48 protein-coding genes, 6 tRNA genes and 1 other RNA gene (1 of these 55 running past the window's edge) are annotated in these 57,671 nt (G+C 40.8%); 10 read left to right on the top strand and 45 right to left on the bottom strand.

Annotation, left to right across the window (positions count from 1 at the left end; translation table 11 throughout):
• The 6 genes from gltB to rfbA all read right to left on the bottom strand — a co-directional run.
• Positions 1 to 2,146: the 5' end (the start) of a glutamate synthase large subunit gene (gltB, locus tag DWW43_RS05165; RefSeq protein WP_008401271.1), read on the bottom strand. The gene continues 2,402 nt to the left of window position 1, outside the view; only the first 2,146 of its 4,548 coding nucleotides appear in the window; the start codon lies at positions 2,144 to 2,146; its stop codon lies off the left edge, out of view.
• 323 nt (positions 2,147 to 2,469) lie between these two features.
• Positions 2,470 to 3,774, bottom strand: coding sequence for a glycoside hydrolase family 3 N-terminal domain-containing protein (locus DWW43_RS05160; RefSeq protein WP_119962923.1), 1,305 nt, complete (start codon positions 3,772 to 3,774; stop codon positions 2,470 to 2,472).
• Positions 3,767 to 5,548: an LCP family protein gene (locus DWW43_RS05155; RefSeq protein WP_119962922.1), complete on the bottom strand. Its 1,782-nt coding sequence runs from the start codon at positions 5,546 to 5,548 to the stop codon at positions 3,767 to 3,769. The genes DWW43_RS05160 and DWW43_RS05155 overlap by 8 nt, the downstream gene beginning before the upstream one ends.
• Positions 5,549 to 5,584: 36 nt before the next feature.
• On the bottom strand, positions 5,585 to 6,187 hold the full coding sequence (gene rfbC, locus DWW43_RS05150) for a dTDP-4-dehydrorhamnose 3,5-epimerase (protein ID WP_008401268.1): 603 nt from the start codon (positions 6,185 to 6,187) through the stop codon (positions 5,585 to 5,587).
• Positions 6,188 to 6,214: 27 nt separating this feature from the next.
• On the bottom strand, positions 6,215 to 7,240 hold the full coding sequence (rfbB, locus tag DWW43_RS05145) for a dTDP-glucose 4,6-dehydratase (RefSeq protein WP_119962921.1): 1,026 nt from the start codon (positions 7,238 to 7,240) through the stop codon (positions 6,215 to 6,217).
• Between the two features lie 47 nt (positions 7,241 to 7,287).
• Positions 7,288 to 8,184, bottom strand: coding sequence for a glucose-1-phosphate thymidylyltransferase RfbA (gene rfbA, locus DWW43_RS05140; protein WP_008401266.1), 897 nt, complete (start codon positions 8,182 to 8,184; stop codon positions 7,288 to 7,290).
• 543 nt (positions 8,185 to 8,727) lie between these two features.
• Here rfbA and DWW43_RS05135 point away from each other — a divergent pair.
• Entirely contained in the window at positions 8,728 to 9,954 is a 1,227-nt protein-coding gene (locus tag DWW43_RS05135) for an argininosuccinate synthase (RefSeq protein WP_117785164.1), read from the top strand.
• Between the two features lie 447 nt (positions 9,955 to 10,401).
• On the opposite strand, the gene DWW43_RS05130 is transcribed toward DWW43_RS05135, so the two are convergent.
• The 3 genes from DWW43_RS05130 to DWW43_RS05120 are packed head-to-tail and all read right to left on the bottom strand — an operon-like array spanning position 10,402 to position 13,629.
• Complete coding sequence (locus DWW43_RS05130) at positions 10,402 to 11,559, bottom strand: ABC transporter permease (RefSeq protein ID WP_119962920.1); 1,158 nt, start codon at positions 11,557 to 11,559, stop codon at positions 10,402 to 10,404.
• Positions 11,546 to 12,679 (bottom strand): ABC transporter permease, encoded by a 1,134-nt coding sequence (locus DWW43_RS05125; RefSeq protein ID WP_119962919.1) that lies wholly within the window; start codon positions 12,677 to 12,679, stop codon positions 11,546 to 11,548. Before DWW43_RS05125 ends, DWW43_RS05130 begins: the two co-directional genes overlap by 14 nt.
• 11 nt (positions 12,680 to 12,690) lie before the next feature.
• A complete protein-coding gene (locus DWW43_RS05120; RefSeq protein WP_243104400.1) occupies positions 12,691 to 13,629 on the bottom strand; it encodes an ABC transporter ATP-binding protein in 939 nt (312 codons plus the stop codon).
• 304 nt (positions 13,630 to 13,933) lie between these two features.
• Between DWW43_RS05120 and DWW43_RS05115 the strand changes: the two genes are divergently transcribed.
• Both DWW43_RS05115 and DWW43_RS05110 read left to right on the top strand, forming a co-directional pair.
• A complete protein-coding gene (locus DWW43_RS05115; protein WP_119962917.1) occupies positions 13,934 to 15,031 on the top strand; it encodes a histidine kinase in 1,098 nt (365 codons plus the stop codon).
• Entirely contained in the window at positions 15,028 to 15,651 is a 624-nt protein-coding gene (locus DWW43_RS05110) for a response regulator transcription factor (protein ID WP_119962916.1), read from the top strand. The genes DWW43_RS05115 and DWW43_RS05110 overlap by 4 nt, the downstream gene beginning before the upstream one ends.
• Before the next feature lie 47 nt (positions 15,652 to 15,698).
• Here DWW43_RS05110 and DWW43_RS05105 read toward each other — a convergent pair whose 3' ends face one another.
• Both DWW43_RS05105 and DWW43_RS05100 read right to left on the bottom strand, forming a co-directional pair.
• Positions 15,699 to 18,425: a YfhO family protein gene (locus DWW43_RS05105; protein ID WP_133302399.1), complete on the bottom strand. Its 2,727-nt coding sequence runs from the start codon at positions 18,423 to 18,425 to the stop codon at positions 15,699 to 15,701.
• Between the two features lie 28 nt (positions 18,426 to 18,453).
• On the bottom strand, positions 18,454 to 19,737 hold the full coding sequence (locus DWW43_RS05100) for a cell wall hydrolase (protein WP_049941088.1): 1,284 nt from the start codon (positions 19,735 to 19,737) through the stop codon (positions 18,454 to 18,456).
• A gap of 427 nt (positions 19,738 to 20,164) precedes the next feature.
• Between DWW43_RS05100 and DWW43_RS05095 the strand changes: the two genes are divergently transcribed.
• On the top strand, positions 20,165 to 20,884 hold the full coding sequence (locus DWW43_RS05095) for a pseudouridine synthase (RefSeq protein ID WP_119962914.1): 720 nt from the start codon (positions 20,165 to 20,167) through the stop codon (positions 20,882 to 20,884).
• A gap of 420 nt (positions 20,885 to 21,304) precedes the next feature.
• Here the strand turns inward: DWW43_RS05095 and DWW43_RS05085 are convergent, their stop codons facing one another.
• A complete protein-coding gene (locus tag DWW43_RS05085; protein ID WP_008401254.1) occupies positions 21,305 to 22,018 on the bottom strand; it encodes a hypothetical protein in 714 nt (237 codons plus the stop codon).
• A 185-nt stretch (positions 22,019 to 22,203) separates the two neighbouring features.
• Here DWW43_RS05085 and rnpB point away from each other — a divergent pair.
• An RNA gene (gene rnpB, locus DWW43_RS05080) (RNase P RNA component class A) lies at positions 22,204 to 22,554 on the top strand.
• A 324-nt stretch (positions 22,555 to 22,878) separates the two neighbouring features.
• On the opposite strand, the gene DWW43_RS05075 is transcribed toward rnpB, so the two are convergent.
• The 9 genes from DWW43_RS05075 to DWW43_RS05035 all read right to left on the bottom strand — a co-directional run bounded on the left by DWW43_RS05075 (position 22,879) and on the right by DWW43_RS05035 (position 33,260).
• Positions 22,879 to 23,880, bottom strand: a complete 1,002-nt coding sequence (locus DWW43_RS05075; RefSeq protein ID WP_243104399.1) for a nucleoside kinase — start codon at positions 23,878 to 23,880, stop codon at positions 22,879 to 22,881.
• A gap of 67 nt (positions 23,881 to 23,947) precedes the next feature.
• The gene (locus DWW43_RS05070) at positions 23,948 to 24,772 is read right to left on the bottom strand and encodes a class I SAM-dependent methyltransferase (protein ID WP_119962912.1); all 825 of its coding nucleotides are present in this window, start codon (positions 24,770 to 24,772) and stop codon (positions 23,948 to 23,950) included.
• Positions 24,773 to 24,790: 18 nt separating this feature from the next.
• Positions 24,791 to 25,924: an RNA polymerase sigma factor RpoD gene (rpoD, locus tag DWW43_RS05065; protein ID WP_008401251.1), complete on the bottom strand. Its 1,134-nt coding sequence runs from the start codon at positions 25,922 to 25,924 to the stop codon at positions 24,791 to 24,793.
• A 40-nt stretch (positions 25,925 to 25,964) separates the two neighbouring features.
• The gene (gene dnaG, locus DWW43_RS05060) at positions 25,965 to 27,734 is read right to left on the bottom strand and encodes a DNA primase (RefSeq protein ID WP_119962911.1); all 1,770 of its coding nucleotides are present in this window, start codon (positions 27,732 to 27,734) and stop codon (positions 25,965 to 25,967) included.
• 158 nt (positions 27,735 to 27,892) lie between these two features.
• On the bottom strand, positions 27,893 to 28,900 hold the full coding sequence (locus tag DWW43_RS05055) for a deoxyguanosinetriphosphate triphosphohydrolase (protein ID WP_119962910.1): 1,008 nt from the start codon (positions 28,898 to 28,900) through the stop codon (positions 27,893 to 27,895).
• Between the two features lie 122 nt (positions 28,901 to 29,022).
• Complete coding sequence (locus DWW43_RS05050; protein WP_008401248.1) at positions 29,023 to 29,775, bottom strand: YesL family protein; 753 nt, start codon at positions 29,773 to 29,775, stop codon at positions 29,023 to 29,025.
• A gap of 132 nt (positions 29,776 to 29,907) precedes the next feature.
• Entirely contained in the window at positions 29,908 to 30,777 is an 870-nt protein-coding gene (locus DWW43_RS05045) for a carbohydrate ABC transporter permease (RefSeq protein ID WP_117808768.1), read from the bottom strand.
• A complete protein-coding gene (locus tag DWW43_RS05040) occupies positions 30,778 to 31,722 on the bottom strand; it encodes a sugar ABC transporter permease (RefSeq protein ID WP_119962909.1) in 945 nt (314 codons plus the stop codon).
• Between the two features lie 104 nt (positions 31,723 to 31,826).
• Positions 31,827 to 33,260 carry an ABC transporter substrate-binding protein gene (locus DWW43_RS05035; protein ID WP_119962908.1) on the bottom strand — a complete coding sequence of 478 codons (1,434 nt, stop codon included), beginning with the start codon at positions 33,258 to 33,260 and terminating at the stop codon, positions 31,827 to 31,829.
• A gap of 661 nt (positions 33,261 to 33,921) precedes the next feature.
• Between DWW43_RS05035 and DWW43_RS05030 the strand changes: the two genes are divergently transcribed.
• The gene (locus tag DWW43_RS05030) at positions 33,922 to 34,929 is read left to right on the top strand and encodes a hypothetical protein (RefSeq protein WP_119962907.1); all 1,008 of its coding nucleotides are present in this window, start codon (positions 33,922 to 33,924) and stop codon (positions 34,927 to 34,929) included.
• Positions 34,930 to 35,200: 271 nt separating this feature from the next.
• On the opposite strand, the gene DWW43_RS05025 is transcribed toward DWW43_RS05030, so the two are convergent.
• From DWW43_RS05025 to DWW43_RS05015, 3 genes are all read right to left on the bottom strand, one after another.
• Entirely contained in the window at positions 35,201 to 36,184 is a 984-nt protein-coding gene (locus tag DWW43_RS05025) for a CPBP family intramembrane glutamic endopeptidase (RefSeq protein WP_165853017.1), read from the bottom strand.
• A gap of 44 nt (positions 36,185 to 36,228) precedes the next feature.
• Entirely contained in the window at positions 36,229 to 37,860 is a 1,632-nt protein-coding gene (locus DWW43_RS05020; RefSeq protein ID WP_008401240.1) for an ATP-binding cassette domain-containing protein, read from the bottom strand.
• A gap of 167 nt (positions 37,861 to 38,027) precedes the next feature.
• Positions 38,028 to 38,216, bottom strand: a complete 189-nt coding sequence (locus DWW43_RS05015; protein ID WP_008401239.1) for a hypothetical protein — start codon at positions 38,214 to 38,216, stop codon at positions 38,028 to 38,030.
• A 269-nt stretch (positions 38,217 to 38,485) separates the two neighbouring features.
• Here DWW43_RS05015 and DWW43_RS05010 point away from each other — a divergent pair, with 269 nt between their 5' ends.
• Both DWW43_RS05010 and DWW43_RS05005 read left to right on the top strand, forming a co-directional pair.
• The gene (locus tag DWW43_RS05010) at positions 38,486 to 39,778 is read left to right on the top strand and encodes a hemolysin family protein (protein ID WP_119962905.1); all 1,293 of its coding nucleotides are present in this window, start codon (positions 38,486 to 38,488) and stop codon (positions 39,776 to 39,778) included.
• 237 nt (positions 39,779 to 40,015) lie between these two features.
• Complete coding sequence (locus DWW43_RS05005; RefSeq protein ID WP_119962904.1) at positions 40,016 to 40,738, top strand: DUF1836 domain-containing protein; 723 nt, start codon at positions 40,016 to 40,018, stop codon at positions 40,736 to 40,738.
• Here the strand turns inward: DWW43_RS05005 and DWW43_RS05000 are convergent.
• From DWW43_RS05000 to DWW43_RS04990, 3 genes are all read right to left on the bottom strand, one after another.
• Complete coding sequence (locus DWW43_RS05000) at positions 40,719 to 41,297, bottom strand: hypothetical protein (RefSeq protein ID WP_119962903.1); 579 nt, start codon at positions 41,295 to 41,297, stop codon at positions 40,719 to 40,721. The two genes, DWW43_RS05005 and DWW43_RS05000, sit on opposite strands and share 20 nt — an antisense overlap.
• A 622-nt stretch (positions 41,298 to 41,919) precedes the next feature.
• Positions 41,920 to 42,600: a substrate-binding domain-containing protein gene (locus DWW43_RS04995; RefSeq protein ID WP_119962902.1), complete on the bottom strand. Its 681-nt coding sequence runs from the start codon at positions 42,598 to 42,600 to the stop codon at positions 41,920 to 41,922.
• Between the two features lie 100 nt (positions 42,601 to 42,700).
• Positions 42,701 to 43,705 carry a LacI family DNA-binding transcriptional regulator gene (locus DWW43_RS04990; protein ID WP_119962901.1) on the bottom strand — a complete coding sequence of 335 codons (1,005 nt, stop codon included), beginning with the start codon at positions 43,703 to 43,705 and terminating at the stop codon, positions 42,701 to 42,703.
• Positions 43,706 to 43,972: 267 nt separating this feature from the next.
• Here DWW43_RS04990 and DWW43_RS04985 point away from each other — a divergent pair, with 267 nt between their 5' ends.
• The gene (locus tag DWW43_RS04985; RefSeq protein ID WP_119962900.1) at positions 43,973 to 45,253 is read left to right on the top strand and encodes a galactokinase family protein; all 1,281 of its coding nucleotides are present in this window, start codon (positions 43,973 to 43,975) and stop codon (positions 45,251 to 45,253) included.
• Positions 45,254 to 45,447: 194 nt separating this feature from the next.
• Positions 45,448 to 46,935, top strand: coding sequence for a UDP-glucose--hexose-1-phosphate uridylyltransferase (galT, locus tag DWW43_RS04980; protein WP_119962899.1), 1,488 nt, complete (start codon positions 45,448 to 45,450; stop codon positions 46,933 to 46,935).
• Positions 46,936 to 47,321: 386 nt separating this feature from the next.
• On the opposite strand, the gene DWW43_RS04975 is transcribed toward galT, so the two are convergent.
• From DWW43_RS04975 to DWW43_RS04890, 18 genes are all read right to left on the bottom strand, one after another.
• Positions 47,322 to 47,633, bottom strand: coding sequence for a YerC/YecD family TrpR-related protein (locus DWW43_RS04975; protein WP_008401229.1), 312 nt, complete (start codon positions 47,631 to 47,633; stop codon positions 47,322 to 47,324).
• Positions 47,634 to 47,735: 102 nt separating this feature from the next.
• Positions 47,736 to 49,202, bottom strand: a complete 1,467-nt coding sequence (locus tag DWW43_RS04970) for an alpha-amylase (protein ID WP_119962898.1) — start codon at positions 49,200 to 49,202, stop codon at positions 47,736 to 47,738.
• 41 nt (positions 49,203 to 49,243) lie between these two features.
• Positions 49,244 to 50,461, bottom strand: a complete 1,218-nt coding sequence (locus DWW43_RS04965) for an LL-diaminopimelate aminotransferase (RefSeq protein WP_008401227.1) — start codon at positions 50,459 to 50,461, stop codon at positions 49,244 to 49,246.
• A gap of 11 nt (positions 50,462 to 50,472) precedes the next feature.
• Positions 50,473 to 51,309, bottom strand: coding sequence for a diaminopimelate epimerase (gene dapF / locus DWW43_RS04960; RefSeq protein ID WP_119962897.1), 837 nt, complete (start codon positions 51,307 to 51,309; stop codon positions 50,473 to 50,475).
• 12 nt (positions 51,310 to 51,321) lie between these two features.
• Positions 51,322 to 51,873 (bottom strand): ANTAR domain-containing protein, encoded by a 552-nt coding sequence (locus tag DWW43_RS04955; RefSeq protein ID WP_119962896.1) that lies wholly within the window; start codon positions 51,871 to 51,873, stop codon positions 51,322 to 51,324.
• A gap of 150 nt (positions 51,874 to 52,023) precedes the next feature.
• A complete protein-coding gene (glnA, locus tag DWW43_RS04950) occupies positions 52,024 to 53,355 on the bottom strand; it encodes a type I glutamate--ammonia ligase (protein ID WP_008401224.1) in 1,332 nt (443 codons plus the stop codon).
• A 219-nt stretch (positions 53,356 to 53,574) separates the two neighbouring features.
• Complete coding sequence (locus tag DWW43_RS04945; protein WP_119962895.1) at positions 53,575 to 54,387, bottom strand: ABC transporter permease; 813 nt, start codon at positions 54,385 to 54,387, stop codon at positions 53,575 to 53,577.
• A 174-nt stretch (positions 54,388 to 54,561) separates the two neighbouring features.
• Positions 54,562 to 55,272 carry an ABC transporter ATP-binding protein gene (locus DWW43_RS04940; protein WP_165853016.1) on the bottom strand — a complete coding sequence of 237 codons (711 nt, stop codon included), beginning with the start codon at positions 55,270 to 55,272 and terminating at the stop codon, positions 54,562 to 54,564.
• 301 nt (positions 55,273 to 55,573) lie between these two features.
• Positions 55,574 to 55,837, bottom strand: coding sequence for a 30S ribosomal protein S18 (rpsR, locus tag DWW43_RS04935; protein ID WP_008401221.1), 264 nt, complete (start codon positions 55,835 to 55,837; stop codon positions 55,574 to 55,576).
• A 17-nt stretch (positions 55,838 to 55,854) separates the two neighbouring features.
• Positions 55,855 to 56,295: a single-stranded DNA-binding protein gene (locus tag DWW43_RS04930; protein WP_008401219.1), complete on the bottom strand. Its 441-nt coding sequence runs from the start codon at positions 56,293 to 56,295 to the stop codon at positions 55,855 to 55,857.
• Positions 56,296 to 56,310: 15 nt separating this feature from the next.
• Positions 56,311 to 56,601, bottom strand: a complete 291-nt coding sequence (rpsF, locus tag DWW43_RS04925; protein WP_008401218.1) for a 30S ribosomal protein S6 — start codon at positions 56,599 to 56,601, stop codon at positions 56,311 to 56,313.
• 155 nt (positions 56,602 to 56,756) lie between these two features.
• Complete coding sequence (locus tag DWW43_RS04920; RefSeq protein ID WP_021943524.1) at positions 56,757 to 56,933, bottom strand: DUF951 domain-containing protein; 177 nt, start codon at positions 56,931 to 56,933, stop codon at positions 56,757 to 56,759.
• A gap of 105 nt (positions 56,934 to 57,038) precedes the next feature.
• Positions 57,039 to 57,111: transfer RNA gene (locus DWW43_RS04915), tRNA-Phe, on the bottom strand.
• 14 nt (positions 57,112 to 57,125) lie between these two features.
• Positions 57,126 to 57,199, bottom strand: a tRNA-Met gene (locus DWW43_RS04910).
• A gap of 18 nt (positions 57,200 to 57,217) precedes the next feature.
• Positions 57,218 to 57,299, bottom strand: a tRNA-Tyr gene (locus DWW43_RS04905).
• A gap of 21 nt (positions 57,300 to 57,320) precedes the next feature.
• Positions 57,321 to 57,393 (bottom strand) — tRNA-Thr (locus DWW43_RS04900).
• Positions 57,394 to 57,406: 13 nt separating this feature from the next.
• Positions 57,407 to 57,478 (bottom strand) — tRNA-Glu (locus DWW43_RS04895).
• A 12-nt stretch (positions 57,479 to 57,490) separates the two neighbouring features.
• Positions 57,491 to 57,562 (bottom strand) — tRNA-Asn (locus DWW43_RS04890).
• Positions 57,563 to 57,671: the final 109 nt, after the last annotated feature.

Genomic DNA, 57,671 nt, shown 5'->3' with positions numbered 1-57,671 from the left:
CATGCATGATCGCTGCATTGTAATCATCAACAGCCGCATTGAAATCTTTGTTTAACAGGTGACTGTCAACCATCTGCTTGATCGTCTCGATCGCCAGATATGGGTTAACCGCACACGCACCATAACCAAGCAGCGTTGCAAAATGATGAACATTTCTAGGATCGGCACTCTCAAGGATGATTGCAACCGATGTACGCTTCTTTGTTCTTACCAGATGCTTCTGCATAGCCGAAACAGCTAATAATGAAGGAATCGCAACATGAGTTTCATCTACGCCACGGTCTGATAAGATCAGAATATTCACACCGTCACGATACAACTTGTCTGCTTCTACAAACAATCGATCCAAAGCTTTTTCGAGTGATGTATTCTTATAATAAAGAATCGGAAGAACGCCAACCTTAAGTCCCTCTACCTTCATATTCTTGATCTTTAAAAGATCTGTATTTGTAAGGATCGGATTATGGATCTTTAATACATGACAGTTCTCCGGCTTCTCTTCCAGAATATTTCCATCCTTTCCGAGATATACGGAAGTCGATGTTACGATCTCCTCACGAATCGCATCAATTGGAGGATTTGTTACCTGTGCAAATAACTGTTTAAAGTAATTAAACAATGGCTTGTGGCTGTTTGATAATACTGCAAGCGGAGTATCAGTTCCCATTGCACTGATTGCCTCTGCTCCTTTTTCAGCCATTGGATAGATTGTATTTTTAAAATCTTCAAATGTATAACCAAATGCGGTCTGGAGTTTTGCACGCTCTTCATCTGTATATTCTTCTACACGAATATTCGGTATCTTAAGATCATTTAAATGAACCAGATTACTGTCAAGCCATTCACCATATGGTTTTGCTTTTGCATATTTCTCCTTGATCTCATCATCTGATATCAATCTTCCGTTCACTGTATCGACTAACAACATACGTCCCGGTCTCAAACGGTCTTTTTTCACGATCTTAGATGGATCGACCTCTAACACACCAACTTCAGATGAAAGGATCAAATAATCATCATCTGTTATATAATATCTGGAAGGTCTGAGTCCGTTACGGTCAAGCACTGCACCCATGATATCTCCATCTGTGAACAGGATCGATGCAGGTCCGTCCCATGGCTCCATCATTGTTGCATAATACTGATAGAAATCTTTCTTCTCCTGGCTCATAAATCGATCATTTTCCCATGGTTCAGGGATCGTGATCATAACTGCCAGCGGAAGCGGAATACCATTTAATACAAGGAATTCAAGACAGTTATCCAGTCTTGCGGAATCGGAACCATTTGGATCAAGTACAGGCATAACCTTGTACATCTCGTCCTGCATGATCGTAGATTCCATTGTCTCTTCTCTGGCGATCATCTTATCTTCATTTCCACGAATCGTATTGATCTCACCATTATGGCAGAGATAACGATACGGATGTGCCCGAAGCCAGCTAGGAGTTGTATTCGTGGAGAATCTCGAATGTACAAGTCCGATCGCTGATTCATAATCCGGATCCTGAAGGTCGTTATAGAACTTACGAAGTTCTCCAACTAAGAACATACCTTTATATACGATCGTTTTACTGGAAAGTGATGGTACATAGGTATCATCATTACTTTCTTCAAATATTCTTCTGACAAAGTAAAGCTTTCGGTCAAAATCAAGTCCCGTTTTCACGCTGTCAGGTCTCTTGATAAATGCCTGCATAATGCACGGCATAACATCAACAGCCTTCTTTCCAAGAATTCCCGGAGTAGTCGGAACCATTCTCCAACACAGGAACTCAAGTCCCTCTTTCTCGACAATAACCTCAAACATCTTCATTGCCTGTTTTCTTGGCAGTTCATCCTGCGGAAAGAAAAACATACCAATACCATAATCACGTTCTTTACCCAGATCATATCCGAGCTCCGCAACTGCTTTCTTAAAAAATTTATGTGAAATCTGAAGAAGGATACCTACACCATCACCGGTTTTTCCTTCTGCGTCTTTTCCTGCTCTGTGTTCCAGATTTTCAACAATCTTTAACGCATTATTTACGGTTTCATGTGTCTTAATGCCTTTGATATTAACAACGGCACCGATACCACAGTTATCATGTTCGTATTCTTCACTGTATAACCCTGGATTTACTACGTTTCTGTTATCTTCCATGCTCGTTTTCCTTTCCAACTTATTGCCAGTACCTGTAGAGATCTTATAGTCAGGTTATCTGATAGTGATTCTCAAATGCGGCTCTGTGCTTTTTATGATTTGTAATCATACTATCTTTTTTTCCGTTTGTAAACAACTTTTTTCGTCAAATTGTCAGATAGTTTGCAAACTTAATTTTATAAAGTGTTTTGTATAGTCAATATAAATTATTGCAAATCAAAAAGACACAATTGCAATGGTCTTTCCATTGAAATCGTGTCTTTTACTTTTAAAATATATAATCCGCATTTTGTGCGTTTTGTGTTTAAATTTGCCCAATCGGTCTATTCTTTCTCAATAGCAGTATGCTTCATCACCAAAATTCTTCTTACGCTTTCGTTGATCTGAGTCTCCGCAATAATCTGATCTTTTACTGCCTGCTTTATCCCCTCAACTGCCTGTTCCAGATTTTCCGGTTCCAATATCATATCATTTCCTGCAGCCACCGCATAAATCGCAGCATCCCCGGCTGAATATGTATCGGTAATTGATTCCATCTGCAATGAATCCGTAATGATTACTCCGGAAAAACCAAGTTCTGTCCGAAGAATATCTGTCACGATTTCTTTAGAAAGATCGGATGGGATATTCGATATATCGGTTACGATCATATGCCCTACCATCACAAAGTCAGCTCCTGCATCAATTCCTGCCCGAAACGACTGAAATTCATTGTTTTCAAGATCGTCTTTCGTCTCATATACATATGCATTTCCATAATGGGAATCTTCTTTTGTATTGCCATGCCCGGGAAAATGCTTCAAAGTACAGAGCACTCCGCCTGCGTGAAAACCGCGCACCGCATATGGAATTAATTCCGCCGCTTCACTATAAATATTGCTGTAAGCTCTCTTTCCTATGACTGTATTCCCCGGATTTGACCATACATCTGCTACCGGAGCAAAATCAAGGTTAAATCCATAATACGACAGATTATCTCCGATCTGTCTTGCATTCTCATACGCAATATCTCCACCCAGATTTCTGTAATCATACATTGATCCGATATCACCGCCATCTATATTGCCAAGCTTCTGCATTACGCGGCTGACCGTTCCGCCTTCCTCATCTACAGCAAGGAAGAGTGTAATATCAGAATTATCCTGCATTTCCTTCAACAGCTTTTTCAGCTGTTTTTTCGTCTGTATGTTTTTTGATTTCAGCATAATCCCACCGACAGGATACTTCTTAAGCGCCGACTTAAATTCCTTATCCAGCTTGGTCACATCATGACTTAAAACCAGATTCTCAGGATTTACAAACATCATCTGACATACCTTTTCATGCAGTCCCATATGAGCGATATATCGTTCTGTCATACCTGCCCATGCAAGATTCTGTCTTATATCTTTAATCCATTCATGAAGCAATACCCCACGTACAGGGAAGCTGTCATTGGTATTGCGCCTGCAAAATATTTGCTCCGGTAAAATCTCTGTATTTTCTATCTCTATTACTCCGGTTTCATTCGCCCGGACATATTCCATCTGTCTGTATTTCCCGAAAAGTAATACTATCACACATATGATCACTGTCAGCACCGGAATCTTCCCTACGAAAAGTCTCAGACGGATTCTGATATTATTCATTTTCTATCATTCCCGCCGGAGGTGTCGTGATCGTCTGTACTTCTGTTGTCGAACCTGTTTCAGATCCATTTGTTGCCGATTCACTCGAAGCTTCACTGCTTTCCTGTGTTGTAACAGCAGTTTCGCCTGATACCTTATCTATATCAATTGCTTCTGTTGCTGCCACTCCCGTTTCCGATGATACTTCTGTGCTTATAGATGATGCTGTAGTCGACGGAGTATAACCCGATGTTCCATACAGATATTCATGTAAAGCTGTAACATTTGCATTCAGATCCGCTGCTACGATCACACTACCTTTACCATCTAAGGACATCGGTGTATAAGAGAACGGGAATCCAATATTTCCTGTAATCTTATAGTCAGCAATATCTTTCGCCAACGAAGTCACTTCATCCTTTGTAAGACTGGTTGATATGCAGCTAAAGGATACATCGATCAGATTTGATATCATCTTACTGTCTGCATTTATCATTTTATTTACCAGACCAAGTAATACGGTACGCTGTCTCATGGTTCTGGTAATATCTCCTTTACCCGTGCTTCGGATTCTGGAATATGCAACTGCCTGCTGTCCGTTTAATACCTTCGTTCCCGCCTCATGAACGCCCTCGGAATATTTTCCCGAAATACCGATCTGTTCCGCAAGATTCTTGTTCAGATTATTTACCTCATCTTCTGTTACCGTTACCTCTACGCCTCCCAGCGTATTGATTATATCTGCCATAGCATTAAAATCAACGGTAATATAATCCGATATAGCAAGATCCAGATTTGCATTTAACGTATTGATCGACATTAAAGCACCCCCGAGCTGATATGCGTAATTGACCTTATGAGTTGTCTGAGAGTCGCTCTGTATCTGTAACAATGTATCTCTGTATACCGAAACCATCTTAACTTCTTTTGTATCTTTATTGATACTGAGTAAAATGATCGCATCACTGTTTGTTCCTGTATTCAGATTTGAATCTCTGGAATCAACTCCGTAAAGTGCAATCGTGGTATAACCCTTTGTCTGTTCTTTTACACCTTCGTTGACAACCAGATCATTGTTCTTGATCGGACGAATATCCATCTGATTATACTTATAAGATTTATTCGCGGATACATAACCGATCGTAAGGATGAGGAATACTACGAACAATACAATGCCTGTAACCGCCCATTTACCGAGTGTATTCAGTCGAAATGATCGTTTCTGTCCATCATTACCCACTTCTGATATGACAGGCTTCCGGCTTCTGACCTTCTTCTCAGCCTCACCTACTGCATCCCGGACACTTTCTCTCAGATTTGCAAATACATCAGCAACTGTATGTCCATCTTCTTCCGATTCATCCATATCTGCCTCAGATTTCATGGTATCATCCTGCGTCTGTTCTTCATAACCGAGTTTCTTATAAGCAAGCCTTTTCCGTTCTTCGGCTACACGGTCTTCTTTTATTCTCTCTGTCGGCTGCTTCGATTCGGACTTCTCCGCTGTCGCAACCCCAACCTCTTTTAATACCGACTCTAATTTGTCTGCATATTCCTTATAGGATTCCGATACCGGTGTTTCTTTCGCCGAAGAAGCATCTGATACAGAATCTGCCATTTTCTCCTCAGATGTACCATCTGCTTTACCGTCAGCTTTGCTATTTTCCGGTTCATTCTGATTGATGATCGAATCGATCAGCTCATCATCGTCCGTTGTCATTTCCTTATTCCGTTGTAACAGTCTGTCTCTGTATTCCGATAGACGTTTATCATACTGTGTAGTCTTATTATCCATTAGTGAAAGACATCCTCTCTGCAACTAAAAACTTTATTAGAACTTAAATGTTTCCTTTAATCCCAGCCATTTCTGGTCCTTATCACTCAGGTTGAGCGCGGTTCCATCTTCCAGATGATACCCTTCCGCACTTGCGTTTCCCTGATATTCACCAAAGACCTTCGGCCACTCAATACCAATTTCAGGATCATTCCATGCCAGACCGCCCTCATCACCGGGATGATAGAAATCTGTTACCTTATAACAAAATTCCGCCGTATCCGATAAAACTAAAAATCCATGAGCGAAGCCTTCCGAGATATAGAACTGCTTCTTGTTCTCTTCTGTCAACTCCACACCATACCATTTTCCATATGTTTCGCTTCCTGATCTCAGATCAACAGCAACATCATAAACTGCACCTTTAATCACACGTACTAGTTTTCCCTGCGGAAATTCCTTCTGAAAATGGAGTCCGCGAAGCACGCCTTTTGTCGACATACTTTGATTATCCTGAACAAATACCATATTCAGACCATTTTCCTCCATATCCTTCTGGTTATAGGTTTCCATAAAATATCCTCTGCTGTCTCCATGTACTGCAGGTTCAATAATGTACAATCCTTCTATCGGTGCTTTTGTAACTTTAATCTGTCCCATCTTATTTCTCTACCTCTTTTCCACAAATTAACGATTACCATACATCTTCTCATAGTAATTCTGGTATTCTCCCGAGATAATGGTCTCCCACCATTCTCTGTTATCAAGATACCACTGGATCGTCTTCTTTATTCCATCTTCAAACTTTGTCTCCGGAAGCCATCCAAGTTCATTATGGATCTTTGTCGGATCGATTGCATAGCGCATATCATGTCCTTTACGATCGCCAACATGTGTGATCAGAGACTCAGGCTTGCCAAGTTCTTTACAGATGATCTTAACGATCTCAATATTCTGTTTCTCATTGTGACCACCGACATTGTATACTTCGCCAACACGCCCTTTATGAATGATCAGGTCGATAGCCTTACAATGATCTTCTACATATAACCAGTCACGCACATTCAAGCCCTCACCATATACGGGAAGAGGCTTGTCATTCAATGCATTTGCGATCATTAATGGTATCAGTTTCTCCGGGAAATGATATGGTCCATAGTTATTCGAACATCTGGATATGCTGACAGGCAATCCGTAAGTTCTGTGGTATGCCAATACCAGAAGATCTGCTGCTGCCTTTGAGCTGCTGTAAGGAGAGCTTGTATGAATCGGTGTTTCTTCTGTAAAGAACAGATCAGGTCTGTCAAGCGGCAGATCTCCATACACTTCATCGGTGGATACCTGATGATATCTCTCAATTCCATATTTTCTGCAGGCATCCATAAGCACTGCCGTACCCATAATATTTGTCTTTAAGAAGATATCCGGATTCTCGATACTTCTGTCAACATGACTCTCTGCTGCAAAGTTCACAATGATATCCGGCTTTTCTTCCTCAAATAACCGGTAAACGGCATCTCGGTCGCAAATATCCGCTTTAACGAATCTGAAATTCGGATTCTTCATTACCGGCTCAAGTGTTGACAGATTACCTGCATATGTCAGCTTGTCCAAGCATACGATACGATATTCCGGATATTTATCAAGCATATGGAATACAAAATTTGAACCGATAAAGCCGGCTCCACCTGTTACTATGATTGTTTTACTCATTTTTATCTTTCTCCTCAATCTATCTTTTATCTTTTTATCTGCAAAAGCTATGCAAGCACATCCAGATACTTACCATCTAATACATCCTTCAGATACTGTCCATACTGATTCTTCTTCAAAACTTCATATACTTCAAGAACTTCTTCTCTGGAAATCCATCCATTCAGGTATGCAATCTCCTCAAGACATGCAATCTTTCTATGCTGATGCTGCTCTATCGTCTTTACAAAGTTCGTGGCATCAACCAGACTCTCATGTGTCCCTGTATCCAGCCATGTGAATCCCTGTCCGAGAAGCTCTACATTTAACTGCTGATGTTCAAGATAAATACGGTTCAGATCGGTGATCTCAAGCTCGCCTCTGGCGGATGGTTTCAGATTCTTTGCATATTCAACAACTTTATTATCGTAAAAATAGAGACCTGTTACACAGTAATTGCTCTTTGGCTTTTCCGGTTTTTCCTCAATCGAGATCGCACGTCCGTCTTTGTCGAATTCAACAATTCCAAACCGCTCCGGATCATCTACGTAATAACCAAATACAGTTGCACCCTTACCGTTTTCCGCATTCTGAACAGCTGCACGTAATCTCTTTTTAAGTCCGTGGCCTGCAAAAATATTATCACCGAGAACCATTGCCACAGTATCATCACCAATAAAATCCGCACCAATAACAAAAGCCTGTGCAAGTCCATCCGGTGTAGGCTGTACAGCATAAGTAAGATTTACACCAAACTGACTTCCATCTCCCAACAGATCCTCAAATCTTGGAGTATCCTGCGGTGTTGAAATGATCAATATATCACGGATCCCTGCATTCATCAGAACTGACATCGGATAATAGATCATCGGTTTATCATAAATCGGAAGCAGCTGCTTCGATGTTACTTTTGTCAACGGATATAACCTTGTTCCAGATCCTCCGGCTAAAATAATGCCTTTCATCTCTTATTCCTCCTGTTAATCAAAAAACTTTTCATTCTTTCACCCGAATTATTATATCTGGCTGTGATTTCTAACTTCAGGATTTCCCATTCACAGTCTATAATAACCAGTATCCACAGTCTATTATATTATATAGCATTTCTACAAGATACTCAAACATTATTCCTATTTTTTCTTATTTCTACTATTTTTTTCTGATTTGTTACAACTTTCTATTCATTATATACAAACCGATGTTTCCTGTAATTCAATGTGTGTGTATATTATTCATATTTGTATATGTAATATTCATATTTTATTCTTTTTGTTTCATGATCGTATTTTTTCTTCTATCCCTCTTCTATATTGTAAATTCTGTTTTCTTACATTTTGTTTCTTTTTTATTTTTTCCACTTTTCTATTCAAAAAACACTTGCATAATATTCACTACCGTTATATATTAATTTGCAGACAGGACGATATGTCCTTTATTCAACAAATGGAATTATGATATATCAGAAATGTACATATTCCACACAGACGGATTTTAAGGAGGATTTAGAAATGGCAAAAGACAAAGTTGTTCTTGCATACTCAGGCGGCCTTGATACAACAGCTATCATCCCTTGGTTAAAGGAAACTTATGATTACGATGTTATCTGCGCCTGCATCGACGTAGGACAGGAAAGTGAGCTGGAAGGACTGGATGAAAGAGCAAAATATTCAGGAGCTTCCAAGTTATACATTCTGGATGTTGTTGATGAATTATGTGATGAATACATCATGCCAACCGTTCAGGCAGATGCTGTATATGAGAATAAATATTTACTCGGTACTTCTTTCGCAAGACCTCTGATCGCTAAGAAATTAGTTGAGGTTGCTCGTAAGGAAGGTGCTGTTGCGATCTGTCACGGCGCAACAGGAAAAGGAAATGACCAGTTAAGATTTGAGCTTTCAATTAAGGCTCTTGCTCCTGACATCAAGGTTATCGCTGTATGGAGACAGCCAGAATGGAAGCTGGATTCCCGGGATGCGGAGATTGCATACTGTCAGGCACACGGTATCAATCTTCCGTTTGATGCTGCTCATTCTTACAGCCGTGACCGTAATATCTGGCACATCAGCCATGAAGGTCTGGAACTGGAGAATCCTGCAAACGAACCAAACTACGATGATCTTCTGGTTCTCGGTGTTACCCCTGAAAAGGCACCGGATGAGGATGAATATCTGACACTTGATTTTGAAAAGGGTATCCCAACTGCTATTAACGGTACAAAGATGAAAGTTTCTGATATCATTCGTGAATTAAACCGTTTAGGCGGCAAGCATGGTATCGGTATTATCGATATCGTTGAGAACCGTGTTGTCGGCATGAAGTCCCGTGGTGTTTATGAGACTCCCGGCGGAACAATTCTGATGGAAGCCCACAAGCAGTTAGAGGAGCTGACTCTGGATCGTGAAACCCTTGCATACAAGAAGCTCGTAGCAACCAAGTTTGCAGATCTTGTATACGAAGGAAAGTGGTTCTGCCCTCTCCGTGAGGCTCTTCAGGCATTTGTTGAAAAGACACAGGAGACAGTTACCGGTCAGGTTAAGATGAGACTGTACAAAGGAAACATCATCAAAGCCGGAACAACTTCTCCATATTCTCTGTATTCTGAGAGTCTTGCAAGCTTCACTACCGGTGAGCTGTATGACCATAAGGATGCAACCGGATTCATCAACCTGTTCGGTCTGTCCATGAAAGTCCGCGCAATGATGAACGAGAAGAACAAGAACAACGACAAATAATAGTTGAAATGGAAGCGACATTCCTGTTATAAAGGAAATTCCTTCCGTAAATCTTTGAAATAAAATGGGAAATACATTACATATTATTCCGCAAGTCGTTCGCACTCTATTTTAACGCAACGGCACTAAGCTCCTCGCCCATGGCGACTCGCTAAGAACCGGCGTTAAAAAAGGCTTGCTTCATAATAGTAATGCTATTTCCCATTTTGTTTCATATATCGATTTCCAGATATGTTTCCTTCATAACAGGAATGTAGCTTCCAGATGATGAAAGTTTTATGTAAAAGGGAAGTGGACATTATTATTATGAAGCAAGCCTTTTCGAATGTCGGTACTTAGTGAACCACGGAGTGGTGAACTTTAGTACCGCTACATGAGAAACAGAGCGAAAGCGTCTTGCGGAATAATAGATAATGTCCACTTCCCTTTTTATAAAACTTTCATCATCTAACTACTCACCAGGCGTTGGTTTCTGGCACGGTCGATCACGATTGCGATCGTGATGATGGCGGCTGCAAAGAGCACCTCGATCCCCATATATACGAATGCTTCCGATGGTATCTTTGCCTCATAGTCCAGAAGATCAACGACTTTGACGTACCAGTAAGCCGGAAGGAAATGAGCCAGCTTGATGACTCCTGCTCCAAGGAATTCCATCGGAACAAAGATGCCGGACAGGAATGCCATACCAAGGGACACTATATTGCCGATCATACTGAAACCTTCCTCGTTTCGGACAATCTTACTTGCAAGAAATGCAAGTGCCATGGCTACAAACATGTAGCAGACCATATTTAGCAGATTTCCAAGTCCTGCCGCCGTAAACATTTCTTTTCTGAATACAAAGCACCCTCCAACCGCAAATATTGCGCATCCAAGAAATCCTGTTACGATCGTTCCGAGAAGGATCTCTTTTGTCATATTTGAATATTTATATGCCGAGTTTGCGATCCGTTCTCTTAATTCTTTTTTGTCATACACGATCAATACCGGGCTTACACCTTCAATCATCATGACCACAAGTATCCATCCCAGATAACTGAAAAATGTATATCTCGTACTATGTTTTCCGCCATGGCCTTCCGTTGTCATTGTTACGTTTGTCCTGGTCTGAAACAGTTCATTTACCTGAGCTGCTGCCTCCGCCCGGTCATATCCGGCTGCAAAATATGCATTCAGATAAGAGATATATTTATTTACATCTGCTTCAAACAGTTCCACCTTGCTCCGGTTCGGAATTGCAACGATCTCGATATAATCGGACAGATCTTCCTTATCCAGATGATCCGCATAACCTTTTTTAATGCGGACGATACAGTCTGTATCCCGGTTAAACAGACTGTCCTGCATCGCTTCCGTCGTATCTGTTTTTAATTCAGCATTTTTATGTGCATGATCCAGATACGAAAACAGTTCTTCACTTTCTGCCGTCTGGTCATAATCAAACCAGGCGAATTTACACTTCATGCTTTTATATTCATCTTCTGTTTTGCCGGAATTCGGCAATATAAATCCAAATATAATGCCTGCAAAGATCCCAATATACATCAGCATTGAGCCTTTTTTCTTATTTAAGATTTTAAAATAGGATTTAAACACTTGCATATTTATTCCTCCTTAAGACCAGAATACTCGCTCCAAGCAGGCAGACAGCCATACTGGTTAAGATCAGGATATTTCTGAAATAACGGTCGTAATTATCGTATACATTGAGTGCATAAAGGCAGTCCGTTACCAGCACTGCCGGATTAACCCGGTTCAATATCGGAAGTTTATCTTCAATACTGTTTTTAATTCCCGGCACCATCAGATCCGCCATAAAAGAGAAGATCAGGCTGGCCGCTACCGCAATTCCAATCTTTCCTCCATATGAGCATTTTGACCAGGTACCAAGCAGCATTCCTCCGGCAATACCGATATTACATGCAATAAAGAGTACCAGTAAAATAGCCGGATACTTTGTTCCAAACTGTACACCGAACAGCCGCATATAGATTACAGTGATAACCTCGGCTGCAAACTGAACCAGCAGTAATGCCAGATACTCCGCCAGAACAGTCACAAGTTTAGGATTCGGTGACAGACAACGACGCATTCCAAGTGCGCTTTCATTTGCCTGCAGCTTATGCATTCTTGTGATTCCGGCAAAGGAAGAAAACAGGCAACTCATAGCAAGCACTGCATAGAAATAATTATAATACTCATTCTGACATCCGTCCGTTGTGGAAATCTCTTCATAATATACCGCATCGCTCTGCACTGCCTTCTGAATGATCTCCGATGCAGCCTCCGGATCCTTCTGCATCAGATTCAGATACATCTGTTCCATCTGCTTATACTGATTCAGGATTGATTCCAGTATCGACTCCTTGATGTCACTCTGCCTCACTGTCAGGCTCGCATCCGATGTATAGATCACACCGGTCACTTCTTCATCATTTAACTTTTGAAGTGCTTCTTTCTCGTTGAGCACCTCCATGTCGATCCGTTTATTCTCGCCGTCCATAGAAAGCGTAGACAGCACCATCATAAGCGCTGTATCGTTCTTACCATCCCTCACAACTGCGACCGGGATATCTTTAAACATCTCATCCTTTTCCATGATATTTCCGAATGCCATGTACATGAATGTGAATAATGCGATCGGAAACAGTATCGTCCAGAACAGTGTATCTTTTCCTTTTATCAGCATTTTACCTGCATATTTAAAATTATGCCAAAACATATCCACCCCTCCTAATCCCGAAGTGTCTTCCCGGTAATCTCAAGGAACACATCGTTCAGACTTGGAAGCTCGGTATATACTTTTCCTAATAATACCGCATGCTCCTTCATATATTCCATAACCCGGATCAGATTGTGATCTCCACCGGAGTAGGTCAGCTTCAACATTCCATCCTGATATGAACTGTCATACACATGTGGAAGCTGTCTCAGCTCCAGCAGTTGTTCATCTGTCAGTGCCGGAGCTTCTATGAAGATACTCTCTGTCTTCTTTATCATTTTTTTCAGCTCTTCCTTCGTGCCAAGAGCGACCTTCCGACCTTTATCCATGATCAATATACGGCTACAGATCTGTTCTACCTCTTCCATGTAATGAGAAGTGTAAATGATCGTTGCGCCCTTCTTATTCAGCTCGACAATTCCCTCTAAGATCTTGTTCCTGCTCTGTGGGTCTACCGCTACCGTCGGTTCATCAAAAAAGATCAGCTTCGGTTTGTGTGCGATTCCACACGCAATATTTAATCGTCTGAGAAGTCCTCCTGACAGTTTTTTCGGCAGGAACTTCTTGTAATCCTGAAGCTCGACAAATGCGATTGCATCCTCTACATACTGTTTTCTTGTCTCTTTATCCCTGATATACAACCCACAGAAATAATCGATATTCTCATATACCGTCATTTCATCAAATACAGCCACATTCTGCATTACAACACCGATCTCCCGTTTCAGATCGTAGCTCGTCGATGTCATCTTCTTACCAAATACGCGGACATCGCCCTGATCGTATGTAAGCAGTGACAAGATACAGTTGATCGTCGTCGTCTTGCCCGATCCATTCGGTCCAAGCAGACCGAAGATCTCGCCCTCTCTCACCTCCAGATCAAAATGTGATAATGCTACAAAATCTTTATATCGTTTCACCAGATCTTTTACTTCAATCGCATATTCCATAACTGTCTCCTCATTCATTTTCTATTCGGATGCTATTGTTTCTTCCGGCATCGCGTCTGAAACTCATCGCACATGTTCCATGTTATGCTGTCATTCTACCATATACCAAAATTTTTGTTCAGTGCCAATCATCACATCTGTAATATGACATTTGTCACATTCTTTTAAAATCCGGAGTTTTTCAACCGTAGTCAATTGACGCTGTATTTCTCAACAGGTATACTAATACCGTCACTTATAAATCCAAGCCGGTTCACGCAATTACCTGACACCCGCGTGACCTGTCTACATACAAGGAGAAGTTATGAAGCAAATCCTGACTCGACTGCTTATATTTGCAATATGCTGTATTATGTGTATTCACACTTTTTCTATATGCACGCGTAGCGTAATATATATTCTGCTTGCGATCATACTTGCTTTTGGCACAATGCTGATTGCTGACAGGCTCCCACCCACAGCTCCGGTACTGATCCACGTAGGCATATTTATTCTGTGCTGTCTGTGCCTTAAGTTTGTTGTATTTCTTCCGCTTTTCTGCTTCTATCTGAGCAGACGACCGGTTTGTTTTACTGCACCCATCGGAGTTCTTTCCATCATTCTGGCATCTGCAAAACTTCCGATGGATACTTTACTTCTGATAGGTGTCCTCTGTCTGTGCAGCATATTATACGGATATCTGACTACAGCGCTTACCACCCTTCATCAACAGATGAAGCACCTTACAGATACATCGGAGACAAACGAACTTCTGGCAAAGGAACGAATCCGTATGATCCGGAAGGAACAGGATAACAGGATCTATACTGCAACCCTGAAAGAGAGAAATCGTATCGCCAGAGAGATCCATGATAATGTCGGTCACATGCTTACCAGATCCATTCTTCAGGTTGGTGCGATCCAGACGATCAACAAAGAACCGATCCTTACAAATCCGCTTTCCTATCTCCGCGCTACGCTGGATACCGCCATGAACAGTATACGATCAAGTGTCCACGACCCTCACGATGAATCCATTGATACGAAAGCTGCCATTCAGGATATGTTGAATGATATAACAGGCTTTCATACTTCATTTGAATATGATATGGGCAACATTGTTCCGAAGGATATCAAATACTGTCTTATCAGCATTGCCAAAGAAGCGATCACCAATGCCGTAAAGCACAGCAACGGCGATCAACTCTCGATTCTGATCCGGGAACATCCGGGCTTCTATCAGTTGACGATCCGTGACAACGGAACAGGCATTCACCTTACAACCTCCCCCGGCATCGGACTTACCAACATCCAAGAACGAGTCCAATCCTTATCCGGTACTTTACAGATATCAACCGAATCCGGATTCCGCCTGTTTGTCAGTATTCCAAAATATACACAAAAAGGAGATAGAACTGCATGAATATTATAATTGTTGATGATGATGCATTTGTCAGTGCATCTTTAAAGATCATATTAGAATCCTGCTCAGACATTACCGTACTTGCAACCGGAGCAAATGGCCACGATGCCATCTTCCTGTACGATACATACAGCCCCGATGTTCTGTTAATGGATATCCGTATGGAAGGCATGGATGGTCTGACCGCAGCGAAAGAAATCATCACCGGACACCCTGACGCAAAGATTCTGTTACTTACTACCTTTGCCGACGATGACTATATCATCAAAGCCATCCGGACCGGCGCAAAGGGATACATCTTAAAACAGGATTTTGAGACAGTTGCATCTGCGATCACTGCCGTACACAACGGTCAAACTGTCTTCGGGAATGAGATCATGAACAAGATCCCTACCCTGTTACAGACTGATGATCGTTTTGATTACCTGTCCTACAATCTTACGGAAAAGGAATTTGAACTGATCCGACTGGTTGCAGATGGTCTGAACAACAAAGAAATTGCGGAGCAGCTCTTTCTCTCGGAAGGAACCGTCCGCAATTATCTCAGTAATATCCTTATGAAGCTTGACCTGCGCGATCGCACTCAAGTTGCCTGTTTTTATTATAAGAATTTATTATGATCTGTTTTTCAATATCTGCATTCTTATAAGCTGATAATTTGTGTCCGTTATTTATTGGACGATTTTTTTCTGCTGATCATCACATATCCTGCCAATATTAATATTCCTATCACAGACAGGCATATGCCCGCCATCAGATATGGTGTATTGTAGGTCAGTGTAATCACATGTTCCCCTGCTTCTACAGGAACACCCATCAGGCCGGTTCCGATCTTTACAGGAGCTACTTTTTTGCCATTAACAACTGCCGAAAATCCCTTATTGTACGGAACCGCCAGATATAAAATACCGGATTCTTCTGTCGTTATGTGACCATTTAAAGTATTATCGGTCCATCCGTCAAATGTCATTTGATGTGACTCTGTATATTCTTCAAATGCTTTCACTACATTCTGATCTAAGGAATACAGCGCAAATGCTTTCGTTCCCTCCTGATCTTTAACTGCCGTTGTATAAAGACGAATTCTTATCGCATACATTCGAATCTGTACAGCATCCCCTTCTTTTACCTGACCTACATGATAAAAATCCGCTGAATCCGTGTAATTCGTAGACACTGTTACTTCATCATTCACCTTTACTTCGATACACTGAGGCTTCGTGTCCGCACATTCCAGATACAGATCTTCGTCTTTTTCCGCAGTAAGATTCACCGTGATTGCTGAAAAAACATCATTGGTACTGATATAGGAATACTCACCGTTCTTCTGTCCGGTAATATCCATACCGGCACTTGTTACTGCATCCTCCGGTATATCAATTCTTGTAAAGGCATTCTGCGTGATCTTATGTCCGGTCACAAGCTTTACCAGTTCATTCTGATTCTCTGCCATGCTGCCTTTCTCGAATACATCCGATGTATCTTCCGTTTTCGCTGTTCCGCTCCAGTCAAGAACATCTTTACTCATCAAAAATCCCATGCCTGCCAGATTATCCGCTTCGTAGAAATCAATCTTCTCATTTTTCCGGTCGATCAGACGATACCCACCTGCAACCCCTGTTTCATCAGTCACAACATACCGTACATTAAAGAACTGGCGACTGATCGGAGTTACCCCTCTATAGGTATATTCAATATTCTGATATCTTGATATTCCAAGGCTGGTAAACACATCTACTATACTGCCATTTGCCACAGATGAATACCAGTTTACGTCTGAATACGGCATATAGTTCTGTGACACCAATGCAGTCTTTCTCTCCCCTTCTGCAAGCTGCAACTGCTCATAATCCGTTAACCAGTCCGAAGCAGATATCTCGCTCTGAAGCCGCTCATCATTATACTTCTGCGGCATCTGAATCCATGCATTTGCAAAGATCTCTATACACAATAATACTATCATCCACACATAGCAGGTCGTATAACGAATACTCTTTCTGACATACAAGATCAATAAGATCAGATATGATATACCAAAGAGCAATACAGCCGCATAGGAATAGGAATTCGCATCTTCCTTATTTAAGAACAGCTCCAAAAGGAATATAGTAATACCGATACCTGACATACTGATTATCTGCCATACCTTTACCTGCTGTAATCTGAGCATTCCGATATAACCTGCCATCAAAATGAAAAAGACAAGGATAAATGCAAAACGATTTCCGAGTCCATGCGTAATCGTAAAGCCATGCAGGACATAATTTAATCCGACCATGTTCAATCCAATAGTCAGGAATAAAATAACGGCCGTATATCGAAGCTTAAAACTACATTTGATTCCCGCTCCGAATAAGAAAAGCAGGAAGAACATAATCACCAGAATACCGCAATAATTATTGTGACTGAACAAATATCCCGTCGATATCTGTCGCAATGGATAAAATGAATTAACAAACATTCCTAGATTACTGATTCTATACCATGGAAGACTATAGTCCCCGTTTCCACAGGATGACAGATTCATAATGGCATAAAGAGACGGAAGAACAACCATTCCCGCAATCGATACCGCCATAACCGACCATCCGAAGAAACGACATACACCGGACCATAAATTCTTAGCATTCTTCCAATCCTGCATAAAAAAATAGCAGACTATAAACAGGCAAATATAAAATGCAAAATAATAATTAAACAAAAATGCACAGGCTAATAACAACGTATAACGGAGCTGCCATTTGCCTTCCGCCAGATGCTCAACTGCAATCGCAATAAACGGAAGCAGAATCAGTCCGTCCAGCCAGAGCACATTATGATTATATACCACCACATAACTGTTTAACGCATACAGGAGTCCGAACATCATGGAAATTACAGTTATATATTTCTCTGACAATCCCTTTTCCGCAAATCTGCGAATCTTTGAATGCCTGAAAAAGAACAGTCCTGCCGGAGCCAGGCATGATGCTTTGAGTACGATCATCAATGTCATAGATAATTCAACACGATCCGGACCAAGTACTATGGCTATAATATTAAACGGGCTCATGCAGTAATAGAACATGTTCAGAACAATATCGATTCCAAGCCCCCGTTCCCATATAAATGAACCTTTATCCCCTGAATGCAGCCATTCAAGGAAAATTTTCAGTATACCGGGATATTGATCACATGCATCCTGATACAGAAAGCTTCTGCTGCCAAACGGATATACATGTTCTACAGCCATATTTATCATGTAAAATCCAATACATATCAGAAACAACAAAAGATACATCCCGCAACTGCGTATGTATCTTCTGTTAAATCTGTCATTGTTTATCGTTATCGTTGAAGTAACCGGATCTGTATCGAGTTCCCGCTCCCCATGAATATTTTCATTTATCTTCATAAGCTTAAATCCATCTTTCAAAAACACTTTAGTAGAAACAATGATTTCCAATAATCTGATAATCAGATAAAGAATCTGTATCAATATAATTCTTATTTAAGAAGCTCATAAAACTTCCAATGTTGTTGTTACCGGCCAAGGCATCATTTGCTGCCTGCTGTGCTGTTGATAACGGACCATCCTGCAAGTATCCCTGCATTACGCTTCCCGTTGCACAAGGGAACTGATTCGGTGCATAAATAACTGATGAAATAGAACTTCCCCATTTACCACTTCTTACACGGTTCAAAACGACATTTGCTACTGCCAACTGTCCTTCATAGGATTCATATCCTGCTTCCATGCTGACCAAACATGCCAACAGATAAGCATCATCATACTGGGATGCATCAATCTTAGAACTATCATCCGACTTCTCCTCTGTTGTTGCTTCTGTTGTAGACACTTCTGTATCCGCTTCTGTTGCTCCCTCAGTTGTCGGAGTCTCAGTTGTTGCCGTCTCGGTTGTTTCTTCATCTGCCGTCATTATATCTGCACTGTCATCAGTTGATACCACTTCATATGCTTTCTGCTGTTCAGCTTCTACCATAGCTGTGTAGTCATCAATCGACATTGCATACTCATAAGTTTCTTCTACTGTGATATAATCCGCAGCTATATAACCATCTGTTCCGTCATTCATTGTAACTTCTACCCAATCCTTATCCTGTGTCTTAACAGAAAGAACGGTATCCTTCGCTACAAGCCCAAGGATATCTGACTGTGTAGACTTATCTGCACGTACACGAACCGTATCATCTGTTACTGTTCCAAGGACTTTCTTGTAATCTTCTGCATATGTCTCAGCATCCTTGCCGGTCAGAATATAATCACTGTTTACATACCCGATTACATCTCCCGATGAAATCTTTGTCCATTCACCGGATGTCTCTAATACATCACCTACATTACCGTCAAACAGCTTACCTACGATGTTGGAATCTGTCGTAGCTTCTTCTCTGATATTTAATGTATCATTGATCTTTGCGATAAACTTACCATCAAATTCGGATTTCTCCTCTGCTTTTGCCACTACAGTCTTCTTCTGAGCAGCCTTCTTTGTCGTGCTGGTCTGAAGTGCAGCCACATCAACAGTGGCAGCCTCCTCAGTAGTTGTCCCAACAGATGCAGTCTGAGCAGTCTGGCTGTTCAGATATGCCGGGCTGTGATCCAACGCCTCTCCATACTTTACAACAAGTCCAATTCCCGCTGCTGTAACAATCGTAGCTGCTGCCACAAGCAGATTACGTTTTATGTATCTATAACTAAACAAACCTCTTCCCACATGGGAAAAACGATTATTTCTTCTAATTCTCATCTTTTCGTACCTATTTATTAAAATTCATGACAAAATGTTACATTTCTGTTAAAAATAATACTCTAATTCAAAGTTTCTGTCAATACGCATATGTCTTCCAACCAAAGTTTTTATGGTAAAATGTATTAATTTTCCGTAAATAAACGCTGGATTTTTTTGTTTATTTTATATAATCTGCTGTAATTTTATTTTACAATCTAACATTTAACATTTCCGTCACAAATGCAGGTTTATTATAACATTTTCATACAATACCACCTGTTTTCTGAAATTAACTGAATTTATTCTCCAACATCAAAAAAATCCATGCTATAATAATGAAAAATCTCTTGGATACAAGTGTTTTTTCGAATAACTAAAACACCAAAGGCAGGTATATACTATGCGAATCGATAAATTTCTGGCAAATCAGGACATTGGCTCCCGCTCCCAGGTAAAACAATATATAAAAAAAGGAATGATCTCGGTAAATGGAATCGTCTGCAAATCTCCCGAACAGAAGATTGATGAAAATGCAGATCAGATTTCTTATAACGGAAAGGTGATTGGATACCAAAAGCACCATTATTATATGCTGAATAAGCCCTCGGGCTGTGTCAGCGCAACAAATGATAATCTACATATAACAGTTCTGGATCTGTTAAAAGCTTCCGTCCCTGTAAAGAATCTTTTTCCTGTCGGTCGTCTGGATATCGACACAGAAGGCCTGCTGCTTATCACCGATGACGGAGAACTATCCCACAATCTCCTGTCGCCGTCCAAACATGTAGCAAAAACATATTTTGCTCGCATCGATGGTCTGGCAACAGAAGAACACACAAAAGCATTTAAAGAAGGGTTGGACATTGGCGATGACAAGCCAACCAAACCGGGTACTTTAGTCATAAAAAACACCGACCTAAACACCCAGACTTCGGAGATTCTCCTGACGATCACTGAAGGACGCTACCACCAGGTCAAACGCTCCTTCGAAGCCCTCGGCATGAAGGTCACCTACTTGAAACGCCTGTCCATGGGAAGTCTGACGTTGGACAAAGCCCTCGCTCCCGGCGAATTCCGCGAACTGACAGAAACCGAGTTACAGGCATTAACCCGAAAATAACTATGTAGCAATACATGATTATAATGTAATATGCATTAACCAACAGATGAATAACTATCCAGTCTGACATTGATCTCCAAAGAGAATGATCTAATACGGAAAATCTTTTTTATTTAGTTTTGCGCAGATATTGTTATTCCGTATAAACATACAGAAGGAATTCTGCCCCGGATACAACCAACCACTATAATATGACATAAGCGAGGATTTCGAAATGAGATGCACATTGCCAGTAAATGCGGGCGCTTGTTCGAGCCAAAGGCGAGTTAGCGCAGGAGCATTTACGAATCGGGCATGTGCAGCGAATCGAAACCGCAGCGAGTCATTTATAGTGGTTGTTTGTATCCGGGGCAGAACCCCTTCTATATGTTTTGTAATAAATAACAATATCCGCATAAATTACAAATAAGATTTTCAGTATTAGATCATTCCCTTGATGTACAGAATGCTACTTGTAATTCTTCCACCGGAATGTTTTACATAGTCACGGTATTCTTCGTAGCTGATGTAGTATTTTTTGCCCCAGGATGAAACGATCAGATACTCATGACCTGATATTTCTTCTACCCCTGTCACAACTACATAATGACTGTGAACATTCTTTTTCATGGAAGCAAGCATACGTCCATCCTTTTCCACATACATATGGATTCCTTTATCGCCAAATACATTCGGGATATTCGGTCCGATTGATAATACAACCGGTTTATTCTTACGGATCAAATGCCGAATCTGCTTCATCATTTCCTCATCTGACAAAAACAATCTCCATCTTGCACGAAGTCCGATGTCATTCAGCATAAAATATCGGTTCAATGTATTCATTAACGTCACACCTGTCATTCCTTTATACCACAGGAAAAAAACATAATGCTTATAGAACCATTTTACATATGCAAGATAGTCATTTTTATTATATAAGCCCTTCGGCTTGTTGATTTTGCGAATTGCATCTGTCATAAGCCCCGGGTTCTGTTCTGCAAGATAGATTGATATATCTGCCAAAGCAATTACACCACATCCTACCTTCTGCATCTTCTTACTCCTGCACCATGACTGATTTCCGCCATAGCTGATTGTATTCATATTTTTTATTCTAATATATTCTTTATTTAACAGATAATTATTCTCCATATATTTCACCCTCTTATATTAAATCTTGGACAATATATATTATCAGGCTTCTATAGAGAGATTATAACACCCATCTGCCATCACTTCAACAATTTTTTATACCATGAGAAGTAGTTTTTAAAACCATGTTTTCTGTTTCTTTATTTTCCCCTTTACTTTTTGTGTTCATTCTGCTATAAAAGTAATGAGCTGGACAAGTGATCGCGGCTGTCATATGACAGGTGAGGAAAGTCCGGGCTTCGCAGGGCAGGGTGCCGGATAACGTCCGGTGGAGGAAACTCCCAGGCTAGTGCAACAGAAATAAACCGCCATGTACATGGTAAGGGTGGAAAGGCGAGGTAAGAGCTCACCGCTGCTTCTGGTAACAGAACAGGCTCTGTAAACCCCACTCGAAGCAAGACCAAAAAAGCAGCTTCGGCTGTGAGACGAATGGCTGCCCGTCAAGTCTCAGGTAGGTCGCTTGAGCTTTATGGTAACATAAAGCCTAGATAGATGATCACTCTCGACATAACCCGGCTTATCGTCCAGCTTTTATATGATGACGATAAATGGGCTGGCTATATATGTATTTCACAGAACACTCGCGTTCTATTTTCTACATAGCGGTTCTAAGCTCTCCGCTTTTCAAGCGGCTCGTCAAGTACCGACGTAGAAAAAGGTCTGTTTCATACATATATAGCCAGCCCATTTATCTGTTCATTGACTTATACAAAGTGAGAGATAACATACATATCCCAATAGTAATGTTATCTCCCATTTTGTATACAACTGATTATATGCTATTTATATAAAGAAATACGATAACTTTTTCTCTGTCTTTGATTATAAATATTTGTTTCTTAAAAGCTCTTTCTTCATCCTCAGACTTTAAAACAGCCTCCACCGATAAACTCACGTAAAATCGAGTTCAACGGAACAATGGTATCTTCCAGAGTTACAAAACGATCAGTCAATTCTTTCAGGCGTAATGCATCTGAATAAAACGGTGACTTCTCCGATACCTCCATCAGTAATGGATTTATATATTTTTTTAATACAGAATATTCATACAACAACCCGGAATTGAACATAACATCAGCATTACTCTCATATGGAAATATATACCGTTCTTCACCCTGTCTGACAGATTTCCACATTGAAAGTGTTCGTTCTATATCGTGCCCACGAGTTCGGTTATCTCGAACGATCCTGCGGATCAAACGACTGTCTATGGTAGATATCTTATCATCTGTATCGATCGTCAACTGGTTTAACGGACTGATATATATACGATATTTATCCTCATCGGGCAATGCATATAACATCTTCGGATTCAATGAATGGATTCCCTCAAGCACAAGCACATCCTGATCTCCGATCCGCAAATTATCTCCCTTATACAATCTTCTTCCATTTAAGAAATCAAATTCGGGAAGTTTGACCGTTTCCCCCTGAAGAAGCATCTGCATATCATGGTTCAACAGTTCCACATCCACCGCTTCCAGACATTCAAAATTGTAGTTTCCATTTTCATCCCTTGGATTATCTTTCCGATTGACAAAATAATTATCTACTGCAATCGGATGCGGATGCAATCCAAGTGCCCGAAGTTGTATACTAAGGCGATGCGAAAATGTCGTCTTACCGGCAGAACTTGGTCCTGCGATCAATATGATCTTTTTCTTTTCTTTGCGTATGTTTCTCGCAATATCATAAATCGTATTCTGCTGCATGGCTTCACACACAAGGATCAACTCCATACCTTTACCCGCTTCTACGATCTCATTGAGCTTCTCTACCGAATCAGCGCCTACACGAATCGCCCATTTCTTTGCAAGCTCCTTTAAAGTCAGCACGCTGTTATGTATCGCTTTTTCGCTCATATCCTTAATAAACCTCCAAAACATTCTGTTAACAGAGTATGCCGACATTTAAATGTCCGGCTCTCTGTTATCCATCTATGCTGTACACCTGTTTCAAAACTGCACAGATGGTCTTTTGTTCTGCTTTTATTGTTTTCAGACGTTTTGCGGCATTCTCCGTATTCTTACCACTCAGGCTGTCAATCAACCCTGCTGTTGTATCTCGCTGTTTTACCAGCCACGACCGCAAAACCGGATCTTTCTTTCGCAACAGGCTTCCACCATACATATAGCACCAGTCCTCTGCAAAATCTAAATTATCTGCCTTATCTGTCCACGCCACATCTGCAGGTTGTTCATCGTGTTGTGGTAAATCTCCATTCCACACATCAGGCTGTGGCAAATCGATCATACATTCATCCGCCTGTAGCATCCTCTGAATCCGTACATCCAAAAGATTATAATATTTTCCGGCATCGATCAACATTTGTTCATCTGCAAGATGGTACCCCTTTCCTGCCAGATATCGTCTGACCTTTTCAATATCCGACTGTGGTTGAAGCACAAGCTGATCACAACGTGTGACCACCTCTTCGCCGCGTTCCAGAATGTCGATCATCAACATACCGCCCATTCCAGCCAGAACAACAGCATTTACCTCGCCCGGTACGATTGTATCAAGCCCGTCGCCCATACGTATCTCTATCTGATCCGCCAGGTTCATTGCCTCTATATTCCGTTTTGCGATCGTGATCGGTCCTCGTCTGACATCGGATGCGATCACCCGTTTTGTTCTGTGCTGTTCTATCAGATATATCGATACAAATGCATGATCGCAGCCGATATCTCCGACTGCATCACATGGCTGTATCATATCCGCAACCGACTGCATCCGTTTCGACAGTTCTATCATATGCTCTCCATCCCTATTTTAGTATATATAATCTCTCAGTTTTCTGCTTCTGCTTGGATGTCTTAGCTTCCGAAGAGCCTTTGCCTCGATCTGACGGATACGCTCTCTGGTTACGTTGAATTCTTTACCAACCTCTTCCAGCGTTCTTGCCCTGCCGTCTTCAAGACCAAAACGAAGCGTAAGCACCTTCTTTTCACGTTCGGTCAATGTATCAAGTACCTCTACCAGCTGTTCCTTCAATAAGGTAAATGCAGCAGCATCTGCCGGAACAGGCATATTATCATCCGGAATAAAATCACCCAGATGGCTGTCTTCCTCCTCACCGATAGGTGTCTCTAAGGATACAGGCTCCTGTGAAATCTTCAGGATCTCACGTACACGCTCAACAGGAATATCCATAACATCTGCAATCTCCTCCGGCTGTGGTTCTCTTCCAAGCTCCTGTAATAACTGTCTGGATACACGGATAAGCTTATTGATCGTCTCTACCATATGAACCGGAATACGGATTGTTCTCGCCTGATCCGCAATTGCTCTTGTGATCGCCTGACGGATCCACCATGTTGCATATGTGGAGAACTTATATCCCTTTCTATAATCAAACTTCTCTACTGCCTTGATCAGGCCAAGATTTCCTTCCTGAATCAGATCGAGGAAAAGCATACCACGTCCAACATAACGCTTTGCAATGCTGACAACCAGACGAAGATTTGCTTCTGCAAGCTTCTGCTTTGCCTGCTCATCTCCTTCTTCCATACGTTTTGCCAGTTCGATTTCTTCCTCAGCACTCAGAAGCGGTACTTTACCGATCTCTTTCAGATACATTCTGACAGGATCTTCAATACTGACCCCATCCGGTACAGAGATATCGATTTTATCTACATCTACATCCTCTTCCAGATCATCCAGCAGAAGTTCCTCATCGTCATCCTCTTCTGTGATTGTCAAAATATCTACATTATGGCTCTCTAAAAATGAAAAGATCTGTTCCATACGTTCCAGATTCAGCTCAATTTCTTTTGCATCATTAAAGTAACGGATAATCTCTGTATCTTCAATTACCATCTTTTTCTTTTTTGCCATCTCCAGTAAGCCCTGAAGCTTCGCCTGAAATTTCTCTTCAATCTGCTCTTTATTCTCTTTTGATTCCATAAACCATGATCCTCCATAAATATATAATAGTTTATCCACTTTATAATGAAATATGCAGCTTCGTAAGATCCGCCTTGGCACGTATGAGATTCTGCATCTCTTTTATATCATTTGTCTTTGCCAGTTTATCTTCTATACTGCTTAATCTTATCTTTTTCACAACATCTGTCACCGCATTGTTGATTTCTTCCTGCGTCATGTCAATTCCGATATTCGTCTGAAGCATCTCTGCCACCAGACGTTGTTCCTCTATCGACTCAAATGTTGTTACGATACTTGCCGGTTCCACCTTCCCGTTTTCCCGATATTGTGAAAACAGCTTGTCTGCCACCACACGGTAAACGCCATCTTCAAAACTGGTTTCATCAATGATACCGTCCAGCTTCTGAAATAATCCCGGTTCATTGACCATCCATGTCAAAAGCAGCTTCATCGGCTTATTCTTTGCCGGATCGACAGCTCTGCTTTCATGCTCCGCCCGTCGTTCTTCCCGTTCTACGATCTCCGAACGCGGAACACCTGCAATTCCATATTTGTGTACCAGATCTGTAAGACCTGTCTTATCAATATGATATAGATTCGATACTGCTTCGATATAATTATTACGTTCCAGCACTTCTTCTATCTGTGCCAGTCGTTTTGCTGTCTCATTGTGGAAGGAGGTTCGCTCCTCCGGATCATTCAGATTATACTGTTCAGACAACATCCGCACCTCAAACATGATCGCACTCTCTGCCTTCTGTATCCGTTCCTCAAACGCTTCACTTCCAAGTGTCTGAATAAATTCATCCGGATCTTTATGCGGTCGCATATTGATGACTCTCGCAGATATTCCTACCTCTCGCATAATCGAAATAACCTTTAGCGTGGCTGCAACACCCGCACCATCACTGTCATATGCCAGATATACTTCATTCGTATATCGTTTCAATATATTCGCATGTCCAAAGGTAAATGCTGTTCCCAGCGACGCTACCGCATTATCAAATCCTGCCTGATGCATGGATATGACATCCATGTAGCCCTCGCAGCAGATAAACCCTTTTCGTCTGCTTCTCCTGGCAATATTCATTGCAAACAGATTCCGACTCTTATCAAATACAACTGTATCACTGGTGTTGATATACTTTGGCTTTCCATCACCCATAACTCGTCCGCCAAAGCCGATCACCTTGCCATTAATATCCAGAATCGGTATCATCGCACGATTCCAGAATTTATCCAATCCGCCATTTTTCTCATCGATCACTACCAGACCGGAATCCTTTAACTCAGAATCGGAATACCCTTTACCTTTCAGATATCGATACAAGTCATCCCGGTAAACATCGGCATACCCAAGTCCAAATCGATCGATCGTTTCATCCGAAAGTCCTCTGCCTTTAAAATATTCATAGGCTTTCTTTCCATGTTCAGTATGCCTCATAATATAGTGAAAATACGCTGCCGCTGTCTTATTCATATCGCGTAGCAGTATTTTATATTTTTCTCTTGATGCATCCTGTCCTGACTGACTGCTTTCAGGCAGTGTCATTCCTGCCTTATCAGCCAGATACTGTACTGCTTCCGGGAACGACATATTCTCATATTCCATGATAAATGTAAATACATTTCCCCCGGCACCACATCCAAAACAGTGATACAGCTGCTTGTCCCGATCCACCTTAAAAGATGGTGTCTTTTCATGATGAAATGGGCAACAGGCTTCAAATGTCCTTCCTTTTTTTCTGAGGCTGACATATCCCGATATCACATTCACGATATCATTTCTGGATATCACCTCATCTATGACCTCATCTGAATAGTACAACGACTACCCTTCCTTTCCAATTAAATAATTTTCCATCTATCTGTTCGTTATCCTAATATAAAACGTAATCATATACAGATTACAGGGATTAATTCTGTCACCACACCATTCGCTCTCGTTGTAAACATATATATTGCAAACTTGACAATGATGTTATCTCAAATACCCTTCCACGCACCCGGAACATAGATCTTCTTAAATGTTTCGATCGCATAATTATCCGTCATACCTGCTATATAATCACAGATTACGGTCGTAAGATCCTCCCCCATATAGAGCATTTCTATGCTTTCATTATTCAGCCTCGATTGATCTTCTCTGTAATAATCAAATAATATCTCTAGTAACTTTTCTGCTTTTACTTCTTCTCTTTTTGCCACAGGATTCGTATACAGATATTCAAACATATATCTGCGAAGCGCTGATAACGCCTCACCGATCTCTTCTGACATCCGAACTGTATCCGTTTCATAACTGGTATCAATCACATCATGGATCAGACAGTCCAATCGATCTCTGGTATTGTTGCCAAGTACCTTAACGATACTAACCGGGAGATCGGATTCTTTCATAATTCCACCTCGAATTGCATCATCCATATCATGATTTACATATGCAATCTTATCTGCCAACCGGACGATTTTTCCTTCCAATGTTGCCGGCGTACAGGATGTCTTATGATTCAACATTCCATCTCTGACTTCCCATGTCAGATTCAACCCTGCTCCCCTTTTCTCCAGTTTTTCCACCACACGCACACTCTGTTCATTATGCTGAAACGACCTGCCGGAACATCTGGACAATGCCCGTTCTCCTGCATGTCCAAATGGTGTATGCCCCAGATCATGACCAAGTGCGATTGCTTCTGTCAGATCCTCATTCAGACGAAGCGATCTTGCGATCGTTCTTGCAATCTGCGCCACCTCAAGGGTATGTGTAAGTCTCGTTCTGTAATGATCATCTCCCGGTGACAGGAATACCTGTGTCTTATGCTTCAGGCGACGGAACGCCTTACAGTGAATGATCCTATCTCTGTCCCTCTGATAGACCGTCCGAAGATCACACTGTTCTTCCTCCTTGTCCCTGCCTCTGCTCTGATCACTGAATGATGCATATGGGCTCAGGATCTCATGTTCTTGTCGCTCCTGTTTTTCACGAATTAGCATATTTTACCATCCTCCATGGTCAATATAACGAATATAGCAAAAAAGTCCGTACAATTTTATTATTCTACAGACTTTTTCATTTTCCTTTATTTTATTATTAAAGAAACTATTTTGTTTTTCTTTTATTTTCCCTCTTCATCCACTGATTCTGATTCATCCGGTTCAGCTTCCTTCGCTGCTTCTTCCGCAGCTTTTCTCTCCTTCTCTGCAGTATCAATGATTCTTTGTTCATTCAACCGGAATATCTTTCGTATCGTATGCGTTGTTCCCCACGCAATTGCCCCAAACAAAAGCAACAGCCACATATACCAGATACTCACAAACACAACCGGATATTTCACACAGATAAATATCGGAACAAACCATGCGATAACGACCTTTACCCATGACCACAGGTAAGTTATTGAAAGTACCATTGCATTTCTTACCGTGATACTCAACGCATTATTATACCTTGCAATTAACGGAAATAAAAACGGTACAACAAGTGCAACTAATACTGCCTCAATTATAAGCACAAATGTATAAAATGTTGAAATAAACCCTGTCACCCGCTTGATCATAATATATTCAGCCAACATTACAGCAACTGCAACGAGCAACAGTAAAAACGCAATCGTAGATTGTTTGAAACTACGCTTAAACTCATGAATGAAACCAGAAACAACAGTTTCCTCTTCATCTTCCTGAAGTCGGATGCACATTGCATACAATGCAGTAAATGATGCACCAATCGTAAAAATTGGAATACATCCTATTACAAAACAGATATTCAGTGCAAACATTGTTCCAAATGCATCCATTGCGCGTCTCAAAAACGGTTCTTTATCCCTTCCGCTATTCTTGTTGTCTTGATTGTTTGTCATTTCATTCATCAAATTTTCCTCATAAACAAAAATATAGAGAACCTGCTACAGCAGCTTCTCCTCACTTATTCAGTATATATAATGTGGGTATCGATCGCCCATGGCTTCCGATACCTACATTATATTTTATAAAAGACCTCTTTACTCCTTTACACCACCAAGTGCCACACCTGCGATAATGTACTTAGAAAGGAAGAAGTACATAACCAGAATTGGAAGTACTGTAGTGAAAAGTCCACAGTAAATCTGACCCCAGTCTCTTGACTTATCATTTGCCTTTAACGCTGAAACGTACATAGGCATTGTCTGCTTCTGTCTCTCTGTTGCAAGAATAATTGAAGGTGTATACAGGTTATTCCATGATGCAACGAATCCGAAGATCGCCTGTGTTGCCATAGCCGGTTTCAACAGCGGAAGTACAATCGTATTGAATGTATGAATTTCTCCCGATCCATCGATTCTGGCTGCTTCAACGATCTCAACTGAAAGACCTGTTTCCATGTACTGCTTCATGAAATAAACAGTAGTAGGAGCAGCGATTGCCGGAATAATCAGCGCTAAGAATGATCCGTATAAGTGTGTTAAGTTACAAATCTTAATGAAACCAACGATTGATACCTGCTGAGGAATCATCATGATCGCATAAATAAAGCCCCATGCAAACTTCTTTAACTTGAAGTTATATACTGTAACTGCATAAGCTGTTAATGATCCGAAATAGATCTGCAATGCTGTAGCCGGAACAGTAACCAATAAAGAGTTTAACATAGCCTGAAGTACGTTAACACCACTTGTTTTTTCACTACCTGCTAACAAACCTTTGAAGTTTGTAATAAATTCTCCACCCGGTATCAATTTAATACCTGTAACAATTTCTGTTGACTTTAAAGTAGAGTTAATGATCAAAATATAAAATGGCAATATTGACAGGAAACAAAGCAAGATACAAACGACGTATCTGACAATCTTGCCTCCTGATACTTTTGATTCTGTCTGATCCACTTTGTTCACCTACTTTCCATCCTTTGATGATTTTTCTGCTGTTAATTTGTAGAACAGTAAGCTGATAATCAGTGTGAATGCAAAAAGCATAACTGAATATGCAGCGGCTTTACCATAATCCTGTGTACCTCCGGCACTTACATACTTCTTAATCAGCATTACGACTGTTGTTGTTGAATTAACGGATGATCCACTGCCTGTTACAACTACAGGACCGCCCTCATTGAACAACTGAGGTATATCGTACATCTGTAAACCACCGATAGCTGATGTTACAAGTGTATACTGTAAGATCGGCTTTAACAATGGAAGTGTAATCTTGAAGAACTGCTGTTTAGATGAAGCACCATCTACGCTTGCAGCCTCATACAGGGATGGGTTAATACCTAAGATACCTGCACAAAGAACGATCATTGTATTACCATACCACATCCAGAACTGAATGAAAGCAATGATGATCAATGATGCCCAGCCATGATTTAAGATACCACCCTTATCACACCAGCCAAGGTCTTTGAAAATAGTCGTGATAGGACCATTAACCTCGAACAGACCGTAGAATAATACGGCGATTGTAGCTGCTGTAATAATGTTAGGCATATACATGATAACCTTGTAAATACCACTTCCCTTTAACTTGATCTTGATGTCTGTAAACCATGCAGCAAGAAGTAAAGCCAATAAAATCTGTGGAATGAAGTTTAAGATCCACAGAACAACTGTTACCATTAATGACTGCCAGAACTCGCTACCAGTCTTTGCAAATACATAGTTTGTAAAGTTTCCAAGACCAACTGTCTCGGTTACATATCTACCATTTTTAGCGGAATAGATTAATGAATTATAAAAAGTATAAAGAAGAGGATACAGCTGAAAAACTAAGAATACAAGAAAGAATGGAATGAGAAACAGTAATCCATATTTTCCATATTCAACTGTCTTATTCTTTTTCATTGTGTAAGAGCACCCCCTAAAAATTAATTGTTTATAGTACACACGCACCAGCAACTTTCATTACTGATGCGTGCAAATTGTGTTACTTAATCAGTTTTTAGGGATTATTCAGCTGAAATACCTAATTCTGATGCACACTTATCCTGGATATACTTAACAGCTTCATCAACTGATTTGTATGTTCCTGAATTGTATGCTGTAGAAGCTTCATCAATAAATGCCTTGATTGAAGCATCCTGGTATGTTAAGTTGCTGAGGTTAATACCTTCTGCTGATGCTGCCCATACTTCGATAGGATTCTGACCACCAAGGAATTTAGCTGCTGCATTGTCAGCGCTAAGTTCGCCAGCGATAAGTCTAGCATTAGCTTCTTTGTTGTTTACACAGTCACCTGTCTTGTTTGTGATTTCAACACCTACGTCTGGATCACATGTTAATTCGTAAAGAAGGAATGCAGCTAACTCAGGGTTATTTGTATCCTTACCTACACATACATATGTACCGCCCCAGTGATAAGATGTAGGGCCTGTAACAGCTCCCCAGTTACCATCTGTAGCACCATTACCCTGCATTGAACCAATGAACCAAGGACATCCGAAGTAGCAGAATACCTTAGAATCATCCTTCATATCTGCTGCCCATGAATTATCCCACATAGATGTGTTGTTTGAATATTCACCATCGTAAATCTTCTTAGCTGTCTCAAGATACTCTGTAACTGACTTGTCAAGTGTAAGAGTTTCCTTTGAACCATCATCTGTTACCCAAGGCTGTGACTGAGTATCCCAGATAGCATACTTAACATCAGGAGCACCAGACACGATCTTGTATCCAGCAGCCTTTAATGTCTCAGCTGTCTCGAAGAACTTATCCCATGAAGCAAGTGCTTCCTGAACCTTTGCAGGATCATCTGTTCCAAGAACTTCCTTAGCGATGTCTCTTCTGTAGTATACAGAACCTGCTGTTGCCTGCCATGTTACACACTTAAGCTCGCCGTTTGTTGTACCATACTGCTTAGCGAAGTCGTATGAGTTAGCAAGCATCTCATCTGTGAAACCTAAGTCATACAGATTAGCCGTCTTTGAATCATCCTCTGACCAGTACTTAGCTACATCGTTATCAGCTGGGATAAGTGTAGGATACTTGTCTCCGCTTGTAAGAGCTGTATCAATAGCTGTCTTGTAGTCATCTGATGTTCCACCAAGACCAAGTGTTACGAACTCAACGTAATCCTTGTACTCTGGGAACTTGTCAAGAACGATGTTCAGCTTCTTTGAGAAATCTTCATCCCATGAATAAGCGTAGATCTTCTTGCTGTCATCCCATCCATCTGTGCTAGGAGCTTCAATCTTAGCTGCTCCTGAAGCGTCCTCTGATGATGCTTCTTCTGATGATGCATCCTCTGATGATGCTGCCTCTGATGTTGCTTCTGATGATTTTGACTCTGTTGTTGAATCATCCTTGTCACCACATGCAACAAGTGATAATCCCATAGCAAGTGCTAATGAAAGAGCCAATGCTTTTTTGATTTTTCTCACAAAAAAACCCTCCTTTTAAAATATGTGTGCTATTCCTTTCATTCATACTTCTGCGGATTGACATCTGCATCTGTATTATTTACTGGAATGCCTGCCACTTTTATACATGATCTGATTAACTTATCATTTACACAATATGTCAAACATGATTATGTATGTGGCTTTCTTAAGATATTATTGACAAATTTCCTTGTCAACATAGGCTTATTATAGGACATATTATCTAATTTGGCAAGTCCTTTTTTATTCTTTTTTATCTTTTTTGTACATTTTTAAATTTTCGTTAAAAAAAATTTACCAATTTGCGACATGGGGTATTTATACTATTTCTACAATTTTAGCTCAATTGACATACAATTTAAACTTTTTCTTTTCCTTTGTCTCATTTTTCACATTGTTGCATTTCTCTTTCTATATAACTCTGTCTGTACACAATAGTCAATGCGTATTTGTTAAAATGTATACGTTTTTACCACAACACACATCGCCAATTCTGTTTTTATCAGGTACTCATCTTTATGATCTGCTAAATACATATTCTTTATATTTCATTTCTTATATTTTCATTCTTTTTTCATACTCTTTACCATACCTGCTCCTTTTTATCCATTTCCATCTGTGTTATACTTATCATTATTATATAAGAAGAAAAGGAAACAATATGGGCAACAGTAAAAAGAAAAAGAAGAAAAGCAACAATGTCGCCGCAAATTCTCAGGCGCAGGTAAAAAAACAGACTGCTGTACAAACAGCAAAACCGGCTAAGGCACAAAATATCGAAACCAAACAGGAAACTGTCAATACTCAGACTGCCGTCGAAAAGAAGGAACCGGCAAAAGCACAGAATATTGAAAACAAACAGGATCAGCCGCACGAGTTCAAAGATCCCCGCAAGGTTCCACCAAAGGAAGATCTTAAGATTGAGGACAAACTGGAATTTGCAACGATGTCCCGTAAAGAGCGCCGGGCAGCAAAAAGAAAACGATTAAAGGAAACTACCGAAGGAATGACCTTTGTGCAAAAGTTACAATACTTTTTATATGCATATAAGATGGAGATCCTGTTGCCGCTGATCGTGATCATCGCAATCAGTCTGATCGTAGTTGCATTCTTCCGTGGCAACAAACCGATTGCACTCTCCTATGCAGTTGTAAACTGCGAAGATCTGGAAGCACTTGACACCTCTGTCATAGAAGCTGATTATTGGAACTACTATGGTTTTGATGATAATTATCAGTTTCAGAAGGTTCTGGATCTGAAGTATGATCCAAGTATCAGCACAAACGATGCATCCAAAGATGCCGAAAGCGGAAACTACATTGCATTTCCTACTCTATGCGACGAAAACTACTACGATATTATCATTACAAATAAACGAGGGTTGGAATACCTAAGTGAAAGTTCGATCATTCATACACTTGGTGAAGCATTGCCTTCCGATCTGTATGATATTTTCACTGCTGATTATAATGATCAGATCACAACTTCTCCTGCTTACACAGGAAAGAGTGCTCCATACGCGATCAACATCAGTGATACCGACTTTGCAAAGAAGTTGAATCCGGGATACGACGATGTCTACATCTGTTTCCCCGGCGTATCCGAAGACAACCAGAAGCGTGTCAAGCAGATCTGTAACTTCATCTTCGATCTCGGATTGGAGCTATAAATAATACCTATATAGAAGGAGATCACACAGGGCTGTCTCCGGAGCGGAGCCGTTATATGAATATACCCACTATAATATGACGTTTGCGAGGATTTCGTCGCAAGCAACACATTGCCAGTAAATACGGGTGCTTGTCTGAGCCGAAGGCGAGTTAGCACAAAAGTATTTACGAATCAGGCATGTGTTGCGAGCAGAAACCGCAGCAAGTCATTTATAGTGGGTATATTCATATAACAGCTCCACTCCGGAGACAGCCCTGTGTAATCTTCTTCTATCCAACTATATTCTGTTTTGTTTCTTTTCTATTATAGTAAAGCATTCCGAGGACTAAGACTACTGCCATCACGACAGTTGCCACTATGCTGCCCTCCATGCCGAATTTACCGCCTGTCAGAAATATATTTCCCGTTTTAACCTCAGAGGAAAGAACAGCACTTCCTACGTTGGTTCCGCTGACAGAGATTCCGTAAAAGGTTCCCTGCACGAAATTCCACATACTGTGGTAGCCAGCTGCACCCCAGATGTCATTTGTTTTTATCACATACAGTGACAGGAATATTCCGATCAACAGCAGGTTGATGAATGCCAGAATCGTAAGTCCCGGATTCAACATATGGCAGAATGCAAATGCCAGCGAATTCACAAGAACAGCTTTTACCGCCGAGCTTCGTTTCATCAGGCTTATCATAAAATACCCGCGGAATGCAATCTCCTCGCTGAAGCCCTGTACCAGAAATCCGATAAAATATAAAAGTACGATCAGCAGATTGCAGCTCTGATTCCAGCCCTTAATATCTACAAATCCAAGAGCAGCACCTGCAAGTACGCAAAGAGAGAAGGATACCGCGCCAACAAGCAAGCCCTGTACATAATGCTTTGCTCCATCTTTCTTAACAATTCCCATGGAATAATAGGAACGCTTTTCTATCTTATTACAATAGACCAGAACAGAAATGATCAGAATCAGTGTACAGAATAATGTAAGTATATACATTCCGTCTGTCATATCGGTTGCCAATTCCATCATATCTGAAAATGATGAATCGTCATTTAAAAACAGCCGCTGCAGTTGGTCGAACATTTCCACATTCGACAGGAACAGGTACATTTCATATATCGCAGGGAGCAAACCTGCAATAAAGCTTCCGATCAGGAATACCAGAATAAACCGCCATATTTCCTTGCCAAACGAATAAATCTTTCCTTCTTCGCCTGCCCGTTTTGCAATCTCAGGCTTTTCTAATCTCATCTTCATATGAAACATCCCCAGTCTGTCATTTTTACTTCTATTCTTAATTCTTAATCTTCTCCGTCAACATCCATGTTCATGATCTGACGCTTTCTTGCAAGCTCATCATTTGCCAGATATTCATCATATGTTGTCTGCTTATCGATCAGGCCTGTATTGGTAAGCTCGATAATACGGTTTGCTGTCGTCTGTACAAACTGATGATCCTGTGATGAGAACAGAATAACACCCGGGAACTTGATCAATCCGTTATTCAATGCCGTAATAGATTCCATATCCAGATGGTTTGTAGGTTCATCTAAGATCAGGCAGTTCGGAGCCATGATCATCAACTTGGATAACATACAACGAACCTTTTCTCCACCGGACAGAACCTTTACCTTCTTAACGCCATCATCGCCGGCAAATAGCATTCTCCCAAGGAAGCCTCGTACATAAGTTGCATCCTTTTCTTCCGAATACTGCGTCAGCCAGTCTACGATGATCAGGTCATTATCGAATTCCTTTGTGTTGTCCTTCGGAAAATAACCCTGTGAAGTTGTAACGCCCCACTTGAAGCTTCCTTCATCCGGCTTTTCTTCTCCCGCAAGGATCTTGAACAGCATTGTTGTTGCCTTTGTATTTGGTCCGACAAATGCAATCTTGTCATCATGTCCTACTGTAAACGATACATCATCTAACAGTTTCTCGCCTTCTACTGTCTTTGAAATATGAGATACAGTCAATACTTCATTTCCGATCTCTCTCTTTGGGCGGAAATCAATATATGGGTATTTACGGCTGGATGGCTTGATATCATCCAGTTCGATCTTTTCCAGTGCTCTCTTTCTGGAGGTTGCCTGTTTGGACTTGGAAGCATTTGCCGAGAATCTCTGAATGAATTCCTGTAATTCCTTGATCTTCTCTTCCTTCTTCTTATTTGCTTCTTTCATCTGCTTGATCATCAACTGACTGGACTCATACCAGAAATCATAGTTACCGGCATATAACTGGATCTTTGCATAATCGATATCGGCGATCTGAGTACATACCTTATTCAAGAAATAACGGTCATGGGATACCACGATAACGGTATTCTCAAAGTTGATCAGGAATTCCTCCAACCATGCGATCGCATCCATATCCAGATGGTTCGTAGGCTCATCGAGAAGAAGAACGTCAGGATTGCCAAATAACGCCTGCGCAAGCAGTGCCTTAACCTTCAGTCCACCATCCAGATCTTTCATCATCATATAATGATATTCTGTATCCACACCAAGGCCATTTAGCAAAGTCTCCGCATCGGATTCTGCTTCCCATCCGTTCATATCAGCAAATTCGCCCTCGAGTTCGGAAGCACGGATACCATCTTCATCTGTAAAATCTTCTTTTGCATAGATCGCATCTTTTTCTTTCATGATCTCATACAGGCGCTTGTTTCCCATGATAACAGTATCGAGTACTGTGTATTCATCGAACTTGTAGTGATCCTGCTGTAATACAGACAGACGCTCCCCCTCATCCATTGTGACATCACCCTTTGATGGTTCGATCTCTCCTGAAAGGATCTTCAAAAAGGTTGATTTACCGGCTCCGTTTGCTCCGATCAGTCCGTAGCAGTTACCCGGTACAAATTTAATATTTACATCTTCAAATAAAGCTTTCTTTCCAAATCTTAATGTTACGTTATTTGCACTTATCATCGATACACATACCTTTCCATTTTTCTAATCTAAAAGTATATCAACTAGTTGAATATGTGTCAATTATGAAAAGAACGTATGCGCCTGAAAAAAGCCGGAAAAGGCTAATTTGGCAAGTCTTTTCCGGCTGACCGGTCAGGGGTGAACCCTTCTGTTTTGTTTTCCTGTTATTTCAGATTCTTTACAATCGGATCATAAAGATCTAATTTGCAATGTTTGTCCTTGCTGAAATGGGAACAGTTTAAGCAGCTCTTTTCACCATCCGCTTTGTTGGTCATGCTGTTGCAATGGCATGTCTTTTCATAAGCACTGCAACGTTCTGCTACCTCATGATAGGTTTCTGTTGAACTTCTCATCGTTCTTACCTCCTTGACATTTGTCAGTCTTTATCGCAGATTTCATAGATCCGGTCATGCACCAACAACATCAGGCAATGATATCTGCATAACTGTCTATTATCATCTACATGCATTAGTATCTGCATCTTCTCCTTCATTTATTCCGAACACTACCGGATAGTCTAATGTTTATATAAAATCACCATTTCTTAGTCGTTCTGTTCTTGACAAGTTTTTCTCTATTCTGTACAATCAAAAGCAAAAATATTTTTAGGAGATGATTTTTTTTGCACCCCAGTACAATTATCCAGTTAATTACAATTATTCTATTAATCCTGTTATCGGCATTCTTTTCTTCTGCCGAAACAGCTCTTACAACCGTCAATAAATTCACCCTGCGTTCAATGGCTGATAGCGGGAACAAACGTGCTGCCCGAGTTCTTAAACTGATCTCTAACAGCGACAAACTGATCAGCACAATATTAATAGGTAATAACATCGTGAATATTTCAGCTTCCGCTCTTGCAACAACACTTACCACTAATTTATTCGGAAGCAAGGCAGTCGGAATCGCAACCGGAATCCTCACCCTTTTGATCCTGTTATTTGGTGAGATCACACCGAAAACGCTTGCCCAAAATAACAGTGTTAAAATGTCAATACTTTATGTGGACGTCGTACAGTTTCTGGTATATATCTTTACCCCATTTGTATTCATCATAAACAAGATCTCTCATGTTATTTTCTGGATCTTACATATGGATACAAACGAAAGTGCCAAATCCATTACCGAAGATGAACTGATCACCATGGTAAACGTCAGTGAGGAAGAAGGTGTCATCGAGAACAAGGAAAAGGAAATGATCACAAACGTAGTGGACTTCGGAGATTCCCGTGTTCGTGATATTATGATTCCCCGTACCGATGTGACCATGGTTCCTGTTACCGCTACTTATGATGAACTGCTGAAGCAGTATATGGAGGTTCCTTACACCAGACTTCCTGTTTATAAGGATTCTCGTGATAATGTCATCGGCATCCTGCATGTAAAAGATCTGTTCTTTTATAAAGCAACCCATGACATCAACAATTTTGACGTAACAAACATCGTCCGCGAACCATTCTATGTTTATGAATTTCAAAAAACAAATGATCTTTTGGCAAACATGAAATCCAGTTCAAATTCCATCGGTATCGTGCTGGATGAATATGGCGTCTGTGTTGGTCTGATCTCTATGGAGGACTTGATCGAAGAAATAATCGGTGATATCAAGGATGAATACGATGATGCAGAGCATAATAATATTGTGAAAATAGATGATACACATTACAGCATTGATGGCGGAATCAAATTAGACGACCTGAACGATGCGCTGGATCTGGATATCGAATCTGAAGATTATGATTCTATCGGTGGTTATATCATCCAGTTATTAGATCACCTTCCATCCGTTGGAGATACAGCATCTGATGGTGTGATATCCTGCAAGGTAACAAAATTAGATAAAAATCGTGTTTCACGAGTTCTGCTCGAAATTCTACCAAAGCCGAATACTGATATTGATAGCAACAACGAATAATCCAATCTGTTCTTAAAAACTGCCATCTAAAAAGAGCATCATAACATAGACACACATACGTCTGTTCAGTTTGAGTTTTTAATTTTAAAAATTCTGTCAAAATGCTTGTGTTGTGATTTTTATTCCTATATAATAGAATACTAAGGTTATAAAGTCCTGTATTTCATATCGTTTACATGAAAGCAGGACTTTCCTATAGAATTCATACAGATTTGGTTATGTTTGGGAGAGATTCTAATGAATAAAAATATTACTCGCAGAAAAAAATTATTACAGATTGCAACTTCTCTGAGTTACATCGATCCGGATGATATACCTGAGATCGATCTGTATATGGATCAGTTAACAACCTTTATGGAGGATAAGCTGAACGCTAATAAACGAAGTGACGATGACAAGACCATGACAAAGACCATGATCAATAATTATACGAAAAACAACCTTCTCCCGCCACCCGACAAGAAGCGTTACTCCAAGGATCATCTGATCATGCTGTTGTATATTTACTACCTCAAGAACTTTGTAAGTATCACTGATATTCAGACACTTCTTGCCCCGATGAATAACAACGACTGCTATAGCGGTGAATCACCGGTCAACATCGAAGAGGTCTACCGCAAATTATTCAATTATGAGATCGATAACTATAATGACATAATCAAAAGCATCTTATCCACCTATGATAAGGCATCCGATATGTATGATCCGGAAACAGACGCTTATCTTCACGATATGTGTATGGTCTCTATGTTGTCCGTTGATGTCTATGTTAAGAAGAAGTGCATCGAGCACCTGATTGATGACATGCATTCCGTTCAGGAACAGACATTAAAGAAAAATGAACAAAAGATAAAAAACGCAGAGAAAGCAAAAGCTGCAGAGAAAGCCGCCACAGCCGGAAAGACAAAAGCAAACGATACATCTGTCAGCTTCAAGTCAACTAATAAAAAGATAAAATAAAATTTTCAGATTGTACTATAAAGAAATACAGCAAGCCACGCTTGCTGTATTTCTTTATAACTAAAATGAATGAAAAAAGGCTCTGTTGCATCTGTCCAAGTGTCTTTGCAGGATCCCAGTAATTGTTACCAACACGCTGTGGTGTAGCATATGCTGCCTGTGCTGCAAGTGCTGCGATAGCCGGATCTGCCTGTACTACATCTGAATTTGATGCTGCATAATTCTCACCCCATGCATCCTTTGCCTTTGATTCAGATTCAGCTCCAAGTGTAATATTGAAATCAACATCCTTATACTTCTCTTTGAAAAAATTCAGTAATCCGGTTGTGAATTCCTGATCTTCTTCAGAAGCCCATACTGTTAAATCTACAGTTCCCGTTGTGTTTGCGATCAGAGTTGCTACTGCATCTTCATTTGTAAAAGCAGATGCTGCATTTTCCTTCTGTGTTTCTGTTGTGCCGGAAGCTGTTGTAGTGTCGTCTGCACTTCCGCATCCTGCTAATAAGCCAAGAGACATCGCTCCTGCAAGTGCTAATGAGATAATCTGTCTTTTCTTCATTAATCGCTCCTCCTTGTTGGAAATAATGTATAAATTTTTCTCACTCCGATGCTTTATTTTCGTTTTTGCACAATCTGTTGTTCTTTATACGTTGATAATAGCATGTGCATTTGCGCATGTTGATACATTTTGATCAGTTTTTTAACCTATTTTTATGTGCTATATTACAAATACATCTATCTATCCAAACAGATAGTTGCGTGTTTTTAATAGTTTTTTCCAAAATATGGTGCAACAGTTTGCGCAAGTAGCAAATAAGTCTCTCTTTCTGAGAAATACTTAACTAATATAAGCCCGGCTACCTGTCTGATTATATAAAAAGCAATGACATTCATGCAGTTTCGTAATGAGATACACTCTAACCATCAGCACCAAGCCCATGCCTGAACCCGCAGGGTGAGTTTGGACGACTGCTGATAAATAGGTGAGTGTATCGAATAGAAACAAAATGAGTCATGCGTTTATATAATCAGACAGGAAGTCGGACTTATATCATTCTAACCCAACACAAAAGAGAGCCTTATCATCAGCTTAATAAGGCTCTCTTTAAAGGAGGGGGGTATTTATGTTCACGTTAAAACCTCAAGGCTTCAACGGTTTGCATACATTCTATATGCCTGATCTATTGCGTAGATCCTTTCAGTGTCACTTCATATCCTAATAAAATCCGGTCTGCGATCTCTTCACCTTCGATCATCCGAAATAGTGTCTCTCCGGCTGTTTTACCAAGTTCTTTTGGGGCATACTGTAATGATGTGATCGCCGGGCGGTTATTTTCAAGCAGGACGCTGTTATAAAAAGAAGCAACCTTAATCTGTTCCGGAACAGATATGCCTTCTTTTCTAAGCTTGTCCAGCACCCAGTTACAGATACCATCATCCATGCAGACAATACAGTCGACCATGTGGCGCATACTGTCTTCTACCGCCATCTCGACATTTGATCTGTCAACGCAATCCATATATACTTTCATATCTTCTATCATAAGTCCGGCACCGGTAATACCTTGTTCAAAGCCTTCTCGCCTTGTCCGGTTGACTACATGATTGCTGTCCCCACCGATCAATGCAAATTTCTTCATTCCCTTCATAATGAGAATGGAGGTTAATTCCCGGCAGGCTGCGATATGATCGTTATCGATCTGCGCAACGTTCAGTTCTTCCGTGCTTCCAATCGCTACAAATGGAAGATCCGTCTGTTTTAAATATTTGATTCTATCATCCCGGATCAGTGTCCGTCCAAGAATCAATCCATCAATCTTATGATTTTCAACTACTCTCTGTAGTTGTGACATATCATCCATTGTATTCACTTGTCCTCTCTTAGTGTAGCGCAATGTTTTGCGCAACTCTTGTATTTAAACAAGCAATTTTTACGCAATTTGTCAATCATTTTTTTAAATTTTATTTTTCTGTGTATTCCATACAGGATTCCCTGACGATCAGATTACATGGGATCTCAGCCTTTAACGGAGTACGGATACTAAGGTTTGATGCAGCGTAGATCAGGTTTGCTCCATGCTGTCCCATATCATATGCCGGAGCATTTACCGTTGTAAGTGCAGGAACTGTATACTCACTAAGCTCTGTATTATTAAAGCCAACAAGTGAAATATCCTCCGGCACTTCCATATCCGCTTCCTTGAATGCCTTTAATGCTCCTACCGCAAGCGCATCACTGGCTGCAAAGATTGCACTTGGACGCTCGTCAGATCCTGCTATCACTTTTCCCATCTCGTAACCGGAAAATGTATTGAAGTTTCCCTCATACAGATATTTCTCGTATGGAAGATCCTTTTCCTTCATATATGCAATGTATTCTTCCAGTCTTGGATCAACCAGAAGCTCATGATTTCCCACATACTCTTTACCACCCATAAATCCAATCTTGCGATGCCCCAGATGGTACAGATAATCAAGCGCATCCCTTACTGCCTGTTTGAAGTCCATTGTCAGGGATGTAATGTTGTAGTTCTCAACCTTCATATCCAGAAATACGATATTACTGCATATCTCTATAAATGATTTTACTTCCTCATGCGCAAACTTACCCAGACAGATAATTCCATCACAACCACGCAGCATGTCCAGATAGTTGCTGTCATTCCGAAATACCCGAACCAGTTCAATCGACTGGCTGATACAGAAATCCTCGATTCCCTTTCTTGCGGACAGATAATAACTATCCTTCATCTCATCCTCTGCGGAAAACCAGAGTACAAGACCAAGTTGGAATGACTTCTTCAATCTGGCTGACTTTTTCTTTGTATAGTGTAGCTCTTTTGCTGTCCGAAGGACTCTTTCCTTAGTCTCCGGTAAAACATTTAATGTCGGATCATCGTTCAAAATTCTTGAAACTGTAGCCGGTGACACATTTGCCCGTCTCGCAATATCCTTGATTGTCGTCATAATGTACCTCTTTACTCCATATTTATTGGATAAATTTACTATATTTTTACTAACTTAGTGTAACAGATTTCTTTTTATTTTTCAATTACTTTTTCAGTAAATCTTTACTAAAGTATTGTTGACATTTTACTAAACATATGTTATTCTGTCACTATAAAGAACAAACAGACTTTGAAAAACAGACACATCTGTACAAGTAAACACACATTTACGCACCGTACAGATGTAAGCACATCAATTATCATGTATGATCAGGAGGATAAACATATGAAACATGCATCTGAACTAATAAAAGACTTTGAATCAGAACAGTACAATGAATTATTAACCGATATCTATGTCGATGAGCATCTGCTCGCTTATCAGAATGGCAGATATATCGCCGCTCTTCAGGAATTCATCAAAGATTTCGGAGACACAGAGGTATCTATCTTCTCCGCTCCGGGCAGAAGTGAAGTAGGTGGAAATCATACTGATCATCAGCACGGTCAGGTACTTGCCGCATCTATCAATCTGGATGCGATTGCCATCGTTGCAAAGACTTCCGATGATAAGATCCAGGTTATCTCAGACGGATATGATCTCATTACAATCGACGCATCCGACCTCTCTCTTGTAGAAAGTGAAAAAGAAACAACAATGGCTCTGATCAAGGGTGTTGCTGCCGGATTAAAGGAACACGGACACGCTGTTGGCGGCTTCAAAGCATATATCACCAGCGATGTACTGATCGGTGCCGGTCTTTCATCTTCTGCAGCATTCGAAACAATCATCGGAACCATCCTGTCGGGACTTTATAATAATGGTTCCGTATCTGCAATCGAGATCGCGATCATCGGTCAGTATGCAGAAAATGTATACTTCGGAAAGCCTTGCGGTCTGATGGATCAGATGGCATCTTCCGTCGGAAATCTTGTACATATCGACTTTGCAGATCCAGCCGATCCTATTGTTGAAAAGATCGACTTTGATATGGCAAAGAGCGGTTACAGTCTCTGTATCACTGATACAAAGGGCTCTCATGTAGATCTGACTGCTGACTATGCTGCAGTTCCTGCCGAGATGTGTGCCGTTGCGGAGATGCTTGGCAAACCGGTATTAAACGAATTAAGTGAACAGGATATCATCGACCACATGACTGATATCCGCACCAAACTCGGCGATCGTTACCTGCTTCGTGCCCTTCACTATTTTGAAGAAGTAAAACGGGTAGAAATTCAGGCTGCTTCCCTGAAAAAAGGTGATATGCCGGCATTTCTCGCGGCTGTTAAAGCATCCGGCGATTCTTCTTTCAAATATTTGCAAAACGTATATACAAATAAAGACATTCAGGCTCAGAATGTATCTGTTGCTCTGGCTGTCAGTGATATCACACTTGGAAGCCACGGAGTAAGCCGTGTTCACGGCGGTGGTTTTGCCGGAACCATTCAGGCATTTGTAGAAAACGACACTGTTGAAACTTATCGTCAGGCTATGGATCATGTATTTGGCGAAGGCTCCTGTCATGTACTGAAGATCCGCAAATACGGTGGTATGCAGGTACTGTAAAACAGACGACATGATATAATGAACGCAAAACCACTTGCTTGCAAGGGGGCTGATTTTGCGGAATGCATAGAATGTGCGAAGCACATGATATAATGAACGCAAAATCACTTGCTTGCAAGGGGGCTGATTTTGCGGAATGCATTGAGTGAGCGAAGCTCACGATATAATAACAAATTTTATGGGAGGTTACGATTATGATAGAAACATATATCAAAGAATTAGTTACTTATGGTTTAAATAAAGGACTCGTAGATCCTGCAGACGAAATATATGTTACAAACCGTCTGTTAGAGTTATTCGACATTCAGGAATACACCGAACCGGCCGAGATTCCATCCCGTCCGCTCGTTGATATCCTAAACGATATGTTAGATTATGCATACCAGCATAAACTGATGGAGGATGACACGATCACAAACCGTGATCTTTTCGATACAAAGATCATGGGTATGCTCACTCCCGCTCCATCCGTTGTACGGAAAATATTTGCTGATAAATATGCTGTATCCCCAAAGGAAGCAACGGATTATTATTATGCTTTCAGCAAGGCTACAAACTATATTCGTGAAGACCGTATCGCAAAGGATGAAAAATGGGTTACGGAAACGGAATACGGTCCGATCGATATTACGATCAATCTGTCCAAGCCGGAGAAGGATCCAAGAGATATCGCAAAAGCCGGAAAGGCAAAGAAATCCGGTTATCCAGCCTGTCTGCTCTGCCGTGAAAACGAAGGCTATGCCGGACATTTCTCACATCCTGCAAGGCAGAATCACAGAATCATGCCTATCACCTTAGATGGACAGGCATATTTTTTACAGTACTCCCCTTATGTATACTATAACGAGCACTGTATCATCTTTAATGCTAACCATACTCCAATGAAGATCGACCATGCCGCATTCGTGAAGCTGCTTGATTTTGTCCGACTGTTTCCTCACTATACAGCCGGATCCAATGCCGATCTTCCGATCGTTGGCGGTTCCATTTTAAGCCATGACCATTTTCAGGGTGGCGGCTATACATTTGCAATGGCAAAGGCTCCATATGAATCAAACTTTACTTTACCTGGTTACGAAGACCTGACAGCCGGTATCGTCAAATGGCCTATGTCTGTTATCCGTCTTCAGGGTTCCGATCCTGCACGTATCGCAGATGCAGCAGATCACATCCTGACAGCATGGAGAAATTATACGGACGAAGCTGCTTATATCTATGCTTACACAGATGATACTCCACATAACACAATTACTCCTATCGCAAGAATGCATGGAGATCTGTTTGAACTGGATCTGGTACTTCGTAACAACATCACAACCGAAGAATGTCCGATGGGACTCTACCATCCACATAGCCAGTATCATCATATTAAAAAGGAAAACATCGGTCTAATCGAGGTTATGGGTCTGGCTGTTCTTCCTGCAAGATTAAAAGGCGAAATGGCAGAGCTTGAGGATGCAATATTAAACCACAAGGACATCCGCGCAAATGAAGCTATAGAAAAACATGCAGACTGGGTTGATGAATGGATCGGAAATTATGACATTACTCAGGAAAATATCCATGGAATCATCCAGAACGAGATCGGCAAGGTATTCTCAAAAGTTCTGGAATGCTCCGGTGTATACAAAAATACCACCGAAGGCAGAGAAGCATTCATGCGCTTTGTAAATACCCTTTAAATCCTGCTCCGCTTCCTAATACCAAATATATATGGGATTTTCTTCCCGCATGGTCGGGCAGACCAATGTCTGTCCGATCAATTTTATGTCTGCGCAGGCACTACGGCAAACAGGAGTACTGTGCAAATGACTCGTTTCGATTTCTATAAACTGCATATATCTGATTCGCAAATATTCCTGTGCTAACTCGCCTGACGGCTCAAACAAGCACCCATATTTGCTGATATATGCAATTTATTACGAAATCTTCGCTTGATGTCATTTGGCACAGTACTCCTGTTTGCCGTAGTGCCTGCGCAGACATAGGTTGGTCGTAGGACAAACAAAATCCTCCGGGAACGGATCGTCTTGATCCATTCCCGGAGGATTTCCTGTTTTATATGTTGTTATTCCGAATCTTTCTTCTCTTTATCCAGATTCATTCTGCTGAATACAAGTTCATAACCATCTTTACCATAATTAAGAGATCTGTTTACTCTGCTGATCGTTGCTGTCGATGCGCCGGTCTTCTCGGCAACTTCCAGATAAGTATTATCCTCTTTTAACATCTTCGCAACCGCAAATCTCTGGGCTATGGACAACAATTCATTTACCGTACAAACATCTTCAAAGAAATTAAAACATTCCTCCTCTGTCTCCAATGTCAGTATTGCTTCAAACAGATCACGGACTGCTTCTGTATGCACTGTCTTTCCCATAACTCATACTCCTTTGCCACTCTTATGCTGTGAAAATCCGGATCATCCTCAGACTTTCATGCACTTTTACAATCTAAAGTATTAATATGATAACTCAATTTCTTATAATTTGCAATCTTTTTTGATCCAGACCGCAAGTCCCTGACGGTTTACATAGAATTCGCCACAGCCTTCTTCATCGATACGGATATCATACTTTGCATTTCCCATTACATCTGCGAAATGGCAGCCTGCGAACTGTCTGCCGACATACATACGCTTTGTTCCGCCGGTTCCATCTGACATAATAACTGCCAGACCGGAATTCTCATGCTCTGCATCTCCTTCTCTGGTGAAGCCGACAACATCCGGATGATCAAAGTAGTCATGCTGTGTTCCATATGCATATTTCTTACGAAGCTTTAACAGCTTGTTCATAACCATCTTTCTGGACTTAATCTTAGCCGCAGGAATGCCTTCATAATCACCCATGAACATACATGGATATCCCTGTTCTCTTAATAAAATGATCGCATATGCCAGTGGTTTAAACCACTCTGCTACAGCAGATTCCAGCACACCGCCCGGCTGTGATTCATGATTCTCTACAAATGTAACTGCCTTTGCAGGATTGCTCATCATCATGGAACCATCCAGTAACCGGCTCAGATCATATTCTCCTTCTGCAACTGATGCATCATGGAAACTGAAATGCAGCGGCACATCAAACATAGATGGCTGATTGTCCGCAGACGCAATGTAATCATTGATATAGTCACATCTCCAGTGCCAGAAGTCTCCTACCGTAAAGATCTCTTTTTCTTCTTCTCCGGCATTCGAAGCAGCTTCTGCAAAGTCTCTGATGAACCATCCAGGAACCTTCTCTGCTTCCTGAAAACGGAATCCGTCCACTCCGGTCACATCCTCATACCACTTTGCCCATGTCATTAATTCATCATATACTTCCTGATTATACAGATCAAGTTCACTGCCAATGATGTAATCATACTTGCTGAGTTTATATTTCTTCTCCGCTTCTTCCTCTGTCATACCTGACAGCTCACAGACACGTTTCTTAAAATCATCCTGTTGCCAGTCAATTCCGGCAAAATGATTCCAATTCCATTTGAACTTAGAATACTTACTTCTTCTGCCCGCGAAGGTGAACTTCGACAAGGCTCCTACTATCTTTTTATTACCGATCATCTGTGGAATATCCTTGGCATTAAAATCCGCTGCCGTAACCTTCTCCACAGAATCTGCACCTAACTTCTGTCTGACTGCAATATCTGCATATACATTGATTCCCTGTGCCTTCATCGCGTCAATTGCTTCCAGATATTCTTTCTTTGTACCATATCTGGTTCCAACCGACCCTTTCTGGTTAAATTCCCCCAGATCATACAGATCATATGGCGCATAACCCATATCTTCTTTTCCCGCTGCCCCTTTAGTTGCAGGCGGAAACCATACTGCTGTTGCACCGATTTTCTTCAATGTCGCTGCATCTTTTGCTGCTTTTGCCCATAATGTCTGATCAGCAGGTGTATTTGCATTAAAATACTGCACTAACAGCCCATTATCTTTCATCTTGCTACCTCCACAATTATATAGTTAATTGCACCCCGCTATTATAACGCCTTAATTCTCTCGATTGCTTCTACTGTATTCTCATATGTACCAAATGCTGTCAGTCTGAAATATCCTTCACCACTCGGTCCAAAGCCTGAGCCCGGTGTACCTACGACATTTGCATTTGCAAGCAGATAATCAAAGAACTCCCATGAAGTCATCTTATCCGGTGTCTTTAACCAGATATATGGTGCATTCACGCCACCGGATACAGAATAGCCTGCTGCCTTTAATCCATCATAGATCACCTTCGCATTATTCATATAATATGCGATCTGTGCCTTTGTCTGCGCCTTACCTTCTTCTGAATATACAGCTTCTCCTGCTGCCTGAACAATATATGGAGCACCATTGAACTTGGTTCCATGTCTTCTTGCCCATAAACCATGAAGTGCAACACCATTTGCATCCTTCAGATCCTTTGGCACAACTGTAAATCCAAGACGAGTTCCGGTAAATCCTGCATTCTTCGAAAAACTTCGAAGCTCGATCGCACAGGTTCTTGCACCTTCACACTCGTAGATGGAATGTGGTACATCGTCTTCGCTGATATATGCTTCGTATGCTGCATCATAAATGATCACAGCTCCGATCTTATTTGCGTAGTCAACCCATTCCTGAAGCTGTGCTTTGCTGATGGTTGCTCCTGTCGGATTATTTGGGAAACACAGATAGATAATGTCCGGCTCTTCCTTTGGAAATTCCGGCGCAAATCCATTCTCCTCCAGACAAGGCATATAGATCACATCGCTCCAGAGTCCGGTCTCTTTATCATAAGTTCCGGTTCTGCCTGCCATTACATTTGAATCTACATAAACAGGATAAACAGGATCACATACAGCAATCTTGCTTTCCGGTGCAAAAATCTCCTGAATATTTGCAGAATCACTCTTTGCACCATCACTTACAAAGATCTCATCAGCAGAAATATCAACTCCATGGTCAATATAGTCATTCTTTACGATGGTATTTCTTAAGAATTCATATCCAAGATCCGGTGCATAACCCTTAAATGTCTCTGCTACCGCCATCTCATCTACAGCCGAATGAAGTCTCTCAATAATAGCAGGAGCAAGCGGCTGTGTTACATCTCCAATGCTCAGACGGATGATCTTCTTATCAGGATGTGCCGCACTGTACTCTCTCTGTTTCTTTGCTACTGTTGAAAATAAATAACTTCCCGGAAGCTTCAGATAATTCTCATTTGCCTTAAACATGTCATTTCCTCCTAAAATCTGTCAGTCTCGCCGTCAAAAACTACCCTGGCAGGACCTGTCATGTATACTTTATTGTTCTCTCTATCAAAGCGGATGATCAGATCGCCACCTAATAATTTTACGGTTACCTCATCATCTGTCTTTCCATTTAATACACATGCAACGGCTGTTGCACATGCTCCGGTTCCGCATGCCAATGTCTCTCCGGTTCCTCTCTCCCATACGCGCATCTTTACGGTATGACGGTCGATCACCTGAACAAACTCCGCATTCACACGGTTCGGAAATACTTCATGATGCTCGAATAACGGACCAGCTTCCTTCAACGGGAAATGTTCTGTATCGTCTACGAACATAACTGCATGTGGATTTCCCATGGATACACAGGTCATATGATAATCCACACCCGCTACTGTGATCTTCTCATCAATCACCTGATCTTTATCTGAACGCACAGGCACCTGATCTGCCTTGAGGATCGGCGCACCCATGTCAACTGTTACCATATCAACCTTGCCGTCCTTTATCACAAAATCCAGATATTTGATTCCGGCAAGTGTCTCTACAGATACCGACGTCTTATCTGTAAGTCCATAGTCATATACATACTTTCCTACACAACGGATACCGTTTCCACACATCTCAGATCTGGAACCGTCTGCATTATACATATCCATTGTAAAATCTGCTTTATCGGATGGCTTAATCAGGATCACTCCATCACTTCCAACACCAAAATGCCGGTCACTCATGGCAATCGCCAGTTTCTCAGGATTTTCTACCTTCTCTGAAAAACAATTTATGTACACATAATCGTTTCCAAGACCTTCCATCTTTGTAAACTTCATATTCGTGCCTCCTTAAAACAGTGCTGTATGTTCCAGTATCATATATGCCATTTCAACAATATTGATACCATTATCCATGCTCTTTTTCTGCAGATACCGATGAGCGCCCTGCTCATCAAATCCATTATCATCCATTAATTTCAGTTTTGCAGCCTTAATTACCTTTTTTTCTTCTTCTGTACGTTCCTTTGGTTTTGTCTTGCGTTTCTTACGCTCCCACAGAATATTTTCAACCGTCAGTGAAACAGTATTGATAAAATCCTGTGTACGAAGTGGCATCGGCAGGCATGTAATTCCACTTTCTCTACACGCCTCGTAATGCACACGAGATGCAATCACAAGCATATCAAAATAATCCGGTATATTTGCCGCCAGCTCCGAAAATAACATATCCGGATACTGGTATCCGCATATAATAAGACCATCATCACACGCATCTGCTGCCTGTGCCGCCTGCGCTCCGGTCGTACATACCTGAGTTACATTGATTCCATGTCGAACCAAAAGATTTTTTATGCTCTTTGCTTCTTCTATTTTTGCAAATAGTACAATTACATTTACCAAAACAGCAACCTCTCACCCGACCAGTTTCAGTTCCTTATATTTTCATGGAACAAATTGATTCTATAATATAGCAACACAGGCACCCATAAAATGGGTGTCTGTATTACTCCTTGTTCTTCTTCGGTTTTACTTAAACATACCGGCTTCTGATCAGACTTTGTAAAGGTAATTGCTGATCTCCCAGTCAGTGACCTGTCTGGTATATTCGTTCCACTCATCTAATTTTGCTGATGTGTAACGTGTAAAGATATGCTCACCAAGTGCTTCCTTCATGAAGTCACTGTCTCTCATACATAAAACAGCTTCTCTTAAGTTTGCCGGAAGGCTCTCGATGTGTCTTGCTTTCTTTTCTTCTCTTGTTAATTCAAAGATATTGCTGTCAACACTTGGTACAAGCGGAAGCTGTCTCTTGATTCCGTCTAATCCGGCTTTTAAGCATACAGCCATTGCCAGATATGGATTTGCTGTTGGATCCGGACAACGAAGCTCTACTCTTGTTCCTGCTCCTCTTGCGCTTGGGATACGAACCAGTGGGCTTCTGTTTTTTGCTGACCATGCAATATAAATTGGGGCTTCATAACCAGGAACCAGTCTCTTATAAGAGTTTACTAATGGGTTTGTGATTGCTGTCATCTCTCTCATATGTTCCATGATACCTGCGATGAAGTAATATGCTTCCTGGCTTAAACCAAGCTTATCATTATCATCTGCAAATATATTTTTGCCATCCTTTGACAAGGACATATTCATATGCATACCGGAACCACATACGCCATACTTTGGTTTTGGCATAAATGTAGCACACAGACCATGCTTCTTGGCAATTGTCTTAACAACGAGCTTAAATGTCTCGATGCTGTCGGCAGTCTTTAATGCCTCGCCATACTTGAAATCTATCTCATGCTGTGCAGGAGCAACCTCATGATGGGAAGCTTCAATCTCAAATCCCATCTGTTCCAGTGTCAGTACCATATCTCTTCTGGCATTCTCACCGAAATCAAGTGGTCCAAGATCAAAATAGCTTGCACGCTCGTAAGTATTCGTTGTTGGTAAGCCATTCTCATCTGTCTGGAACAGGAAGAACTCACATTCTGGACCTACGTTCATCATGTAACCCATATCAGCAGCTTCCTTCAATGCCTTCTTCAGAACATATCTTGGATCACCTTCAAATGGAGTGCCATCCGGCTTATAAACATCACAGATCAGTCTGGCAACCTTACCCTGCTGTGGTCTCCAAGGGAAAGTCTCATATGTATCATAATCTGGATAGAGATACATATCGGATTCCTCGATTCTTGCAAATCCTTCAATAGAAGAACCATCAAACATAATCTTGTTATCCAGTGCTTTTTCAATCTGACTTGAAGTTATAGCAACATTCTTAAGGTCTCCAAAAATATCTGTAAACTGAAGTCTGATAAACTCTACATCATCTTCTTTTACCATCCTTAAGATATCTGCTTTCGTGTACTTACCCATAATATACTCCTTTTCATTACTTAATGTTGATATAATGCAGCGTCTGGTTATATAAAAGTATTCCACTGTTGCATTCTTTCCTGTGGACAGACTCCATCCACATTAAAGTTCTTAATAATCATAAACGCATCCCTTTGTTTTGTCAACGAAAACCACACTTTATCATAAGGCTTATCGGTCAAATATCTTCACATAGCCGGCAGCGTTCATTTTCTGTTTTTATCTTTTTTTCTTTGTAAATACAGTATTGCCAATAAACACCGCAAGCCCGCCATAGCCGACCGCTTCTATCAATCCTGTTATAGTTTCCCGCACAGTTGTATCTGTATGATCGATATAGGCAAACTGTTCGATTGCGGATAAGAGCCAGTACTTGCGGAGAAACACATCTCCATCAGCAAGAATCTGATCCAGACCTGTTATCACTGTTGAGAATAAAAGTACAATAATGAGATTCACCGCAACTGCCATTCCTGCATTTTTTACATTCATCGCAACTGCCATATAGATATAGGAAGAAACTACATACATAACAAGCATTAAAAGAAACACTCGGATAAATCCTGTCACATCCTCGCGTTCGATCGTTCCATGCCAGAATATCGCCCCGGCAATCAACGATACTGCTACATATAAAAGATAACTGATACCCGCTATCACCGTTGTCTCATATAATTTACCCATATAGATCTGACATGCCTGATATCCGCGTTCCAGCATCAGCGAATAGATCCCATTCCGTTTCTCCGCCCCTATCATAATCGTGATCACAATCGCATATAAAATGGAAAGCACCTGCATCAGTGAAGCAGCAATTCCCGCACAATCAAACAGATTTAAATCTGTAAATGCATCAAGATCCGTATCGTATCCACCTGCTGCTTCCATCAGTTCTCCGGATATAATATGTGTTGCAGCATAAAATAATGCAAATCCAACCAATACCATCCCAATGATCACAATGCATGCAATACGAAATGTCTTATTCTTCCTGATTCTGTAATTCTCTGCACGAATGATCTGATTCATCATCTGTTTCCTGCCTTTCCGTCTTACCTGTTATTTTCTGTACAGCTTGTTATTCAAATCTCTTGTTATTCAAATCTCCTGCCATTTAAACCTATTGTATTTATTTTATTATCCGAATCTACCATAGTTATTTTTTTATAATATTTGATATTCTATTTCTACACTTATGCTATTTGTTTACATTGATTTCTGGAATCGTGTAATAATATAATTCTCAACTGCTTCCTCGCTGCCTGCCTGTTGAAGCAGTTCTTCCCTTGTATATTCCATACAGATTCTGCCATGATCCATAACCAGATACCGATTGCAAAGTTTTACCAATTCGCCGATCACATGACTGCTGATCAATATTCCGATTGACCGATCCTCATGCATTGCCAACAGACGTTCTTCCAGATCCTGCATCCCCTGTACATCCAAACCATTTAATGGCTCATCTAAGATCAAAAGCCTCGGATCACCGAGCATTGCAACCGCTATGCCAAGTCTCTGTTTCATTCCAAGTGAATACCTGCCAACCAATTTCTTTCCGGCTTCTGCAAGCCCCATCTGCTGCAACAGGCTCTCATATACCGTTTCATCCTCTACCCCAAATAATCTGCCGAAATATCGAAGATTCTCGATTCCTGACATATCGGTATATATATTCGGATTCTCAATCAGCGTTCCTACATCCTGAGTTCTTCGTTCTCCTGAAAAAATGATTTCTCCCGAATCAACCGGAATGCTTCCTGCAATTGCCCTCATCAATGTCGTTTTACCTGCTCCGTTGCCGCCCACCAGCCCAATGACATCTCCTGTCCGTATAGACAATGATACATCATCCAATACTGTACATTCCTTATATTTTTTTGTAATATGATCTATCTGTACGATCTTCCCTACCATAGAGGTCTCCTTGCATTCTTTTTGTGCTATTCTCTTTTTCATATTCCTGATTATTCATTTGTTTTTTATCTAATAATATTACTATATCTTCTATATTATATAATATCTTTAATCAAAATTAAATCCCGGATGGTTCAAGACGTCAATATTCCGTTAAACGAGTCAGACATAGATTTTCGTGTAAATACAAAATCTATGCCTTGCTTATTTAATGTAAAAAAGGATGATTGTGAATCACTTCACAACCATCCTTCATTTTTTCAGATTGTATGCACCTTACGGTGTAACCAATGAATATAGATTAATCTACTACGTATGGTAAAATTGCAATCTGTCTTGCTCTCTTAACTGCTACAGTTAAAGCTCTCTGATGCTTAGCACAGTTACCGGTAATTCTTCTAGGAAGAATCTTACCTCTTTCAGAGATGTATCTCTTTAACTTGTTTGCATCTTTATAATCGATAACAGCAGTCTTATCTGCACAGAATACACATACTTTCTTTCTTCTACGAATATTTCTTCTCTTCATTGGAGCGTCTGCTCTATCTGTCTTTGTATAAGCCATTGTATTTACCTCCTTCTTTACTTGAATGGTAAATCATCCTCTATACCTTCCGGAATACTCATAAAACCTTCTGCACTTGCATTTGCAGGTGAAGGTCTGCCAGCTGGCTGATAACTTCCGCCATCTGATGAAGAACTTCCTTTGCTCTCAGCAAATTCCTGATCTTCGATAACAACATCTGTTGTATATACTTTGTTTCCATCTTTATTGGTATAACTGCCTGTCTGGATTCTTCCAGTAGCCACAATCTTTGTACCCTGTTTCAGATACTTTTCAGCAAATTCTGCTGAACGGCCAAAAGCAACACAGTTAATAAAATCTGCGGTCTGATCACCATTTCTGTTAAAACGTCTATCTACAGCGAGAGTGTATCTGGCAATTGCCATTTGATCATTCCCCTGAGAATATCTGATCTCTGGATCTCTTGTTAAACGACCCATTAAAATTACTTTATTCATACGGAATTCCTCCTATTACTCAGCGTCTAAACGAACGCAAAGATATCTGAGAACAGGCTCCATGATACGAACATTAGCTTCAAGCTGTGCTGGTACATCAGCTTCTGCATCGAACTGAATGAAGTAATAGTAAGCTTCGCCCATCTTCTGGATCTCATAAGCAAGCTTCTTAAGTCCGCAGTCTTCAACATTAGTGATAGTTGCATTAGCTTTCTCGATGTAAGCCTTTACTTTCTCAACTGCTGCTGTTCTAGCATCCTCATCAATCTTTGCATTAACTACTAAAGTTAACTCATACTTGTTCATGTAATTGCACCTCCTTATGGTCTCTGGCCCATATATGATATATGAGCAAGGAAATATATGATTATTAACACATCACAGAACAAAATAATATCATAAAAGCTCCCGGGTTGCAAGGATTTTTTCTATTATTTCAGCATTATTTCAATACTTTTTTGCTATTCTATAAAACCTTTAAAATTCTTTTCAACCAGTTTTCTCGGTACCATCACCTGATGATCACACCCTTTACATTTTAAACGAAAATCCATACCAACGCGAAGGATCTCCCATTCATTTGCACCACATGGATGCGGCTTCTTCATCTTAATTACCTGACCAACATTAAACTCCATACTGCACACTCCTTATTTATCAACACCTGAATCTGATTTTCTTTCAATCTTTTTACAGATAAAAGAAAAAGCTGAAATCGTTATGATTTCAGCTTTTCAAAGTCGTGCCCAAAGCTGGAATCGAACCAGCGACACGAGGATTTTCAGTCCTCTGCTCTACCAACTGAGCTATCTGGGCATATTACATAATAGTAGCGGGGACAGGATTTGAACCTATGACCTTCGGGTTATGAGCCCGACGAGCTTCCAGACTGCTCCACCCCGCGATATAAATAAAAAAGAAATGGGCGGAGGTGGATTCGAACCACCGAAGCATTACGCAGCAGATTTACAGTCTGTCCCCTTTGGCCACTCGGGAATCCACCCATTTTTTGCTTTTCAGCAAAAAGCCGATGATCGGACTCGAACCGATAACCTGCTGATTACAAATCAGCTGCTCTGCCAATTGAGCCACATCGGCATATTAAATTAAATGACCCCAACGAGATTCGAACTCGTGTTACCGCCGTGAAAGGGCGATGTCTTAACCGCTTGACCATGGGGCCTTATAAGATTAGCTCCCCGAGTAGGGCTCGAACCTACAACCCCTCGGTTAACAGCCGAGTGCTCTACCATTGAGCTATCGAGGAATAACACCTGGTATACCACGGCGTACTCATCAAGCCTAACACAGATTCAGGTTGATGTCAATACTTTTTATTTCATGTACCTTCAGAATTTCATACAGAAAGTCTTGCG

It is taken from the genome of Clostridium sp. AF15-41, from assembly GCF_003604095.1.
In the GTDB taxonomy this organism is placed as follows: domain Bacteria; phylum Bacillota; class Clostridia; order Lachnospirales; family Lachnospiraceae; genus Coprococcus.
This window is presented reverse-complemented; position numbering and strand designations above follow the sequence as displayed.

What these genes read in the sequence shown, in the direction of transcription:
- DWW43_RS04995 (WP_119962902.1), bottom strand. Translation starts at nt 42,600, where the DNA reads ATGGATGATATGTCACAACTACAGAGAGTAGTTGAAAATCATAAGATT.
- rfbC (WP_008401268.1), bottom strand. Translation starts at nt 6,187, where the DNA reads ATGGGACAGATTAAAGTTACAAAAGCACCGATAGAAGGATTGTACATT.
- DWW43_RS05110 (WP_119962916.1), top strand. Translation starts at nt 15,028, where the DNA reads ATGAATATTATAATTGTTGATGATGATGCATTTGTCAGTGCATCTTTA.
- DWW43_RS04945 (WP_119962895.1), bottom strand. Translation starts at nt 54,387, where the DNA reads ATGATGAATCAGATCATTCGTGCAGAGAATTACAGAATCAGGAAGAAT.
- DWW43_RS05155 (WP_119962922.1), bottom strand. Translation starts at nt 5,548, where the DNA reads ATGGATAATAAGACTACACAGTATGATAAACGTCTATCGGAATACAGA.
- rpsF (WP_008401218.1), bottom strand. Translation starts at nt 56,601, where the DNA reads ATGAACAAGTATGAGTTAACTTTAGTAGTTAATGCAAAGATTGATGAG.
- dapF (WP_119962897.1), bottom strand. Translation starts at nt 51,309, where the DNA reads ATGAAGTTTACAAAGATGGAAGGTCTTGGAAACGATTATGTGTACATA.
- galT (WP_119962899.1), top strand. Translation starts at nt 45,448, where the DNA reads ATGATAGAAACATATATCAAAGAATTAGTTACTTATGGTTTAAATAAA.
- DWW43_RS04970 (WP_119962898.1), bottom strand. Translation starts at nt 49,202, where the DNA reads ATGAAAGATAATGGGCTGTTAGTGCAGTATTTTAATGCAAATACACCT.
- DWW43_RS04940 (WP_165853016.1), bottom strand. Translation starts at nt 55,272, where the DNA reads ATGGTAGGGAAGATCGTACAGATAGATCATATTACAAAAAAATATAAG.
- DWW43_RS05115 (WP_119962917.1), top strand. Translation starts at nt 13,934, where the DNA reads ATGAAGCAAATCCTGACTCGACTGCTTATATTTGCAATATGCTGTATT.
- DWW43_RS04965 (WP_008401227.1), bottom strand. Translation starts at nt 50,461, where the DNA reads ATGTTTAAGGCAAATGAGAATTATCTGAAGCTTCCGGGAAGTTATTTA.
- DWW43_RS05085 (WP_008401254.1), bottom strand. Translation starts at nt 22,018, where the DNA reads ATGGAGAATAATTATCTGTTAAATAAAGAATATATTAGAATAAAAAAT.
- DWW43_RS05025 (WP_165853017.1), bottom strand. Translation starts at nt 36,184, where the DNA reads ATGAAGATGAGATTAGAAAAGCCTGAGATTGCAAAACGGGCAGGCGAA.
- DWW43_RS05040 (WP_119962909.1), bottom strand. Translation starts at nt 31,722, where the DNA reads ATGAAAAAGAATAAGACAGTTGAATATGGAAAATATGGATTACTGTTT.
- DWW43_RS04930 (WP_008401219.1), bottom strand. Translation starts at nt 56,295, where the DNA reads ATGAATAAAGTAATTTTAATGGGTCGTTTAACAAGAGATCCAGAGATC.
- DWW43_RS05105 (WP_133302399.1), bottom strand. Translation starts at nt 18,425, where the DNA reads ATGAAGATAAATGAAAATATTCATGGGGAGCGGGAACTCGATACAGAT.
- DWW43_RS05095 (WP_119962914.1), top strand. Translation starts at nt 20,165, where the DNA reads ATGCGAATCGATAAATTTCTGGCAAATCAGGACATTGGCTCCCGCTCC.
- DWW43_RS05015 (WP_008401239.1), bottom strand. Translation starts at nt 38,216, where the DNA reads ATGAGAAGTTCAACAGAAACCTATCATGAGGTAGCAGAACGTTGCAGT.
- DWW43_RS05030 (WP_119962907.1), top strand. Translation starts at nt 33,922, where the DNA reads ATGGGCAACAGTAAAAAGAAAAAGAAGAAAAGCAACAATGTCGCCGCA.
- rfbA (WP_008401266.1), bottom strand. Translation starts at nt 8,184, where the DNA reads ATGAAAGGCATTATTTTAGCCGGAGGATCTGGAACAAGGTTATATCCG.
- DWW43_RS05005 (WP_119962904.1), top strand. Translation starts at nt 40,016, where the DNA reads ATGAATAAAAATATTACTCGCAGAAAAAAATTATTACAGATTGCAACT.
- DWW43_RS04975 (WP_008401229.1), bottom strand. Translation starts at nt 47,633, where the DNA reads ATGGGAAAGACAGTGCATACAGAAGCAGTCCGTGATCTGTTTGAAGCA.
- DWW43_RS05070 (WP_119962912.1), bottom strand. Translation starts at nt 24,772, where the DNA reads ATGATAGAACTGTCGAAACGGATGCAGTCGGTTGCGGATATGATACAG.
- DWW43_RS05135 (WP_117785164.1), top strand. Translation starts at nt 8,728, where the DNA reads ATGGCAAAAGACAAAGTTGTTCTTGCATACTCAGGCGGCCTTGATACA.
- DWW43_RS05130 (WP_119962920.1), bottom strand. Translation starts at nt 11,559, where the DNA reads ATGCAAGTGTTTAAATCCTATTTTAAAATCTTAAATAAGAAAAAAGGC.
- DWW43_RS05055 (WP_119962910.1), bottom strand. Translation starts at nt 28,900, where the DNA reads ATGCTAATTCGTGAAAAACAGGAGCGACAAGAACATGAGATCCTGAGC.
- DWW43_RS05000 (WP_119962903.1), bottom strand. Translation starts at nt 41,297, where the DNA reads ATGAAGAAAAGACAGATTATCTCATTAGCACTTGCAGGAGCGATGTCT.
- DWW43_RS05120 (WP_243104400.1), bottom strand. Translation starts at nt 13,629, where the DNA reads ATGGAATATGCGATTGAAGTAAAAGATCTGGTGAAACGATATAAAGAT.
- DWW43_RS05160 (WP_119962923.1), bottom strand. Translation starts at nt 3,774, where the DNA reads ATGAATAATATCAGAATCCGTCTGAGACTTTTCGTAGGGAAGATTCCG.
- DWW43_RS04990 (WP_119962901.1), bottom strand. Translation starts at nt 43,705, where the DNA reads ATGACGACAATCAAGGATATTGCGAGACGGGCAAATGTGTCACCGGCT.
- rpsR (WP_008401221.1), bottom strand. Translation starts at nt 55,837, where the DNA reads ATGGCTTATACAAAGACAGATAGAGCAGACGCTCCAATGAAGAGAAGA.
- DWW43_RS05125 (WP_119962919.1), bottom strand. Translation starts at nt 12,679, where the DNA reads ATGTTTTGGCATAATTTTAAATATGCAGGTAAAATGCTGATAAAAGGA.
- DWW43_RS05075 (WP_243104399.1), bottom strand. Translation starts at nt 23,880, where the DNA reads ATGAGCGAAAAAGCGATACATAACAGCGTGCTGACTTTAAAGGAGCTT.
- DWW43_RS04920 (WP_021943524.1), bottom strand. Translation starts at nt 56,933, where the DNA reads ATGGAGTTTAATGTTGGTCAGGTAATTAAGATGAAGAAGCCGCATCCA.
- rfbB (WP_119962921.1), bottom strand. Translation starts at nt 7,240, where the DNA reads ATGAGTAAAACAATCATAGTAACAGGTGGAGCCGGCTTTATCGGTTCA.
- DWW43_RS05050 (WP_008401248.1), bottom strand. Translation starts at nt 29,775, where the DNA reads ATGAATGAAATGACAAACAATCAAGACAACAAGAATAGCGGAAGGGAT.
- rpoD (WP_008401251.1), bottom strand. Translation starts at nt 25,924, where the DNA reads ATGGAATCAAAAGAGAATAAAGAGCAGATTGAAGAGAAATTTCAGGCG.
- DWW43_RS04985 (WP_119962900.1), top strand. Translation starts at nt 43,973, where the DNA reads ATGAAACATGCATCTGAACTAATAAAAGACTTTGAATCAGAACAGTAC.
- DWW43_RS05020 (WP_008401240.1), bottom strand. Translation starts at nt 37,860, where the DNA reads ATGATAAGTGCAAATAACGTAACATTAAGATTTGGAAAGAAAGCTTTA.
- glnA (WP_008401224.1), bottom strand. Translation starts at nt 53,355, where the DNA reads ATGGGTAAGTACACGAAAGCAGATATCTTAAGGATGGTAAAAGAAGAT.